At 39.0% G+C, this 56,045-nt stretch carries 46 protein-coding genes and 2 tRNA genes; 26 read left to right on the top strand and 22 right to left on the bottom strand.

What is annotated here, in order from left to right:
• Position 1 precedes the first annotated feature (1 nt).
• Positions 2-1,492 carry an N-acetylglucosamine-specific PTS transporter subunit IIBC gene (gene nagE, locus Q1K78_RS10975; protein ID WP_300178220.1) on the bottom strand — a complete coding sequence of 497 codons (1,491 nt, stop codon included), beginning with the start codon at positions 1,490-1,492 and terminating at the stop codon, positions 2-4.
• Between the two features lie 401 nt (positions 1,493-1,893).
• On the opposite strand from nagE, the gene nagA reads away from it, so the two are divergent.
• The 4 genes from nagA to asnB all read left to right on the top strand — a co-directional run bounded on the left by nagA (position 1,894) and on the right by asnB (position 7,881).
• Positions 1,894-3,030, top strand: coding sequence for an N-acetylglucosamine-6-phosphate deacetylase (gene nagA, locus Q1K78_RS10970; protein ID WP_300178217.1), 1,137 nt, complete (start codon positions 1,894-1,896; stop codon positions 3,028-3,030).
• 1 nt (position 3,031) lies between these two features.
• The gene (locus Q1K78_RS10965) at positions 3,032-4,246 is read left to right on the top strand and encodes an ROK family protein (RefSeq protein WP_300178215.1); all 1,215 of its coding nucleotides are present in this window, start codon (positions 3,032-3,034) and stop codon (positions 4,244-4,246) included.
• A gap of 77 nt (positions 4,247-4,323) precedes the next feature.
• Positions 4,324-5,928, top strand: a complete 1,605-nt coding sequence (locus Q1K78_RS10960; protein WP_300178212.1) for a cation:proton antiporter family protein — start codon at positions 4,324-4,326, stop codon at positions 5,926-5,928.
• 285 nt (positions 5,929-6,213) lie between these two features.
• Positions 6,214-7,881, top strand: coding sequence for an asparagine synthase B (gene asnB / locus Q1K78_RS10955; protein ID WP_300178209.1), 1,668 nt, complete (start codon positions 6,214-6,216; stop codon positions 7,879-7,881).
• 56 nt (positions 7,882-7,937) lie between these two features.
• On the opposite strand, the gene rfaH is transcribed toward asnB, so the two are convergent.
• Complete coding sequence (gene rfaH, locus Q1K78_RS10950; RefSeq protein ID WP_300178206.1) at positions 7,938-8,432, bottom strand: transcription/translation regulatory transformer protein RfaH; 495 nt, start codon at positions 8,430-8,432, stop codon at positions 7,938-7,940.
• Between the two features lie 381 nt (positions 8,433-8,813).
• On the opposite strand from rfaH, the gene Q1K78_RS10945 reads away from it, so the two are divergent.
• Positions 8,814-10,166, top strand: a complete 1,353-nt coding sequence (locus Q1K78_RS10945) for a peptide MFS transporter (RefSeq protein ID WP_300178203.1) — start codon at positions 8,814-8,816, stop codon at positions 10,164-10,166.
• Between the two features lie 90 nt (positions 10,167-10,256).
• Here the strand turns inward: Q1K78_RS10945 and Q1K78_RS10940 are convergent, their stop codons facing one another.
• From Q1K78_RS10940 to htpG, 10 genes are all read right to left on the bottom strand, one after another.
• Positions 10,257-10,562, bottom strand: coding sequence for a helix-hairpin-helix domain-containing protein (locus Q1K78_RS10940; RefSeq protein ID WP_300178200.1), 306 nt, complete (start codon positions 10,560-10,562; stop codon positions 10,257-10,259).
• A 194-nt stretch (positions 10,563-10,756) separates the two neighbouring features.
• On the bottom strand, positions 10,757-12,613 hold the full coding sequence (gene ppiD, locus Q1K78_RS10935) for a peptidylprolyl isomerase (RefSeq protein ID WP_300178197.1): 1,857 nt from the start codon (positions 12,611-12,613) through the stop codon (positions 10,757-10,759).
• 199 nt (positions 12,614-12,812) lie between these two features.
• Positions 12,813-13,085, bottom strand: coding sequence for an HU family DNA-binding protein (locus Q1K78_RS10930; protein WP_300178193.1), 273 nt, complete (start codon positions 13,083-13,085; stop codon positions 12,813-12,815).
• A 174-nt stretch (positions 13,086-13,259) separates the two neighbouring features.
• Positions 13,260-15,611, bottom strand: coding sequence for an endopeptidase La (gene lon / locus Q1K78_RS10925; RefSeq protein ID WP_300178190.1), 2,352 nt, complete (start codon positions 15,609-15,611; stop codon positions 13,260-13,262).
• Positions 15,612-15,744: 133 nt separating this feature from the next.
• A complete protein-coding gene (gene clpX / locus Q1K78_RS10920; protein ID WP_300178187.1) occupies positions 15,745-17,031 on the bottom strand; it encodes an ATP-dependent protease ATP-binding subunit ClpX in 1,287 nt (428 codons plus the stop codon).
• Between the two features lie 85 nt (positions 17,032-17,116).
• Positions 17,117-17,740: an ATP-dependent Clp endopeptidase proteolytic subunit ClpP gene (gene clpP / locus Q1K78_RS10915; protein ID WP_012549607.1), complete on the bottom strand. Its 624-nt coding sequence runs from the start codon at positions 17,738-17,740 to the stop codon at positions 17,117-17,119.
• A gap of 105 nt (positions 17,741-17,845) precedes the next feature.
• Positions 17,846-19,144 (bottom strand): trigger factor, encoded by a 1,299-nt coding sequence (tig, locus tag Q1K78_RS10910; protein WP_300178178.1) that lies wholly within the window; start codon positions 19,142-19,144, stop codon positions 17,846-17,848.
• Positions 19,145-19,496: 352 nt separating this feature from the next.
• Complete coding sequence (gene hemH / locus Q1K78_RS10905) at positions 19,497-20,462, bottom strand: ferrochelatase (protein WP_300178176.1); 966 nt, start codon at positions 20,460-20,462, stop codon at positions 19,497-19,499.
• Positions 20,463-20,545: 83 nt separating this feature from the next.
• Complete coding sequence (adk, locus tag Q1K78_RS10900; RefSeq protein WP_300178173.1) at positions 20,546-21,190, bottom strand: adenylate kinase; 645 nt, start codon at positions 21,188-21,190, stop codon at positions 20,546-20,548.
• A gap of 268 nt (positions 21,191-21,458) precedes the next feature.
• The gene (htpG, locus tag Q1K78_RS10895) at positions 21,459-23,357 is read right to left on the bottom strand and encodes a molecular chaperone HtpG (RefSeq protein WP_300178170.1); all 1,899 of its coding nucleotides are present in this window, start codon (positions 23,355-23,357) and stop codon (positions 21,459-21,461) included.
• Positions 23,358-23,569: 212 nt separating this feature from the next.
• On the opposite strand from htpG, the gene Q1K78_RS10890 reads away from it, so the two are divergent.
• Both Q1K78_RS10890 and Q1K78_RS10885 read left to right on the top strand, forming a co-directional pair.
• A complete protein-coding gene (locus Q1K78_RS10890) occupies positions 23,570-24,451 on the top strand; it encodes a transcriptional regulator (RefSeq protein ID WP_300178167.1) in 882 nt (293 codons plus the stop codon).
• Entirely contained in the window at positions 24,442-24,993 is a 552-nt protein-coding gene (locus tag Q1K78_RS10885) for a regulatory protein ToxS (RefSeq protein WP_300178165.1), read from the top strand. Before Q1K78_RS10890 ends, Q1K78_RS10885 begins: the two co-directional genes overlap by 10 nt.
• Before the next feature lie 113 nt (positions 24,994-25,106).
• Here Q1K78_RS10885 and yfcE read toward each other — a convergent pair whose 3' ends face one another.
• Positions 25,107-25,655 carry a phosphodiesterase gene (gene yfcE / locus Q1K78_RS10880; protein ID WP_300178163.1) on the bottom strand — a complete coding sequence of 183 codons (549 nt, stop codon included), beginning with the start codon at positions 25,653-25,655 and terminating at the stop codon, positions 25,107-25,109.
• 130 nt (positions 25,656-25,785) lie between these two features.
• Here yfcE and Q1K78_RS10875 point away from each other — a divergent pair, with 130 nt between their 5' ends.
• From Q1K78_RS10875 to Q1K78_RS10850, 6 genes are all read left to right on the top strand, one after another.
• A complete protein-coding gene (locus tag Q1K78_RS10875; protein ID WP_300178160.1) occupies positions 25,786-26,691 on the top strand; it encodes a TIGR01777 family oxidoreductase in 906 nt (301 codons plus the stop codon).
• Positions 26,692-27,070: 379 nt separating this feature from the next.
• Positions 27,071-28,258, top strand: a complete 1,188-nt coding sequence (gene proV, locus Q1K78_RS10870; protein ID WP_300178157.1) for a glycine betaine/L-proline ABC transporter ATP-binding protein ProV — start codon at positions 27,071-27,073, stop codon at positions 28,256-28,258.
• 4 nt (positions 28,259-28,262) lie between these two features.
• Complete coding sequence (proW, locus tag Q1K78_RS10865) at positions 28,263-29,327, top strand: glycine betaine/L-proline ABC transporter permease ProW (RefSeq protein WP_300178154.1); 1,065 nt, start codon at positions 28,263-28,265, stop codon at positions 29,325-29,327.
• Between the two features lie 23 nt (positions 29,328-29,350).
• Positions 29,351-30,358 (top strand): glycine betaine/L-proline ABC transporter substrate-binding protein ProX, encoded by a 1,008-nt coding sequence (proX, locus tag Q1K78_RS10860; RefSeq protein ID WP_300178151.1) that lies wholly within the window; start codon positions 29,351-29,353, stop codon positions 30,356-30,358.
• A gap of 167 nt (positions 30,359-30,525) precedes the next feature.
• Positions 30,526-31,353, top strand: coding sequence for an SDR family oxidoreductase (locus tag Q1K78_RS10855; RefSeq protein ID WP_300178148.1), 828 nt, complete (start codon positions 30,526-30,528; stop codon positions 31,351-31,353).
• A 333-nt stretch (positions 31,354-31,686) separates the two neighbouring features.
• Positions 31,687-32,541: a co-chaperone YbbN gene (locus tag Q1K78_RS10850; RefSeq protein WP_300178145.1), complete on the top strand. Its 855-nt coding sequence runs from the start codon at positions 31,687-31,689 to the stop codon at positions 32,539-32,541.
• A gap of 20 nt (positions 32,542-32,561) precedes the next feature.
• Here the strand turns inward: Q1K78_RS10850 and cueR are convergent, their stop codons facing one another.
• Positions 32,562-32,963, bottom strand: coding sequence for a Cu(I)-responsive transcriptional regulator (gene cueR, locus Q1K78_RS10845; protein ID WP_300178142.1), 402 nt, complete (start codon positions 32,961-32,963; stop codon positions 32,562-32,564).
• 85 nt (positions 32,964-33,048) lie between these two features.
• On the opposite strand from cueR, the gene Q1K78_RS10840 reads away from it, so the two are divergent.
• Both Q1K78_RS10840 and Q1K78_RS10835 read left to right on the top strand, forming a co-directional pair.
• Positions 33,049-35,598: a copper-translocating P-type ATPase gene (locus tag Q1K78_RS10840; protein ID WP_300178139.1), complete on the top strand. Its 2,550-nt coding sequence runs from the start codon at positions 33,049-33,051 to the stop codon at positions 35,596-35,598.
• Between the two features lie 84 nt (positions 35,599-35,682).
• Positions 35,683-36,123: a DUF411 domain-containing protein gene (locus Q1K78_RS10835; protein WP_300178136.1), complete on the top strand. Its 441-nt coding sequence runs from the start codon at positions 35,683-35,685 to the stop codon at positions 36,121-36,123.
• 160 nt (positions 36,124-36,283) lie between these two features.
• Here the strand turns inward: Q1K78_RS10835 and Q1K78_RS10830 are convergent.
• A tRNA-Pro gene (locus Q1K78_RS10830) sits at positions 36,284-36,360 on the bottom strand.
• A gap of 178 nt (positions 36,361-36,538) precedes the next feature.
• Entirely contained in the window at positions 36,539-38,200 is a 1,662-nt protein-coding gene (gene ushA / locus Q1K78_RS10825; RefSeq protein ID WP_300178133.1) for a bifunctional UDP-sugar hydrolase/5'-nucleotidase UshA, read from the bottom strand.
• Between the two features lie 394 nt (positions 38,201-38,594).
• Here ushA and Q1K78_RS10820 point away from each other — a divergent pair, with 394 nt between their 5' ends.
• From Q1K78_RS10820 to cobA, 5 genes are all read left to right on the top strand, one after another.
• The gene (locus tag Q1K78_RS10820) at positions 38,595-40,469 is read left to right on the top strand and encodes a methyl-accepting chemotaxis protein (protein ID WP_300178130.1); all 1,875 of its coding nucleotides are present in this window, start codon (positions 38,595-38,597) and stop codon (positions 40,467-40,469) included.
• Positions 40,470-40,770: 301 nt separating this feature from the next.
• On the top strand, positions 40,771-43,332 hold the full coding sequence (gene nirB, locus Q1K78_RS10815) for a nitrite reductase large subunit NirB (protein WP_300178127.1): 2,562 nt from the start codon (positions 40,771-40,773) through the stop codon (positions 43,330-43,332).
• Between the two features lie 17 nt (positions 43,333-43,349).
• Entirely contained in the window at positions 43,350-43,679 is a 330-nt protein-coding gene (gene nirD / locus Q1K78_RS10810) for a nitrite reductase small subunit NirD (protein ID WP_300178124.1), read from the top strand.
• A gap of 127 nt (positions 43,680-43,806) precedes the next feature.
• Positions 43,807-44,619 (top strand): formate/nitrite transporter family protein, encoded by an 813-nt coding sequence (locus Q1K78_RS10805; protein ID WP_300178121.1) that lies wholly within the window; start codon positions 43,807-43,809, stop codon positions 44,617-44,619.
• 128 nt (positions 44,620-44,747) lie between these two features.
• Positions 44,748-45,536, top strand: a complete 789-nt coding sequence (cobA, locus tag Q1K78_RS10800; protein WP_300178118.1) for a uroporphyrinogen-III C-methyltransferase — start codon at positions 44,748-44,750, stop codon at positions 45,534-45,536.
• Positions 45,537-45,614: 78 nt separating this feature from the next.
• Here the strand turns inward: cobA and kdsA are convergent, their stop codons facing one another.
• The 6 genes from kdsA to hemA are packed head-to-tail and all read right to left on the bottom strand — an operon-like array spanning position 45,615 to position 50,931.
• Positions 45,615-46,469 carry a 3-deoxy-8-phosphooctulonate synthase gene (gene kdsA, locus Q1K78_RS10795; protein ID WP_300178116.1) on the bottom strand — a complete coding sequence of 285 codons (855 nt, stop codon included), beginning with the start codon at positions 46,467-46,469 and terminating at the stop codon, positions 45,615-45,617.
• Between the two features lie 11 nt (positions 46,470-46,480).
• Entirely contained in the window at positions 46,481-47,293 is an 813-nt protein-coding gene (locus Q1K78_RS10790; protein ID WP_300178113.1) for a tetratricopeptide repeat protein, read from the bottom strand.
• 2 nt (positions 47,294-47,295) lie between these two features.
• The gene (locus Q1K78_RS10785; RefSeq protein ID WP_300178110.1) at positions 47,296-47,679 is read right to left on the bottom strand and encodes a SirB2 family protein; all 384 of its coding nucleotides are present in this window, start codon (positions 47,677-47,679) and stop codon (positions 47,296-47,298) included.
• Between the two features lie 3 nt (positions 47,680-47,682).
• The gene (gene prmC, locus Q1K78_RS10780) at positions 47,683-48,549 is read right to left on the bottom strand and encodes a peptide chain release factor N(5)-glutamine methyltransferase (RefSeq protein ID WP_300178107.1); all 867 of its coding nucleotides are present in this window, start codon (positions 48,547-48,549) and stop codon (positions 47,683-47,685) included.
• Positions 48,549-49,637 (bottom strand): peptide chain release factor 1, encoded by a 1,089-nt coding sequence (gene prfA / locus Q1K78_RS10775; protein WP_300178104.1) that lies wholly within the window; start codon positions 49,635-49,637, stop codon positions 48,549-48,551. Before prfA ends, prmC begins: the two co-directional genes overlap by 1 nt.
• Positions 49,638-49,674: 37 nt before the next feature.
• Positions 49,675-50,931 (bottom strand): glutamyl-tRNA reductase, encoded by a 1,257-nt coding sequence (hemA, locus tag Q1K78_RS10770; RefSeq protein ID WP_300178101.1) that lies wholly within the window; start codon positions 50,929-50,931, stop codon positions 49,675-49,677.
• Between the two features lie 180 nt (positions 50,932-51,111).
• On the opposite strand from hemA, the gene lolB reads away from it, so the two are divergent.
• The 6 genes from lolB (at position 51,112) to Q1K78_RS10740 (ending at position 55,896) form a co-directional block, all read left to right on the top strand.
• Positions 51,112-51,726 carry a lipoprotein insertase outer membrane protein LolB gene (gene lolB, locus Q1K78_RS10765; protein WP_300178099.1) on the top strand — a complete coding sequence of 205 codons (615 nt, stop codon included), beginning with the start codon at positions 51,112-51,114 and terminating at the stop codon, positions 51,724-51,726.
• Positions 51,723-52,589 carry a 4-(cytidine 5'-diphospho)-2-C-methyl-D-erythritol kinase gene (gene ispE, locus Q1K78_RS10760; protein WP_300178096.1) on the top strand — a complete coding sequence of 289 codons (867 nt, stop codon included), beginning with the start codon at positions 51,723-51,725 and terminating at the stop codon, positions 52,587-52,589. The genes lolB and ispE overlap by 4 nt, the downstream gene beginning before the upstream one ends.
• Positions 52,590-52,627: 38 nt before the next feature.
• Positions 52,628-53,575 carry a ribose-phosphate pyrophosphokinase gene (locus Q1K78_RS10755; protein WP_300178223.1) on the top strand — a complete coding sequence of 316 codons (948 nt, stop codon included), beginning with the start codon at positions 52,628-52,630 and terminating at the stop codon, positions 53,573-53,575.
• 185 nt (positions 53,576-53,760) lie between these two features.
• Positions 53,761-54,351 carry an aminoacyl-tRNA hydrolase gene (gene pth / locus Q1K78_RS10750; RefSeq protein ID WP_300178093.1) on the top strand — a complete coding sequence of 197 codons (591 nt, stop codon included), beginning with the start codon at positions 53,761-53,763 and terminating at the stop codon, positions 54,349-54,351.
• 69 nt (positions 54,352-54,420) lie between these two features.
• Positions 54,421-55,512, top strand: a complete 1,092-nt coding sequence (gene ychF, locus Q1K78_RS10745) for a redox-regulated ATPase YchF (RefSeq protein ID WP_300178090.1) — start codon at positions 54,421-54,423, stop codon at positions 55,510-55,512.
• Between the two features lie 307 nt (positions 55,513-55,819).
• A tRNA-Met gene (locus tag Q1K78_RS10740) sits at positions 55,820-55,896 on the top strand.
• Positions 55,897-56,045: the final 149 nt, after the last annotated feature.

The following is a 56,045-nucleotide window of genomic DNA, read 5'->3' as shown; positions in this document are numbered from 1 at the left end:
ATTATGGTAATGCAACTGCTGTTAGGTCTTCAGAAGCTGGGATTTTTATCATTTCACCAGCTACGATTTCAGCAAGGGGACCAAGAATAACTTGAACATTGTTTGAACCAAGTTTCACTACACCCATTGCACCTAGTGCTTTAAGTTGCTTCTCGCTAATTACGCTAGTGTCTTTAAGAGTTAAACGCAGACGAGTGATACAAGCATCAATGTTTTCTAGGTTATCGTGACCACCTAGAGCTTTAAGATATTGCTTAGCTAGTTCACTAGTTTCTTTAGAACCACGAACTGAACTTTCTTCTTCATCGTCGTCTTCACGGCCTGGAGTCTTAAGATTAAACTTAATGATGACAGCGCGGAATACGAAGTAGTAGATTGCAAAGAATACGATACCTTGGATAATTAGCATGTACCAGTTAACAGCTAGTGGGTTACGAGTAGAAAGAACCATATCTACTAGACCAGCTGAGAAACCAAAACCTGCAATCCACTGCATAGATGCTGCGATGAATACTGAGATACCTGTTAATGCTGCGTGAACTACGTATAGCGCAGGAGCAAGGAACATGAATGAGAATTCTAGTGGTTCAGTAACACCAGTAAAGAACGATGCGAAACCAGCAGCAATCATGATACCTGCTACTTTTTCTTTGTTCTCAATTTTAGCTGTGTGGTAGATAGCTAATGCTGCACCTGGTAGACCAAACATCATGATTGGGAAGAAACCAGCTTGGTACATACCTGTAACACCTACAGTTGCAGTACCTTCAGCGATAGACTTAGCGCCACCTAGGAAGTTAGGGATGTCATTAATACCAGCTACGTCAAACCAGAACACTGAGTTAAGTGCATGGTGAAGACCTACAGGGATAAGTAGACGGTTGAAAAATGCATAGATACCAGCACCAACAGAACCCATACCTTGGATTGATTCACCAAAATGTACAAGGCCGCCGTAGATTGAAGGCCATACGTACATTAGTACGAACGCAATCAAAATACCTGCAAACGAAGTTAAGATTGGAACAAGACGTTTACCAGAGAAGAATGCAAGTGCTTTATGCAGTTCAACAGTAGAGAAACGGTTGTAGATCTCAGCAGATACGATACCAACTAGGATACCAACAAATTGGTTATTGATTTTACCAAAAGCAGCAGGAACTGCAGAAGGATCAATACCCTGAATTTGAGCTACTGCTCCTGGTGAAAGAAGGGTAGTAACAACAAGGAAACCAACGAAACCAGCTAGTGCAGCTGCACCATCTTTATCTTTAGACATACCATAAGCAACACCGACTGCGAACAGTACTGACATGTTATCAATGATAGCCGCACCAGCTTTAATTAAAAACGCTGCTAGTGCATTGTTGCCGCCCCAAGCTACTGGGTCAATCCAGTAACCAATACCCATTAAAATTGCTGCTGCAGGTAGTGTAGCAACTGGTACCATCAGTGCTTTACCTACTTTTTGAAAATATCCTAAAATATTCACCTTTAGATTCCCCCTATAAGGATTTTAGATTTTTTGAATAGCTGAATTTTGTCCATTATAAACTTATTTCGCTACTCGTTATTAACGGGGTCAGTGTAAGGGATTAATTTCGCCCCGCAAATTAAAAGCAAGCTAATTGTGATCATTATCACCTGTAGAGGCAATATTTAAGGTATTTTGCTAGCGAGATCATAAAACTTATTTTATCATTCGAAAGAATAAAACATTAGGAATAAAGTTTGTCTTATAAAAGACCTAACTTTGTCATTACTGAACGTAACATTTAGATAACTTGAGTGTACCGCTCAGTAAGCAGTTCTATTTTTCACTTGCTTAAAAATTTCAACGAAAAAAGTTTACATTTTTTCGTACTATAAAATTATAACCAAAGGATTCAAGCTATGTATGCGCTAACTAACGGTAAAGTTTATACAGGTAACGATGTTCTTGTTGACCATTCTGTCATCATTAATGGTACTGAAATCGAAGCCATTTGCCCAACATCTGAATTACCAAAAGATATCGAGTTAAAAGATTTAGAGGGCGCAATACTAAGCCCTGGCTTTATCGACCTTCAACTTAATGGTTGTGGGGGTGTAATGCTAAATGATGAAATCACAGCACAAACGATGCAAATCATGCATGAAGCTAATCTAAAGTCGGGTTGTACTAGCTTTCTACCAACATTAATCACCTCTTCTGACGAAGACATGCGCGCTTCAATCGAAGCGGCTCGTGAATACCACAATAAGTACCAAAACCAATCTTTAGGTCTTCACCTTGAAGGTCCATACCTAAATGTAATGAAAAAAGGTATTCACAGTGTTGACCATATCCGTCACTCAGATTCAGATATGATTCAGCTAATGTGTGATAACGCTGATTTAATAGCAAAAGTTACGCTTGCTCCTGAGCAAAATGATCCAGAACATATCGAGCGTTTATGTAAAGCAGGTATTGTCGTTTCAATTGGCCATACCAATGCAACTTATGCAGAAGCTCGTCAAGGTTTTGAATCTGGTATTACATTCGCAACTCATCTATTTAATGCAATGACACCGATGGTTGGCCGTGAGCCAGGTGTTGTTGGTGCAATCTACGATTCACCTGATGTTTATGCTGGCATCATTGCTGATGGCTTCCATGTTGACTATGCAAACATTCGTATTGCGCACAAAATAAAGAAAGAAAAGCTAGTATTAGTGACCGATGCCACAGCTCCTGCAGGTGCTGACATGGAATACTTTATTTTTGTTGGTAAGAAAGTATATTACAAGGATGGTAAATGTGTTGATGAGAATGGCACATTAGGCGGCTCAGCTCTGACTATGATTGAAGCAGTTCAGAATACAGTTGAGCACGTTGGAATCGCTTTAGATGAAGCTTTACGTATGGCTACGTTATATCCTGCTCAAGCTATGGGCTTGGATAACAAACTTGGCCGCATCAAAAAAGGTATGGTAGCTAACCTTGCTATTTTTGATCGTGACTTCAATGTAAAAGCGACTGTTGTTAACGGACAATACGAGCAAAGTTAATATGACTGACGGACAAATTGGTAATGTAGATCTAGTAAAACAATTAAACAGTGCGGCTGTTTATCGTTTAATCGACCAAAAAGGCCCTATTTCTCGAATTCAAATCGCAGACGTTAGTCAGCTTGCTCCTGCAAGTGTTACCAAGATTACCCGTCAACTATTAGAGCGCGGCTTAATTAAAGAAGTCGCGCAACAAGCATCAACAGGCGGTCGAAGAGCTATCTCTTTGACCACCGAAACTGAACCTTTTCATTCTATCGCGGTGCGTTTAGGCCGAGATTATATTCAACTGAGTCTTTTTGATCTTTCAACAAAAGAATTGGCAAGTGAATATCAAGAGTTTCATTATAGTAATCAAGAGCATTTGTTAGATGGGTTAAATCAACTCCTTCAAAACTTTATTACTCAAAATCAAGATACAATCAAACAATTAATTGCTATTGGCATTACGCTTCCTGGTCTGGTTAACCCAGAGACAGGCGTTGTAGAATATATGCCAAATACAGATATTGATAAACTAGCACTCGCTGATTTCATCAAGGAAACCTTTAATATTCAATGTTTTGTTGGTAATGACATTCGAGGCCTTGCTCTCGCTGAGCACTATTTTGGGGCCTCACAAGATTGTCGCGATTCCATTTTAGTCAGCGTCCACCGTGGTACTGGTGCAGGCATCATTGTCAACGGTAAAGTATTTCTTGGCCATAACCGAAATGTAGGTGAAATTGGTCACATCCAAATCGATCCAATTGGTGATAAATGCCAATGTGGTAATTTTGGTTGTTTAGAAACAGTCGCTGCAAATCCTGCAATTATTGCGCGGATAAAATCACTGCTTTCGCAAGGTTACCCTTCAAGCCTTTCGCTATTAGATAACATCACAATGGCTGATATTTGCCATGCTGCAAATCACGGCGATGAACTGGCAACACAAACATTACTACGTGTAGGTAATCAACTTGGTAAAGCCATTGCAATGACAATTAACCTGTTTAATCCGCAGAAAATTGTTATCTCAGGTGCGATTACTCAATCAGATAAAATTCTTTTTGCCGCTATCCGTAACTGTATTAAAAATCAATCATTAACCGCTTTCCATAAAGACCTTCCTATTGTGGCTTCAGAGCTTCATGAACAACCAACTATTGGTGCTTTTTCAATGGTGAAGCGAGCTATGCTTAATGGCGTATTGTTACAAAAATTATTAGATGAATAATCATAAGTAATTTTTAACATGTTATTCTAGGGCTGCTTTTGCGGCCCTTTTTTGATCACTTTCAGGAACAATAGTATATGGAATTACTTTTTATCATTGCAGCCTTTGTAATGGGATTTATTGCATTAAAAATTAATCTACCTCCTTTGGTTGGTTTTTTATTAGCCGGATTTGGACTACATGCCTTTGGCTTTCAATCCAACGATACACTTTCTACCTTTGCTGATCTTGGTGTTACCCTTCTCCTTTTTTCTATTGGTTTGAAATTAGATGTAAAAACCTTGCTTGCTAAAGAAATTTGGTTAGGCGCAACACTCCATAACGTATTCTCGACCCTATTTTTCACTTTCGCCCTTCTTGGTCTCAAGCTTCTTGGGATCACCATGCTTGCAGATATCAATACTGCACAATTGGTTCTTTTTGGTTTTGCTTTATCCTTTTCTAGTACCGTGTTTGCAGTAAAAGCATTGCAAGAGAAAGGCGAATTGAATGCCACTTACGGCACCTTGGCGATTGGTATTCTTGTTATGCAAGATATCTTTGCCGTTGTATTCTTAACAGTATCAACAGGTAAAATTCCTGAAATTACCGCACTGGCTTTATTTGCACTTCCACTCTTTAGACCTTTATTTTTCAAATTATTAGATTGGGCTGGCCACGGTGAAATGCTGGTTCTTTATGGTATATTCTTGGCGTTAGTTGCAGGTGCTGGCACATTTGAGTTAGTCGGGATGAAACCCGATCTTGGCGCACTTATCTTAGGCATGCTATTAGCGGGTCACTCTAAAGCGTCTGAATTATCAAAATCCTTATTCAATTTAAAAGAAATTTTGCTTATTTGCTTCTTCTTAAATATCGGATTATCGGCAGCGCCTACACTTGCAGGATTAACCCTCGCCCTATTTTTAATTTTACTATTGCCAGTAAAAGGGTTTTTATACTTTATTATTATTAACAAGTTTAAGTTCCGAGTACGAACCTCCTTACTCGCCTCTCTTACCTTATTTAACTACAGTGAGTTCGGATTAATTGTTGGGGGATTAGCATTTAAAATGGGTTGGCTACCAGGTGATACTCTAGTTGCCATTGCCATTGCGGTTTCTATTTCTTTCATTATCTCAGCACCACTCAATAATTTTGGCCACACCATTTATCAACGCTCTCGTCATTGGCTAAAAGAACATACCGCAGAACGCCTAAATCCTATGGATAAATTAATCAATCCAGGTCGAGCTCAAATATTAATTCTTGGTATGGGCCGTATTGGTAGCGGTGCGTATGATGAATTAAGAGAAAAACATGGCGATATCATTTTAGGCATCGAACTGAGAGAAGAGTCTGCAAAACATCATCAAGATCTCGGACGTAATGTTATTTCTGGTGATGCTACCGACCCCGACTTCTGGGAGCGAATTTTATCTACCTCGCACGTAAAACTGGTTTTGTTGGCAATGCCTAACCATCAGGGTAATCAATTTGCATTAGAGCAATTACAATCACGGAATTATAAAGGTCAAACCGCTGCAATTGCTGCTTATAATGATCAAATTGAAGGGTTGCTTGAACAAGGTGTAGATGCCGCATTTAATATCTATCATGAAGCTGGCACTGGTTTTGCTCGACATGTAAGTGAACAATTGAACCCACAATTTAATCAACAAAAAGAATATATGAAAGACTAATTCCTTTATTGATTACTTACTCACCGTCGAAAATCAGATTAGAGCTTAATTAAATTCTAATCTGATTTTTTATTTATATTCCCTCATTTCCATTCTTTTTGTTTAAAAAACCGCCCACAACTAACGATTAAACACCAAAATAGCAAAAATATTAAATATTATCTAATTAGGTTGCCTGTTTGTGATTTTATTTGTATTTCTTGGTTGCTTTTTTTATCGATCATGGCAAATTGTAGTTAAGACAATAATTTATGATAAAAATTAAGAAGAGATTAGAGGGAACTTATGTGCTCAATTTTTGGAATACTAGATATAAAGACTGATCCAGCACCGCTTCGTACAAGCGCACTTGAAATGTCAAAAAAACTTCGTCATCGTGGTCCTGACTGGTCTGGTATTTACTCATCAGATAAAGCAATTTTAGCGCATGAACGCCTGGCTATTGTTGGTGTTAACAGTGGCGCGCAACCGCTTTATAGTGAAGATAAAAAACACATCCTAGCCGTTAATGGTGAGATCTATAATCACAAAGAATTACGTGAAAAATACGCCGACGATTACGCCTTCCAAACAGACTCTGATTGTGAAGTTATTTTGGCGCTATACCGTGAAAAAGGCGCAGATCTACTAGAAGACTTAAACGGTATTTTTGCCTTTATTCTTTATGATGAAGAGAAAGATGAATACTTAATCGGGCGTGATCATATTGGTATCATTCCTATGTATCACGGCTATGACGAGCATGGTAACTATTACGTTGCTTCTGAAATGAAAGCTCTAGTACCTGTTTGTAAATCAATCAGTGAATTTCCTCCTGGCCACTTCTACTCATCAAAAGATACTGAACCAACACGTTACTATGTACGTGACTGGATGGAATATGATGCCGTCAAAGATAATCCAACAAATAAAGAAGAGCTTAAACAAGCATTAGAGGACGCGGTTAAACGTCAATTAATGACAGATGTTCCTTATGGTGTGCTTCTTTCTGGTGGTCTTGATTCATCAATAACATCAGCAATTGCGAAAAAGTTTGCTGCAATGCGTATTGAAGATAACGAACAATCTCAAGCATGGTGGCCACAGCTGCACTCATTTGCAGTAGGACTAGAAGGAGCACCAGACCTAAAAGCTGCTCGTGAAGTTGCTGATAAAATTGGTACTGTACACCACGAGATGACTTATACGATTCAAGAAGGTCTTGATGCTATTCGTGATGTTATTTATCACATCGAAACTTATGACGTAACCACTATTCGTGCTTCTACACCAATGTATTTATTGGGTCGTAAAATTAAAGCGATGGGCATTAAAATGGTACTTTCTGGTGAAGGCGCTGATGAAATTTTTGGCGGTTATCTATACTTCCATAAAGCACCAAACAAAAAAGAATTCCATGAAGAAACGGTTCGTAAGCTACTTGCTCTAAACATGTTTGATTGTGCTCGAGCGAATAAATCATTAGCCGCTTGGGGTGTAGAGGGACGTGTACCTTTCCTAGATAAAGAATTTATCGATATTGCAATGCGATTAAACCCACAAGATAAAATGTGTGGCAATGGTAAAATGGAAAAACACATTCTTCGAGAATGTTTTGAAGATGATTTACCACCAGCGATTGCATGGAGACAAAAAGAGCAGTTCTCTGATGGGGTTGGATATGGTTGGATTGATACCTTACGAGAAACAGCGGAAGCGAAAGTGACCGATCAGCAAATGGAATCTGCAAAATTCCGTTTCCCTTACAATACACCAGTCACCAAAGAAGGCTATGTGTATCGTGAGATCTTTGAAGACCTATTCCCTCTTGAAGATGCCGCTAAATGTGTTCCTGGTGGACCTTCTGTTGCCTGTTCTTCAGCAAAAGCAATTGAGTGGGATGAATCGTTCAAAAACTGTGTGGACCCATCAGGTCGAGCAGTTCAAGCCGTTCATAATGAAGCGTATGATTAACTAAATTGTTCATAATAAAAAAAGCGCCATTTTTGGCGCTTTTTTATCTTCTAACTCTAATATTCCATATCTGAATTATCAATTTTAATTTCAACTTGCTTATTAATTAATGTGATAAGTAAGATCGAACGCTTCTCACCATCAGATTCTTTATAAATAGCATCAACACCTGTAAAAGGACCAGATTTAATTCCTATCGATTGACCTACTCCAGGTAACTCTTCTATCACTTTCGTCTTATCTTTATTATCCATTTTTTTCAATAAGCAAATAAAGTCCCCATCAATCACTTTAGGATAAACACCAAAACGAATAAAGTCGCTGACTCCACGTGTTGAACGAACGGTTGTAAAAGAAGGTCCTATCTTGAAATCAAATCGAACAAACATATAACAAGGAAATAAAGGCTCTTTAACTGACTTTTTTTTTCCTCGCACTATTTTGTCTATTTCAACTTCAGGGTAATAACACTCTACTTGCTGATTTTCTAAATGTAACTTTGCTCTCTGTTGATCTCCACGTTTACAGTAGAGTAAATACCATTCTTTCATTATTTAAATACCTAGCTAACCTATTAGAGATCATACCATGTCACTACTGACAAAAGAATATATTGAAACCACATCTATACTCAAATTTGATTTGAAATGTTAAATCACAAAAAAAGCGACAAAGAAGTTCTTTTAACCAAAACAATCAACTTAACAAGAATAAAAAACCAACTAAACAATAAAAATAAAAATAAAAACCTACAAAAACACCATAAAACAGAGCGTACAAATGTAAGTAAATGTAACTAATAACCATGCATTTCAATAAGTTAATATGTTAACTAAATCACATAAATTTGTACATCATTGCAGAGGATACATTCGAGGGGTATAAATTACTTATATAAAAAGAATAACATATCCACGATAAAAGAGAGCATTATGCCAAACAACAAAACACTGATGGGCCATCCTCAAGGATTGTTCTTACTTTTTGGAACTGAATTATGGGAACGCTTCTCTTACTATGCTATGAGGGCGATTCTGGTCTTGTATTTAACAGACAGAACCATTAATGGTGGTTTAGGTTGGACTGTTAAAGATGCCCTTAGTTTGTACGGTACTTATACTGCATTAATGTATATCACCCCACTTATTGGTGGATGGTTAGCTGATAACCACTTAGGCCAACGAAAATCACTGCTTATTGGTGGCTTTCTTATGGTAGTCGGACAATTCATACTAGCACTTCCTCATGATTTCTTACCGTTCTCAGTTGAGGCCCTTTTTTATGTAGGCTTAGGCTTCCTAATTGCCGGTAATGGTCTATTTAAACCCAATGTATCAACCATGGTTGGTGATTTATACCAAGATGGTGATAACCGTCGTGACGGTGCATTTACTATCTTCTACATGGGTATCAATTTAGGTTCATTATTAGCGGGAGTTGTTTCTGGAACGGTTACAGGTATATGGGGTTGGAAAGCAGGTTTTGCCGCTGCTGGTATTGGCATGATTATTAGTTTAATCATTCAAACTCTATTTGCTCAACGATTCTTAGGTGATATCGGTGTTCGTCCTGCTGCTCATATTGCAAAAGAGAATGCAGCAGCTAAAGGAACATCTCACAATGTACTAAGTAAAATTGAGGTCGACCGCTTAAAAGTAATTATGGTAATGGGTTTATTTGTTATTGTCTTTTGGGCTGGCTTTGAACAAGCTGGTGGCTTAATGAATATCTATTCTCAACAATATACCGATCGAATGATCGGCTCATTTGAAGTTCCTGCGGCATGGTTCCAATCATTAAACCCATTCTTTATTATCGTTTTTGCCCCTCTAATCGCTATGTTATGGGTTAAATTAGGTCCAAAGGAACCAAGCTCCCCGATTAAATTTGCTTTAGCTCTCTTTTTCTTAGCTATTGGTTTTCTTTGTATGGTTGGCGCGGTAATGGAGCAAGGCGGTGACTTAACGATTAAAACATCAATGTATTGGTTAGTCGGTGCTTATTTCTTCCATACTCTAGGTGAATTATGCTTATCTCCTATTGGATTATCATTGGTAACTAAATTAGCGCCATTACGTTTAGCTTCACTAATGATGGGGACGTGGTTTGGATTCAATGCAATTTCTAATTACATCGCAGGCTTAGTTGGCTCACATGTTGAAAGCCTTGGGGCATTAGATATTTTTGCGGGTATTGCTATTACAGCAACTATTTCTGGCGTTCTTCTACTCATGATATCAGGGATACTGATCCGCTGGATGCATGGTGCAGAAAAAGCCCATTAACTTATTTTAAATACACTTAAGAATAAAACACATCAAAACCTCAAAGGCTGCCTAATAATAGGCAGCCTTTTTATATCTTGTGTACTGAGTTTATAATGTCATCCTACTGCGATTCTTTTCCACTAACTTATCGCCAATTCCTTTTACATTAGATAGCTCATCGACTGCTGAAAAACGCCCATTTACTTTTCGGTATTCAACAATCGCTCTTGCTTTTGACTCACCAATACCCACAAGTAAGGTTTTAAGCTCCTCAGCTCCTGCCTCATTAATATTAACGACAACCTCTATACCTTCGTGCTTATTTGCACTTTCTTCTTTAGCAAGAGCCATATTGCTCGAAAATAACATAATAGCTAAAACGACAGAGCTAATTAAACTGGTTATGTGCTTCATTACTATTCCTTGTTTATTTATACCGTTAAATAATGATGTCAGATACTTCTAAAATAAAATTTTAATCTGTCATCAAAAAAAGGATAAATAAACTGAATAAGAAATCCTATTGATACCTTTTTTCTTATTCTAAAAACACGACGGGCGCCAATTAGGCGCCCGTCTGTCTTATTTATCAATTACAAATAAATTGATTACTGATCTAATAATGGATAACTAATATCAGCGTTCGCTTTTAGCGTATCTAATGTTGCAGTTAAGTCTTGTTGAGTTTGAGTTCTTAGCAAACGAGTTGCTACTTGCTCAATCATTGCATCATTATTTAGCTCCAACACACCATCAAGAGCCACAATCACATGGTTACCTTGACGGTCTATTACTTGAGCGTATGTTGATTGACCTTGCTCTGGTTTCTGTAAGCGATAAATGTCATTCGCTAACTCATCTGCACGAGTAATCATTTTAGCTTCAGTAAAGCTTAATGCATTCTCAGATAAATAGTTCATATCCCCTTTATCAAGAGCACCAATTACGCCTTGAGCCAGTTCAAGTGATTTTTGCTCACCTTTTGATTGAGATAAACGAGCAATCACTGCTGATTTAACGTCTTCTAGAGGTAATACCATTTCTTCACGAACATCTTCAACACGAACCACAACAATATGCTCTGGTGCAATTTCAATAACATCTGAATTCAAACCATCTTCTTTTACTTCAGAGCTATAAATTGCTTGTAACACAGCTGAACTAGAAAGCGCTGTTGGAGCATCAACTTGAGAGAAGAAATCAGAAGTGATTATTTTTTCATTAACAGTTTCTGCAGCATCATCTAATGAATCAGGTGATTCAAATGCTTTCTCTGCTAACTCTGTTTGTAAGCTGTAAAAAGCATCCGCAGCATGCTCATCGACAAGAAACGCTTTTATTTCTACACTAACTTCTGCAAGAGGTTTTGTTGTTGGCGCTTCTACACCATCAAGTTGAATAATATGGTAACCAAATGCAGATTTAACTAAACCTGAATGATCGCCTACATTAACCAATTGGAAAGTAGCGTCTTCAAACTCTGGGTCAATAACACCACGTTCAATCCAACCCAAAGAACCACCTTCTTTTGCTGTTGGAATATCTTGCGAATCTTCTTTTGCTACAGTAGAAAAATCTTCACCTGCATCTAAACGAGCCAAAACAGCTTGCGCGTCAGCTTCATCACCTTTGATAAGGATATGACTAACTTCTCGTTTCTCTTGTGTTGAATACTTATCTTTATTTGCTTGGTAATATTCTGTCACTTCTTGCTCTGTAATTGGAGCTTGTGATTTAAGTGAATCTCCAGACAATTCAATGTAAGCAACTTTAACTTGCTCAGGACGAATAAATTGCTGTTTATTCGCATTGTAATATTCTGTAATTTCGCCTTCTGATATTTCTGCCTGATTAGCAAAATCAGCAGTGTTAAGTGTGATCGTACGGATTTCACGTTGTTGTGTTTCTAACGCATTTTGCGCTTCAACTTCATTTGATAACGTAAACTCTGTCGACTCAAGAGCTAGAACAAGTTGGTTTCGAACTAAATCTTGACGTAAATACTCAGCAAAACTCTCAGAACTAAATCCTGCACGACGCAGAGAAATATTAAAGATCTCTTCATCAAATTTGCCATCTTTTTGAAATTGAGGCATCGAAATAATAGCTTGACGAATTTGCTCGTCACTTACACGTAAACCTAAATCTTGAGCTTGATTATCCAGTAATGCATCATTAACCATACGGTCTAGTACTGATTTACGGAATTGCTCAACATAAGCAGGATCACCAAGCAATGTTGAGAAATATTCACCCAACTGTGATTGCATACGATTACGTTCATTCTGGTAAACCTGTTCAAAGTCATTTCGCGTAATTTCTCGCTCACCAACTTTTGCTGCTAGAGGTTGACTTCCACCGACTAAATAACTACCTACACCTGCAAATACAAATGAGAAAATAATTAGACCGAGAATGATCTTAACTACGAGGCCTGTTGAACCTTCGCGAATTCGATCCATCATAATATGTTTTAGCTCCTAATCACTGAATTGGGATAAAATCCCTAAGAAAACGTTAATTTCTATTGATAGTGAAAATTAAAAATAGTTCAACAAAGAAAAATTTAACAATAAAAAAGCGCATCATCGGATGCGCCTACGATCAATCACTCTAGTTTACTAGCCTTAACTTGGCTTGTGTAGAGTTTTATCTTTTTTTCGATTAATTACACGCATCTTTTAATGCTTTACCCGCTTTAAACGCCGGTACTTTTGCCGCTGAAATCTCGATTGCCTCACCAGTTTTAGGATTACGACCAGTACGAGCAGCACGTTCGCGAACGATAAACGAACCAAAACCAACAAGTGTTACTTGATCGCCACTTTTTAGCGTCTCTGTTACTGTTTCAACTAATGCATCTAAAGCGCGGCCAGCTGCTGCTTTTGAGATATCTGCATTCTCAGAAATTTGGTCAACTAATTGAGATTTATTCACGGTATTCCCCTTTAAATTATTCATTCTATGATTAATGAACGAGTCCATATTTTAATATTTGATGAGTGAAGTTATCATCACACAATTAAGGCTTAACTTAGCGATATCAATATAAACTGACAAGTCATTTCGACTTGCCAGCCCTGTTATATCAACGTTTTTTGCTACACATCACTATTTAGATGCTTCAAAGCTAAAGCCTTGAGGATCATTTTTAAGCGCTAAGGTTAATACTTCATCAATCCATTTAACTGGATGAACAGAAAGATCGGCAATCACATTTGCTGGGATCTCTTCTAAATCACGTTCATTATCCTTAGGAATGATGACCGTTTTAATTCCACCACGGTGAGCGGCAAGCAATTTCTCTTTTAAACCACCGATTGGAAGCACTTCCCCACGTAGTGTTATTTCACCCGTCATGGCGACATCAGAACGCACTGGGTTACCAGTCAAGCTTGACACTAGTGCAGTACACATGCCGATACCCGCACTTGGGCCATCTTTTGGTGTTGCGCCTTCAGGAACGTGAACATGAATATCACGCTTCTCATAAAAATCAGGATTAATACCTAATTTTTCAGCACGAGTACGAACCACCGTCATAGCAGCTTGAATCGACTCTTTCATGACATCACCAAGTGAGCCGGTGTAAGCCAATTTACCTTTACCAATCATTGATTCTGCTTCAATCGTCAGCAAATCACCGCCAACTTCAGTCCATGCTAAACCAACTACTTGACCAACACGATCTTCATCGTCCGCTTTACCATAATCACAACGTTGTACCCCCAAGAAATCTTTTAAGTTTTCTTGGTTAATGGTCACTTTCTTAATGGTTTTATCCAATAAGATCTGTTTTACCGCTTTGCGACAAAGTTTCGAGATTTCACGCTCTAAACTACGAACACCGGCTTCACGTGTGTAATAACGGATAATGCCAATAATGGCAGAATCAGCAATTTCAATCTCACTGTTTTTTAAACCATTACGCTTAATCTGTTTGTCCAATAAGTGATTTTTAGCAATATTTAACTTCTCATCTTCTGTGTAACCAGATAGACGAATAACTTCCATACGGTCTAGCAGTGGACCAGGAATATTCATTGAGTTAGACGTTGCTACAAACATTACATCAGAAAGGTCATAATCAACCTCTAGGTAATGGTCACTAAATTTATTGTTTTGCTCTGGATCTAATACCTCAAGAAGTGCAGAAGCAGGATCGCCACGCATATCAGAAGACATTTTATCGATCTCATCCAGTAGAAAAAGTGGGTTTTTCACTTCAACTTTTGACAGTTTTTGGATTAATTTACCCGGAAGAGAACCAATATACGTACGTCGATGACCACGAATTTCAGCTTCATCACGTACACCACCTAACGCCATACGAGTATATTTACGACCTGTTGCTTTCGCAATAGATTGCCCTAATGATGTTTTACCAACACCAGGAGGACCAACTAAACAAAGGATTGGACCTTTAAGTTTAGTCACTCGACTTTGCACCGCTAAATACTCAAGAATGCGTTCTTTAACACGCTCTAGACCATAATGATCAGAATTTAAGATCTCTTCTGCTTTGGCTAAGTCTTTTTTTACTTTAGAGCGTTTAAACCAAGGAACACCAACCAAGCAATCAATATAGCTACGAACCACGGTTGCTTCAGCAGACATTGGAGACATCATTTTTAATTTTTGAAGCTCTTGTTCTGCTTTTTGTTGCACTTCTTGAGGCATTTTTGCATCTGAAATTTTCTTTTGCAGTGCTTCAAATTCATCAGGAACATCATCTAGATCACCCAGCTCTTTTTGAATGGCTTTCATTTGCTCATTCAAATAGTATTCACGCTGACTTTTTTCCATTTGTTTTTTAACGCGACCACGGATACGTTTTTCGATTTGCAATAAATCGATTTCCGACTCCATCATACCCATTAAAAATTCTAAACGAGCAATCACATCTGTTAACTCTAACACTTCTTGCTTATCAACCAATTTAAGCGGCATATGAGCAGCAATGGTGTCCGCAAGACGCGCAGCGTCTTCAATTCCATTAAGTGACGTTAGCACTTCTGGTGGGATTTTTTTATTTAGTTTAATGAAGCCTTCGAATTGATTAATTGCAGAGCGCATAATCACTTCTTGTTCAGCATCATCAATAATCGGTGTCAATAAAAATTCAGCGTCTGCGATGAAGAAATCAGCCTCTAAGAACTGATGAATTTTTGCACGCTGCTGACCTTCAACTAATACTTTAACTGTACCGTCAGGCAACTTTAATAATTGTAAAATTGTCGCGATTGTACCAACGCTGTGTAAGTCATCTAATTCTGGCTCTTCTTTTACAGCTTCTTTTTGTGCCACAAGTAGGACTTGTTTATTTTGCTCCATCGCAGCCTCTAAGCAACGAATAGATTTTTCACGGCCCACAAACAGTGGAATTACCATATGCGGATACACCACTACATCACGTAATGGTAGAACTGGTATCTCAATGCGATCGGAACGCTCCAGGTTCATATTCTTCTCTCTTTCCGTCAGTATCTATAGAAATAATATGGGGGCAAGTAGCTAAGATTCAACATTATTTTCAATTAAAAATAAAAAAGGAGGCCAATGCCTCCTTTTTGTACTGTGTATTAGCTTATATCGACTATTCTGCTGATATTGCTTTCGTTTCTGTATTTTCAAACATTAACAGTGGTTCTGACTCACCGTTAATTACAGACTCGTCGATAACTACTTTAGAAACACCTTCTTTCGATGGTAGTTCATACATAGTATCTAATAATATCGCTTCTAAAATTGAACGAAGACCACGAGCACCCGTTTTACGGTTCATCGCTTTTTTCGCAATCGCTCTCAACGCATCTTCACGGAATTCTAACTCAGCGCCTTCTAAATCAAATAACGCAGCATATTGCTTAGTTAATGCATTCTTAGGTTTACTTAGAATTTGAATCAACGCTTCTTCGTCTAATTCAGTTAATGTGGTTGTTACTGGTAAACGACCAATAAACTCAGGGATTAAACCAAACTTAACTAAATCTTCCGGTTCAATTTGCTTCAATAAATCACCGACCGTTGCTTTATCATCTTTAGAACGAACATCAGCAGCAAAGCCAATACCAGTTCCAGTTGAAACGCGTTGTTCGATTACTTTATCTAAACCTGCAAACGCACCACCACAGATAAATAAGATCTTAGAAGTATCTACTTGTAAGAACTCTTGTTGCGGGTGCTTACGACCACCTTGAGGCGGTACTGATGCAATTGTACCTTCAATCAATTTCAATAGTGCTTGCTGAACACCCTCACCTGACACATCACGTGTGATCGATGGGTTTTCAGACTTACGAGAAATCTTGTCAATTTCATCGATATATACAATGCCACGTTCCGCTTTCGCTGGATCGTAATCGCATTTCTGTAGCAGCTTTTGAATGATGTTTTCTACATCTTCACCTACATAGCCTGCTTCTGTTAGTGTGGTTGCATCCGCCATAGTAAACGGAACATCCAAGAAACGAGCTAGCGTTTCAGCAAGTAATGTTTTACCACTACCTGTTGGACCGATAAGTAAAATATTACTTTTACCTAATTCAACGCCATCTTTTGTAGTATCGCCATTACGTAAACGCTTGTAGTGGTTGTATACCGCTACCGCTAATACTTTTTTCGCATGATCTTGACCAATAACGTAGTCATCTAAATGGCCACGAATATTTTTCGGTGTTGGTAATGCTTCACTACTCTCTTTTGGAGACAGAGTATTATCTTTTAGCTCTTCGCGAATAATGTCGTTACATAAATCAACGCACTCATCACAAACATAAACAGAAGGACCTGCAATTAGTTTACGAACTTCATGCTGGCTTTTTCCGCAAAAAGAGCAATATAGTAACTTTCCACTATTTTCGTCTTTACGCTTGTCTGTCATTTGCTAACCTCTTAAACGTTGCCTTTATGTGTAAGTTTATACTAACTTACCTTCTTTGCTGTAAACGTTACTGCTTTTTTATTAATTAGTCACGCTTATTTAATACAGCATCTACAAGACCGTATTTCACTGCATCATCTGCTGCCATGAAATTATCACGATCGGTATCTTTTTCGATCACTTCTAAAGGCTGACCTGTATGTTCAGCAAGTAGCGTATTCAATTTCTTCTTAATCGTTAAGATTTCTTGAGCATGAATTTGAATATCTGATGCTTGACCTTGGAAACCGCCAAGTGGTTGATGGATCATCACACGAGAGTTAGGTAATACATAACGTTTACCTGGTGCGCCACCAGCAAGTAGGAAGGCACCCATTGAGCATGCTTGGCCCATACATACTGTGCTCACATTTGGTTTGATGAACTGCATTGTGTCATAGATAGACATACCTGCAGTAACAGAACCACCTGGAGAGTTAATGTATAAGAAGATATCCTTATCTGGATTTTCAGACTCAAGGAAAAGCAACTGTGCCACAACTAAGTTGGCCATGTGATCTTCAACTTGACCTGTTAAAAAGATAACGCGCTCTTTTAACAGACGGGAATAAATATCATACGAACGCTCACCACGTGAAGTTTGTTCAACAACCATAGGAACAAGTGCATCCATAATAGAAGGCATTGCATTGTTTTCTTGATAGCTCATAACCGTATCCCTTATAAAATAAATGGTCCGAATGACGCTTCATTCGGACCATTATTAGCAGATCTTGTGAAACTAAGTCAACTAACTACTTAATTAAATTAGAAATTAAGCAGGTTGTTGATTCATTAGTTCGTTAAAGCCTACTGCTTTTTCAGAAACTTGTGCTTTAGCAAGGATAGCTTCAACTGCTTGTTCTTCTAGAGCAACATTACGCATGTTGTTCATCATTTGCTCATTACCTTCGTAGTAAGCAACAACTTCAGTTGGATCTTCGTAAGCAGAAGCCATTTCGTTGATAAGTGCTTTTACTTTCTCATCGTCAGCTTTTAGTTCTTCAGTCTTGATTACTTCACCAAGAAGAAGACCAACAACTACGCGACGTTTAGCTTGTTCTTCGAACAATTCACGTGGAAGCTCAGGAGCAGTATCAGCGTTGCCGCCAAAACGTTGAACAGCTTGTTGACGTAGAACTTCAACTTCTTGATCGATAAGAGCAGAAGGAACATCAATGTTGTTTTGCTCAACTAAACCGTTAATTGCTTGTTCTTTGATCTTATTTTTAACCGCTTGAGCTAATTCACGCTCCATGTTCTTACGAACTTCAGCTTTAAGACCTTCAACACCGCCTTCAGCGCCGAACTTAGTTACGAACTCATCGTTCATTTCTGGAAGTTCACGAGCTTCAACTTTAACTACTGTAATAGCGAACTGTGCCGCTTTACCTTTTAGGTTTTCAGCGTGGTAATCTTCTGGGAAGTTAACATCGATAGTTAATTCATCACCCGCTTTCTTACCTTTAATTCCATCTTCAAAACCAGGGATCATACGACCTTGGCCAATTTCTAGAGGGAAGTTATCTGCTTTTCCGCCTTCAAATAGCTCACCATCGATAGAACCAACAAAGTTGATTGTAGCGCGAGTGCCATCTTCAGCAGCAACGTCAGCATCAGCCCAAGTAGACTGTTGCTTACGTAACGTTTCTAGCATTTCTGCTACGTCTTCGTCTTTAACTTCAACTTGTGGTTTTTCAACAACAACTTTATCTAGACCTTGAAGTGTTACTTCTGGGTAAATTTCAAATGTTGCAGTAAATACTAAATCTTGGCCTTCAGCAAATTCTACTGGTGCAAATGTTGGTGTGCCAGCTGGGTTGATTTTGTTTTTAACGATCGCTTCAATGAAGTGACGGTGCATAACTTCACCCATTTTGTCGTGACGAACTGCGCTGCCATACATTTTAGCAACCATCTTCATTGGCACTTTACCTTTACGGAAGCCATCGAAGCGACGATTTTTAGCGATGTTACGAAGTTCTGCGTTTACAGCATCTTCAATGTTTGCAGCTGGAACAGTAATAGTTAGAACGCGCTCTAGGCCTTCTTTATTTTCAACAGTAACTTGCATGTTTATATAAACCTCAAAATCGACTCAGGTTCTCTGAGTTTGCGACAAAAAAACGTGTCGCATCCTTGTGTTACAGGCCTAATAGAATAGAAACCGTAACCCCTATGATTCGTGATACCAAATTGGGTATCTTCTTTTATCTACTTATTTTAAAGAACATAAGCAGACCGCGTATTTCATTGAACAAAATACGACATTTAGCCAAGTGGCAAAATAAGACGCGATATTGTAGCGACCTGACCTATCTATGTCGAGGATCACTACGCACGTAGATAATCTTTAATAGGAAATTGGGCAATGAGTAGGACTTTTCAACCCTAATAAATATTTTTTTTCTAAAAAATACGTTTAATTAACGTGAAATCCTTTGGCTCACAATATTAGCCATCATTTCGATGTGTAATGCATCATCATTTAAGCATGGAATAAAGGTGTATTTTTGACCACCTGCTTCCATAAATATTTCTTTGCATTCTTCTGATAGCTCTTCTAACGTTTCTAAGCAATCTGAAGAAAATGCCGGACTAATAATATCTAACGACTGGATCCCTTTTGGGGTCAATTCTTTTAATGTTTCAGACGTATAAGGCTGTAGCCACGCCTCTCGTCCAAAGCGAGACTGATAGCTCATACCTATTTGTTCAGGCATTAATTCCAACTCTTGAGCGAGCAATTCTGTTGTTCGCTCACAATGCTGTGCGTAGATATCCCCCTTATCAACAAAACGCTGTGGGATCCCATGATACGAACATAAAACATAGTCCCCTTTCCCATTCTTATCCCATGAAAGACGAATCGACTCAGCAAGTGCTTTGATATAAAGAGGATGATCATGATAATTATGTACCAATGAAAAATTTGGTAACACGGGGGTGGTTTTATATTGCTTGGCAATTTGGTCAAAAACAGCAGCTGTTGTCGTTCGAGAATACTGGGGATACAAGGGTAAAATTACGATCTCTTCGCATCCTTGCTCTTCTAGTAGTTCAATTCCTGATTTGATCGTCGGTTGACCATAAGTCATGCCCAATGCAACCGGCATCGAAAGACGTTCTTGCAAGGCTTTCACTTGTCGTTGTGAATAGACCATTAAAGGAGAACCATCATCCATCCAGACGCTTTGATATAACTTAGCCACTTTAGGCGCTCGTATAGGAAGGATCACACCGTGAAGTAATGGACACCAAAGAAAACGATTCATATCTACTACACGTTTATCATGCAAAAACTCAGACAAGAAAGCTTTAACCGCTGATGTAGTTGGCGCTGTCGGCGTACCAAGATTAACTAATAGCACTCCAGTTTTCTTATTATTCACAGTTATCATCCATTATTTTCTATAAAAAAAGGCGACCAATAAGGCCGCCTTCAATATAACAATAAATTGTTCGTTAAGTAAGATTACGAAAGTGCTTTTTCGATCTCTGCGCTAACTTCAGCAACTAATTTAGTGCCATCAAATTTAAGGTATTCTGTTTTACCAGCTTCCGCTTCTTTTGTGTAATAAGCGATAAGTGGTGCCGTTTGCTCATGGTAAACACCTAAACGAGCAAGAACTGTCTCAGGCTTATCATCTTCACGAATAACAAGAGGCTCACCAGTTACATCATCTTGGCCTTCAACTTTAGAAGGGTTGAATGTAACGTGGTATGTACGACCTGAAGGAAGGTGTGCACGACGACCAGACATACGCTCAACGATTACTTCATCAGCAACATCAAACTCAAGAACGTAATCGATTGATACACCGTTCTCTTTTAGGCCATCAGCTTGAGGAATTGTGCGTGGGAAGCCATCTAGTAGGAAACCTTTAGCGCAATCTTCTTGAGCAATACGCTCTTTAACAAGACCAAGAATGATCTCATCAGATACAAGTTGACCTGCATCGATTACAGATTTAGCTTGTTTGCCCATTTCAGTGCCTGCTTTAATAGCTGCACGTAGCATGTCACCTGTAGATATTTGTGGAATACCATATTTATCCATGATGAACTGAGCTTGAGTACCTTTACCCGCACCGGGTGCACCTAAAAGGATGATACGCATTGTTTTCCCCTTAAAAAATAATCTTGGAATTTATACCAAACCTTACAAGTAGATCTAATGGCTACTTATAAACTTAGGTATAAGTTTTATTTCTAAAAATAAGTCGTGAAAGATACACGTAACGGTGAAAGCTAGCAAGTTTGAGATTCAAAAAGCAAAAACTCACGCTTATATTGTGTGTATTTTAAGCATAAAAAAACAATGAGACCTTAGTGGGCTCTCGCCATCTAAGATCTCATTTACTTTATAACTTACTTCTATTTCTCAATTACTTTGATAATAATTGATTCATCGCACTTAAGAATTGTGATGGATCATCTAAAGAGCCACGTTCTGCTAACATTGCTTGACCAAGCAGCATTTCAACCCAACGACCAAATGCTTCTTCATCCGCTTCATCTGCCATTTGTTTAATTAAGGCATGCTCAGGGTTAATTTCAAAAATGTACTTCACTTCAGGAGCAGGTTGACCAGCAGCTTCTAAAAGTTTCGCCATTTGCGTACCCATTTCAAAATCATCAGTCACTACAACCGCTGGTGTTGTCGCTAATTTAAAGGTAGTACGAACCTCTTTAACACGATCACCTAAGTAGGCTTTCGTGCGTTCAACAACCGATTTAAACTCTTCTGCTGTTTCTTTTTGTTTCTCTTTTTCTGCATCATCTTCAAACTTACTTAAATCTAAGCCCGCTTTTGTGATTGATTGGAATTGCTTACCATCAAATTCCATTAAGTAGCTCATCATCCACTCATCAATGCGATCATACATCAGTACCACTTCAATGCCTTTCGCCTTGAATTGCTCTAAGTGTGGGCTATTTTTTGCAGCAGCGTAACTGTCTGATGTTAAGTAGAAAATCTTATCTTGATCTTCTTTCATGCGCTCAACATAACCAGCTAAAGCCATTGCTTGCTCTGAACTGTCTTTGTCTGTTGAAGCAAAGCGTAATAAATTCGCAATTTTATCTTTATTTGCAAAATCTTCAGCCATGCCTTCTTTTAGAACTTGACCAAACTCTTTCCAGAAAGATAAGTACTTATCATTGTCTTTTTTAGCGGTCTTCTCAAGCATACTTAATACACGTTTTGTACATGCGCCACGTAATGATTGAGTGACTTTATTATCTTGAAGAATTTCACGAGATACGTTTAATGGTAAATCATTAGAATCAATCAAACCCTTAACAAAACGTAGGTAGCTTGGCATAAACTGCTCAGCATCATCCATAATGAATACACGTTGAACATACAGTTTTAAGCCACTTTTATGATCACGATTCATCATATCAAATGGGGCTTTCGCTGGAATGTAAAGTAGACTTGTATAATCGTTTTTACCTTCTACTTTATTGTGGCTCCAGGTTAGAGGGTCAGCAAAGTCATGTGATACGTGCTTATAGAACTCTTGGTACTCGGCATCTTCAATTTCTGATTTGCTACGAGTCCAAAGCGCTTGAGCTTTATTGATTTGCTCCCACTTCCCTTCTTTATCTTTTCCTTCTTCGTCTTTTTCTACACTCCAAAGAGAAACAGGAATACCGATATGATCAGAGTATTTACCAATAACTTCTTTTAGACGCCATTCACTTAAGAACTCTTTACCTTCTTCACGCATATGAAGAATGATATCTGTACCACGAGTTTCTTTAGTAATGTCTTCAATCGTGTAGTCACCCTCACCTTCAGAGTGCCATTGAACCGCTTGGTCTTTTGCTGTACCCGCTTCACGAGTACGAACCGTTACGGCATCAGCCACGATGAATGCAGAATAAAAACCAACACCAAATTGACCAATAAGTTGCGAGTCTTTACTTTGGTCATCTGATAGTTTTGAGAAGAAATCAGCCGTACCCGATTTTGCAATCGTACCTAGATGTTCAATAACATCTTCACGGCTCATACCAATACCATTATCAGAAATGGTTAATGTATTTGCTGCTACGTTAAAAGACAATTTTACACCAAGATCTGCATTACCTTCATACAAGTCACCATTTGATAGTGCTTTGAAGCGTAGTTTATCTGATGCATCTGAAGCATTTGATATTAATTCACGTAAAAATATCTCTTTATTTGAGTATAAAGAGTGGATCATTAGATGAAGTAGTTGCTTCACTTCTGATTGGAAGCCACGTGTTTCTTTATTATTAATCGTTTGTTCGTTCATCTATAAACTCCGAATTAGGTAATATAATTAACTTATTAATTAAAATGAGGTCTTAAAATAACAATTCAAGGTAAAGCAATGTAAAAAACACTGTTTTTTTGCTTTTTTTATACTATAAAATGCGTAATGATAAGTTTTGACATAAAATAGACATTCTAAAAATGATACTTGGATATCATAAATAAGAATCACCATTACTGAGTTAACAACCAATGAATATAGAAAATAACAAAATTATTATTGGCAACCGGTTTCTATTCGATCCAAACGACAATAGCCTCATCGATACATTAAATGATGATGAAATTATTCGTTTAGGTGGCAATGAAAGCCGTGTTTTAAGCCTACTTATTCAAGAGCCGGGAAAGGTTGTTAGTCGTCATGAATTACATGAATATGTATGGCGAGAACAAGGATTTGAAGTCGATGATTCTAGTTTAACACAAGCTATTTCGACGTTACGAAAAATGCTACAAGACCCAACTAAATTACCTGTTTATGTGAAAACAGTGCCTAAACGTGGTTATCAGTTTATTTCAACTGCGGACACTCAAGTAGATGAAAATACCTCACCTGAAGTTGATACTAATATTGAAGATTCAATTGATACTAGTACCCATTTATTTGAGCATCAAGAGTCTACTCCGGAAACATCAACCAATACGTCTGTAAATGGAACCTCAGTAAAAAACACAGCCACGGCAAATGCAACAAAAGAAAAGATCCCTCAAGCTCATCTTTCTTTGCTTGGAACGATCATTTTGATTGTTGCTTTTATTTTGCCCATTATTGCTTATGTTAACCATACGCCAAAATCAGATGCTTTCATTGAAGTGGCGAACTATGACAACACCCCGATTTTCGTTCCGGTGAACCATCCAAATATAGACAAATGGCAACCATTGATTAAACAATGCACTATTTTATATAATTCAAATCATACTGACTCACTAAAACCAATGGAAGTAATTGCTACCAGTGGGCAACCGAATCAAATTACATTGAATTATATTCATAATGAAGAACACAGTGATCAAAGCATTAGCGTTCGTTTGCTAATAAATCAAAAAGAGGTAGATAAAGTATGTGGCTAAACGACGAACAATTACCTCTAGTGAAACGTTTTTTTCCAATTACTCTTCTTCTCATTTCAATAATAGGCAGTGGCTGGTTTTATTGGAAAAGTGACAGTAAAGTTGAGCAACTACTCACATCTAAAGAATGGCAAAGCATGAGTACCGTTCGTATCGACAGCAACGTTGATTATGACGATATGGGACCGTTAAAGCGAGCTGACATAAAATCAAATGTAGTTTACTTACCTAATAAAACGTACTCTAAGTCGTCAACATTGACCATTTATAGTGTTTTAGATAATGGTCAACATCCATTAACAATTAATGTAATGGAAACCGGTAACTGGGAATATAGTGGTGATTATCTTCTTATTGACCCAATCGAATTTAAAGATGTTACATCAAGTGATAATAAAGAATTCACTGGAGCGCAGAAAAAATTAATCATGCGCGTCTTTAGAATGGATGATCAACAAAGCAAACGTGTTGATGTGATTAATGATAAAACATTATTACTGACCAGTTTAAACTATGGCTCAGGGATTTTATTTTCTCATTAAGTTCACTACACAGAGCTTAATATAAAAGATCCGAGACGATTATCTTCTCGGATCTTTTATATCTGATCTACATTTAAGTAAGAAAAATCCAATGCAAATTTAGCTTAGTATTATTACAACTCGATATAATTCAAAATATTTCCATCAAAATCAAGAACTGACAGGTTAGTCCCATCCAGTAAGCCGTAGCTTGGCTTTCCGCCTTCGTTACGTGGGAAGGTCGTTGAACCCGGGTTAAAAATAATCTGCTCTCCTTGCCATTCCGCTACCGTAATATGAGTGTGCCCATGTGCGATAATATCGCCTTTTTTCAGTAGCGGACGCTTATCTGCATTGTAAATATGCCCATGAGTTAAAAATATTTTTTCCCCCGTTGGCAATAATACGATGTTGTAATCTGACATGATCGGAAAAGACAGCAGCATTTGATCCACTTCACTGTCACAATTCCCTCTTACTGCGATGATAGACTCTGCGTACTGATTTAGTAACTCAGCAACCGCAAGAGGATTATGCCCTTCAGGTATTGGATTTCTCGGACCAAAGTTAATTAAGTCACCAAGCAGAATTAAGTGATCCGCTTTAGAGGCTAAAAACGTATCAATAACACGTTGAGTTGCAGGAAAAGAACCATGCAGATCTGAGGCAAAAAATAATTTCACAAAGAGTCCTTAAATTTAAAAAGGTATTTCAAACATGAATTATAAAGGAAAACAGCATGAAAGTTGCCAATCAGTGAACTCAATTTATACTTAGGTCATCAGATATTAGGAATATCTTGCAGGAGACGAGATGAAAATACTTATTACAGGCAGTACTGGGTTAATCGGAAAGCAGTTATTAGACCATCTAAAAGGTCACAATTTAGTACTTTTAACCCGTGACACAAAAAAAGCAGAATCGGCACTAAGTCATCTTGCTTTACCTCACGCTGATTTTATTTCCGATCTTGGTTATTTTCAGGATTTTAACGATATTGATGTCGTCATAAATCTCGCGGGAGAACCTATTGCTGAAAAAAAATGGACTAGAAAACAAAAGAAAATCATTACCGATAGTCGATGTGCTCTTACCGATACCCTAGCTCAACTCTGCCTGAAATCAACCAATCCACCACGTTGTTTTATTTCTGGATCCGCCATTGGCTATTACGGTGATAATGGAAACCAAGATATAGATGAAACAACGCAAATTTTATCGTCTGATTTTGCACACCAAGTCTGTCAACAATGGGAGAATAAAGCCCTACAAGCACAATGCGAGCACACTCGTGTTTGTATTTTGCGTACAGGTGTCGTTCTATCCCCCTTGGGAGGTGCTCTTAAAAAAATGCTATTGCCTTATCAATGCGGTCTCGGAGGCCCTATAGGTAACGGTAAGCAATACATGTCATGGATACATATTGATGACATGGTTCTCGCCATCTTGCATTTAATAGAACAAGAAAAAAGTTGTGGTATTTATAATCTAACCGCTCCTCACCCAGTAACAAATACAACATTTAGCCAGACCTTAGCAAAAACACTAAAACGACCTCACTTTTTATTTACTCCCCAAATCATCATCAAAGGTATATTAGGTGAAGCTTCAGTGCTACTTACTGATAGCCAAAGAGTCCGCCCAAAACGCTTAGTGCATGAAGATTTTAAGTTCCGTTACTCACGTATTGAATCTGCACTTAAACAATTACTTAATTGAGCCAACACACCCTTAAATAAGTAAGCTCAACGTATCAAAATTTGAGTTTACTTATCATTTTATATACTCAACAATTCAAACATACCCCCACCACCTTAAATGATTTGAGCTCAAATCAATTAGGTGGATTGCCTAAGCTTAGTTAAATCATACAACTTCATATTATTTCTTTTATTATCTTTTGAAGATAACACAAAACCAACAATATAAAAAAATACCCCTAAATAACAAGTAGGTAGCAGGGTTTATTTTTATTGAATTTATAACAAATATCGTCAAGTAATACGTGTGATCGCTTATTTACCAAGCGATGACTCTTGATTGATATTTATAATTTAATTATAGTACTAATGATTTTTTCAATCAAAGGACTTAAAAAATGAATCCCATACTGGAAGTTAAGGGACTATACAAAGTGTTTGGAGAGGACACTGACCGCGCATTTTCAATGATTAATGAAGGCGTAAATAAAGATGACATATTTGAAAAAACAGGGTTAACCATTGGTGTTAATAACGTATCACTCAGTATTCAAGAAGGTGAAATTTTCGTAATCATGGGTTTATCTGGTTCAGGGAAATCCACTCTAGTTCGCCTTCTAAATCGACTTATCGAGCCAACCGAAGGCAGTGTTTTTCTGAAAGGCAAAGACATTGCACATATCTCTGAAGAAGAACTTCGTCAAGTTCGTCGCAATAACATTTCAATGGTTTTCCAAAACTTCGCACTCATGCCACACATGACCGTCATTGAAAACGCAGCCTTTGGTTTAGAGCTAGCTGGCGTTGACGTTGAAAAACGTAAACAATGTGCATTAAGTGCATTAGAAAGAGTTGGACTTGATGTTTATGCTGAATCTTATCCTGATGAATTATCTGGTGGTATGAAGCAGCGTGTGGGTTTAGCACGAGCATTGGCTTGTGACCCAGACATTCTCTTAATGGACGAAGCATTTTCCGCTCTTGATCCTCTGATCAGAACAGAAATGCAAGATGAACTCATTCGTCTACAGAATGATGATAAACGTACTATTGTCTTTATCTCTCACGATTTAGATGAAGCAATGCGTATTGGTGACCGAATTGCCATCATGCAAAATGGTGAAGTGGTTCAAGTTGGGACACCTGACGATATCCTCAATAACCCTGCCAATGATTATGTAGAAGCCTTTTTCCGTGGCGTTAATGTCGCTAATGTTTTAACGGCAAAAGACATTGCTCGCAAAAAACCTGCTGCAATGTTTAAAAAATCAGAACACGACGGCCCCGCTTCAGCCCTTCAATACTTGATGGATAACGACAGAGAATATGGCATCGTAGTAGATAAAAGCAGCCTCTATTCTGGCATTGTTTCTGTTGACTCTCTTCGTGAAGCCCACAACGATAATAATTCACTTATTAGCGCGCAACTCCCTGATGGACTAACGCTGAAACCAAACCAAGCTATCAACGATATTTTAGGTTTAGTCGCTAACGTTCCTTACTCAGTGCCTGTTGTTGATGAAAATGGTAATTACTTTGGTGTTGTGACGAAATCACGACTACTTCAGACGTTAGATAAGGGGTAGAGCGATGTCAACAAATCAAACAAACAATGACCCATGGTCACAAACTACAACAGCTCCAAGTGCTGATCCTTGGGGTCAAGCTAGCGACACATCAGCATCAGCAGATTGGTTAAACAGTGAGGCCGTTGAAGTCACAGCATTTGACCCATTGAATCCATTTGAAGAAGCCGTACTTCCTGTTGATGTTTGGGTCGAATCAGGCTTAAACTGGTTAGTTGAGCATGGACGCCCCTTATTTCAAGCGGTTCGAGTTCCAATTGACTTTATCTTAAGCTCTTTTGAAACTGCATTAGTCTCAACGCCTGCCCCGTTTATGCTCATTATTCTATTTTTATTAGCGTGGCAATTCTCGAACCTTAAACTGGGGATCTCAACAGCAGTTTCATTGCTTGTCATCGGTCTTATCGGTGCTTGGTCTGAGGCAATGACAACACTTTCACTAGTGATGACGTCTGTCTTTTTCTGTTTGCTTATCGGTCTGCCGATGGGAATTTGGCTAGCAAGAAGTAAAACGGCAGCGAAGTTTATTCGCCCAATACTCGATGCGATGCAAACCACACCCGCCTTTGTTTACCTAGTTCCAATCGTTATGTTATTTGGTATTGGTAATGTTCCAGGCGTTGTTGTAACCATTATCTTTGCACTGCCTCCTGTTGTCCGCTTAACCATTCTTGGTATTCAACAAGTACCAGAAGAGTTAATCGAAGCTGGTCACGCGTTTGGTGCTAATAAAAAACAGATGCTGTATCGAATTCAACTTCCACTTGCACTGCCAACCATTATGGCAGGTGTTAACCAAACCCTGATGCTATCGCTATCAATGGTGGTTATCGCGTCAATGATTGCCGTTGGCGGCCTAGGGCAAATGGTATTACGAGGAATAGGTCGTTTAGACATGGGACTTGCGGCTGTCGGTGGTTTAGGCATTGTTATTCTTGCTATTTTACTCGACCGAATCACCCAAGTATTAGGTGTAAACGCAGGTAACACTAAATTACGTTGGTACAACATGGGACCCGTGTCCATCCTACTAAATATGTTTGCTCAGAAAAAAGAACTAAAAACATAATTAAAACTTAAGGAGAAATAATAATGATTAATTCATGGAAGAAAGCACTAACGGTAAGTATCGTTTCCACTTTGGCTTTATCAACGAACGTTTGGGCTGAAAAACTTCCTGGCGAAGGGGTTACAGTTCAAGCCCTTCAATCAACCGTTGCTGAAGAGACATTCCAAACGTCTATTGTTAACCGAGCACTTGAAGAGCTAGGCTACGATGTTCAACCAACAAAAGAAGTTGATTACAACGTTGCTTATACATCAATCGCAAAAGGCGATGCGACTTTTCTTGCGGTAGGTTGGTTCCCTCTTCATGCTGACAAATACAAAATGTCTGGTGGCGATGATAAATTTTACCGCCAAGGTCAATATGTTAGTGGTGCAGCGCAAGGTTACTTGATTGATAAAAAAACGGCTGAAAAATACGGCATCACTAATATTGGTCAATTAAAAGATCCAAAAATTGCAAAATTATTTGATGCAAATGGTGATGGTAAAGCAGATCTTACCGGCTGTAACCCTGGATGGGGTTGCGAAATGGTAATCGAACACCAAATTGGTGCTTATCAACTTGAAGACACCGTCACGCACAACCAAGGTAACTACGCCGCGATCATTGCTGATACCATTTCACGCTACAAAAATGGTGAACCTGTTATCTATTATACTTGGACACCTTATTGGGTAAGTGGCGTTCTTGTTCCTAATAGAGATGTAGTATGGCTAGAAGTCCCTTTCTCTGCCCTACCAGGGGATCGTAAAGATGTTGATACTACTTTGTCTAATGGTAAAAACTACGGTTTTGAAATGAACTCTATGCGTATCATTGCTAATAAAGAGTTTGCGGCACAAAACCCTGCCGCTGCTAAATTATTTGAAATCATCAAACTGAATATTAATGACGTTAGTGCTCAAAATATGATAATGAGTAAAGGCAAGAACAGCACGGCTGACATCGAATCACACGTTAATGGTTGGATAAAAGCAAACCGAGCTCAATTTGATTCTTGGATTGCTGAAGCAAAAAAAGCAGCGCTGTAATTTATCTTTAATTATTATCAGGCTTAGTTTCAGATAATAATTTGATAGGTTTTACTAAGGCCAATAGCATCAGCTACTGGCCTTTTTTGATCAACAGAGGTAATAAGCTATAAATTGAATCTGGTATTATACTGCTTATCACATTACTCATTAGGGATTATGGTTTCATGACGCGCTCAATATTTATTACAGGTTGTTCTACTGGCATCGGTTATACCGCTGCCCACCAATTACAGCAACATGGCTTTCGAGTTATCGCATCATGCCGGAAAAAAGAAGATATTGAACGTCTGCAACAAGAAGGCTTAACCTGTTTGTATTTAGATTATAGTAATCCCCAAAGCATTACCGATGCAGTAAAGGAGGTCATTCGTCTAACTGATGGGAATTTATACGCATTGTTCAATAACGGAGCATATGGTCAAGCTGGTGCATTAGAAGACCTACCAAGGGAGGCATTAAAAGAGCAGTTTGAGTCAAATTTCTTTGGATGGCACCAATTAGTCACAGAACTCCTTCCTGTAATGAGAAAACAAGGCCATGGACGTATTATCCAAAACAGCTCAGTTTTAGGTATTGTCGCGATGAAATATCGTGGTGCTTATAATTCATCAAAGTTTGCCATTGAAGGTTGGACTGATACTTTACGTCTAGAGCTATCAGATACTGATATCAAAATAAGTTTAATCGAGCCTGGGCCAATAGAAACTGAATTTAGATCTAATGCATTGAAAGCATTTAATAAATGGGTAAATATTAAAAATAGCCCTCATAAAGAAAAATACCTCATTCAGAAACAAAGACTTGAAAAAGAACACTCCGGCAGTGCATTTGTTTTACCTTCTGAATCAATCATTCCACCACTATTGCATGCGCTTAATTCATCGAGACCAAAAGCTCGATATCGTGTAACTTTTCCCACACATCTTTTTGCTGTCTTAAAACGATTATTACCAACAAAGTGTCTTGATATGATCTTAAATAAGAGTGATTAACCTCACTTTATGATGTCGCCATTGTGCAATAATTAATAAATATGAGAAAAGATCAATAATGTAATATTAGTGTCATATAGAATAAGTATATTCATTTCTATCCGGTGGATGGTGTTTTTTCGGGGGGAATATGACACTAGGTAAAATCAACTGGATCTGTGTGAGTGTAGCGGTTGCGGTATTCATACTGATCTAACAATCACACTCGCTTGCGATAGAAAAGCCATTATGTTCTGCATAGTGGCTTTCTTCGTATCTGGCGCCTTGAAAATCAAGCTAATACCCCATATAACTGTATATATCTAGAAACAATACTGATTTTAGGAAAAGACCATGCAGCCAGAACACAGCGTTGAACTAAACGAACAAAACTTCCAACAAATTCTCGAAAGCTCAATGCAAACCCCAGTACTAATTCACTTCTGGGCACCAATCAGTCAAGAAAGCCTTGCTGTTATCCCTGCACTACAACAGTTGGCACAACAATATGGTGATGCCGTAACTCTTGCATTGCTTAACTGCGAACAACAACAAGGTCTAGCACAACAGTTTGGTGTGCAAACCTTACCTACGATTGCTTTATTTAAAAATGGTCAAGCTGCTGATGGCATGGGCGGACCTCAAACTATCGAAGCGATTCAAGAAATGCTCAATAAGCATTTACCGAGCCAAGAAGAGCTCCAATTAGGCCAAGCCTTTAAATTAGTTGAAGAAGGGGAATTTCAAGCAGCACTTCCTACCCTTCTTGCTTTGCTTGATCACTTTGGTGGCAATGGTCAAATTAAATTGCATATCGCTCAATGTTATATTGAGACTCAAGCCTACGATCAGGCTGACGTCATTTTGTCTGAGATTTTAATGCAAGATCAAGACAGCAAATACAAAGAGTTAATTGCAAAATTAGAGCTGCATAAGCAAGCAGGAAATACGCCAGAAATCCAAGCATTAGAAGATAAATATAATGCAGATCAAAGCAACACAGAACTGGCTTTAGATCTTGCGATTCAATATAGCCAAGTGAATCGCCAAGAAGAAGCGTTAGAAATTTTGATAGTCATTTTATTAAAAGATCTAAATGCTCAAGATGGGCAAGTAAAGAAAACAATGATGGATATTCTTTCAGCTCTTGGCCAAGGAAATCCAGTTGCAGGTAAATACCGTCGCCAACTGTATTCTCTACTTTACTGATTGACGAATTAATCCTGTTGCTACTTTTTATCGTGGCAACAGGTAAGCCCTTTAATAATAGGACAGTCATTACTTTCATCCCCAGGGCAAGCACTCGCTAGCTCTAGTAATGTTTGCTTCATTCCTTCTAATTCTTGGATCTTAGCTTCTATCTCAGTAACTTTCTCTAACGTTTTCTTTTTTACATCCGCACTACGGCGATTTGGGTTATTTGATAAACTTAATAGTTCTTGGCACTCTTCTAGACTAAATCCAACTAACCTTGAACGTCGGATCAGCTGTAATTCTTCAACTTGCGCGGTGGTATATTGACGATAACCATTAGCACCTCGATTAGCTTCTCTGATCACACCTTTACTCTCATAAAAGCGGATCGCCTTCGCTGTTAATCCGGTTAAATTAGCGACTTCACTGATATTCATTTTAATTTACTCATTTAACTGCTTGACCTTCCATTTACTGTAAGGTTTATACTTAATAATATCAAGAATAGTTAATGAGGTTATTATGAGTCAGGAAAAAGTCATCACACTTTATCTGTCAGGATTAAATTGCGGTAAATGCGTAAAAAAAACCACAGAGGCATTAGAAACCTTATCTCACTCCACTATTCTTTCTATTTCAACAACAGAGCTTAGTCTCAATACCATACACTCAACAGAAAGTGTGGTATCGCTGATTAACTCTATTGGTTTTCAAGCCTCTGACATTCCGTTTATCCTTGAAGGTAAATTATCATCAGAAGAATCAGATAATAAACACATCACTAACAAACCGGAAAGACGAGAACCAAATACAGAAAAAACAACTCAACTAATTTTATCCGGAATGACTTGTGCCAGCTGCGTTTCCTCTGTTGAGAATATCATTTCAGACATTCATAATGTTCAATCTGTTCGCGTGAATCTAGCCGAACGTACCGCCTTGGTGATTGGTGATATTAATGAAGTTGACGTAATCCAAGCAATAGAAAAAGGCGGCTATGGCGCTGAAATTAGCCTAAATGAAGAACAACGTCGTGAAAGACAAAAAGATCTATACCTGAAAACCACCGCTGCACATAAAAAAAATACCATTATCTCATTAGCGATTGGGGCACCATTAATGCTATGGGGAGTATTTGGTGGCAACATGCAAATCAACACCATAAATGATCAACTTGCGTGGGGTGTCGTTGGGTTAATTTGTTTGGGCTTGTTACTCACTGCTGGTAGACATTTTTTTGTTAATGCATGGAAATCTTTCACCCATCATAGAGCGACAATGGATACGCTAGTCGCTCTTGGTACGGGTTCAGCTTGGCTTTACTCCATGGCATTAGTTATTTCACCTGAATTTTTTCCCGAACAAGCACGTCATGTTTACTTTGAAGCAACAGCAATGATCTTAGGTTTAATCACACTTGGTAATCTGATTGAAACCAAAGCACGTAACCGAACCTCTAGTGCCATTGAAAAACTATTAAACCTTCAGCCACAAACCGCTACCGTAATTAAAGATGGGAAAGAGATTGTGTTGCCAGTATCTCAAGTACTTCAAGATATGATTATCAAGATTAAACCCGGAGAAAAAATTCCTGTCGATGGCGTCCTAATCAGTGGTGAGAGTTACCTAGATGAAGCAATGCTTACTGGTGAGCCTTTGCCTTGTTTAAAATCCAAAGATGACATTGTTCATGCAGGGACTATTAATCAACAAGGCAGCTTTACGTTTATTGCAACAAACGTTGGTGAATACACCATGCTGGCACGCATCATTTCAATGGTTCGTAATGCACAAAGCAGCAAACCAAAATTAGCGAAGTTAGCTGACCAAATTTCGTCGGTATTCGTCCCTAGCGTGATGATCATTGCCATTGTATCCGCGTTGATTTGGTACAACTTCGGTCCAGAGCCAACCTCAAGTTATATGTTAGTGGTCGCCACTACTGTGCTTATTATTGCGTGCCCTTGCGCTCTCGGTCTTGCTACTCCAATGTCCGTTACCGTAGGAATTGGCAAAGCGGCAGAATTCGGAGCGTTAATAAAAGATGCTGATGTACTTCAAACCGCAAGCACCATAGATACGGTTGTACTTGATAAAACAGGAACACTAACCGAAGGTAAACCGACAGTCAGTAAGGTCACGATCTTTCATGACTACACTGAACAACAGGTGATCACTTTGGCTGCTGCTGTTGAAAGTCATTCTGAGCACCCATTGGCTCAAGCTGTGATGGCTTATTTAAACCAACACTCATGGGCTCTTGTTACTGCTACCGAATTTAACGCTCAGCTAGGGCTTGGCGCTTGTGCAACTGTCGATACTAATACCGTTTCTATCGGCAACATGGCTTACTTATCACAAAATAAAATTACCCCACCTCAAGTAGATCTTTCTCCTTCATCAACGCCTCTGTTTGTTGCAACAAATAAACAGTGTATTGGAGTCATTGAAGTCAGTGATGCCATTCGTGCAGATTCAGCACTCGCAGTTAAGCAATTTTCTGAATTAGGCATTAATGTCGTTATGCTAACAGGCGATCGCAAAGAAACTGCTGAGCATGTCGCTAAACAGTTAGGTATCAATCAGGTAATTTCAGGGGTATTACCTGACGGTAAAGCACAAGCAATAAAAGATCTTCAATCACAAGGTCACAAAGTCGCGATGATTGGCGATGGTATTAATGATGCTCCAGCCCTCGCACAAGCAGAAGTGGGAATTGCAATGGGTAATGGCTGTGATGTTGCGATTGAAAGTGCACATCTCACACTGATGAACCACTCATTACAAACCGCGGTAAGTGCTATTGAACTCTCTAGAGCCACCATGAAAAATATGAAACAAAACCTATTTGGTGCCTTTGTTTATAACACGATAGGGATCCCTATTGCCGCCGGTATTTTATTTCCGTTAACTGGGATGTTATTAAGCCCAGTCGTTGCCGGAGCTGCAATGGCGCTGTCTTCAATTACCGTTGTAACTAATGCCAACCGATTAAGACTTTTTACGCCTAGCTCTCAATTAAATACCCAACAATCTACTCAGCCATCAGCACAAGGAGCATCGCATGATTAATCTATTTGGTATTGCATTGATTATTGCCATCATCTACTGGTTTTGGCTATCACCTAATTCAAAATAACCCGTGGAACCATCACAATGAAAAACATTAAAAAAATTGCTTTAACTTCCATTATGTTAATGAACTCATCAGTCTTTGCAGCAACTGAAGTCACTTCTTATAAATCGCCTTACTGCGGTTGTTGTACTGAATGGGAAGATCATATGAAAAATAATGGTTATGATGTTAAAACAGAAAAACATGAAGATATGACTGCAATAAAAGAAAAATTAGGAGTAGACCCTCGTCTCGCTTCTTGCCATACCGCTGTTATTGACGGTTATGTATTTGAAGGACATATCCCTGCGGATGATATCAAGAAGTTTTTAGCTAACCCTCGTGATTTTAAAGGCCTAGCCGTTCCAGGCATGCCTATGGGATCTCCAGGTATGGAATATGGCGATAAGAAAGATACATACCAAGTGGTTGTATTTAAAGAGAATGGAAAATTAGCGTTATTTAATACGCATAATGAATAACAATTAACGTATTGAGCGATAGCATATCTAACTATAATGGATATGCTATCTTCATTAGTTTTGAAGCTAATACCAATATTTTATATCTAAGAAATGACTTAAGGGAAAGAAAGTATAGATCGAAAAAAGCCGCATCATTCCTGATGCGGCTTCTTAAAAGTGGTCGGTGAAGAGGGATTCGAACCCCCGACCCTCTGGTCCCAAACCAGATGCGCTACCAAGCTGCGCTATTCACCGAGCTGTAAAACAAAGACCTTGTCTGTGTCAACGAGGGCTATAATACTGTCTGTGAGTTTTTTGACAAGCATTATTTTGTTTTTTCTTTTCGTTCGCTTATAAAATCGACAAACTGTTGAATTCATAAACAAAAGCCCCTAAAACAATAACGAACTAGAGGCTTATCTTCTTTTATTGATTACTTATAAGTAATCTCACCACGTGGAGCAAACTTGTTTATATCAATCGGGCTGTTTGTTTCTAAAAATTCTTTAAGAACTTCAGCATCAACAAAGCCTGTGTTTACGTAACCAGGGTGATCTGAGATTTTCGGATAACCATCACCACCCGCAGCGTTGTAGCTTGGGATAGTAAAGCGGTATGTATTATCTAGACGTAATTGTTTACCACCAATAAATACATTTGATACTTTACCATTTTCAACCGTCATCTTGATGCCCGCAAATTGAGCATAAGCACCAGAGTCGATTGGTTTAGTTGCAACTACATTTAGATAATCTAGTACTTCTTGACCCGTCATGTCTGCGTAAGTCACGATATTGCCAAATGGTTGAACCGTTAATACATCTTTATACGTTACATCACCGGCTTCAATTGAATCACGTACACCGCCAGAGTTCATTACTGCGAAATCAGCTTTTGCACGAGTCATGTGAGAAGTTGCAATTAGACGACCTAGGTTTGTTTGTTGGAAACGAACCACATTACGATCACCTTCTAACTTACCGTTAGTTGATGCAATTTTCACATTCAATTGGCCTTGGCCTTTTTCTTGGTAAGGTGTTAAGAATGCAAGTAACTCAGGATCTTGAGCAATTTCTTCTTGAATAAAGACGCGTTGTTTTTTACCGTCGATCTTCACTTTCTTCTTCAAGTTCACAGGAATTAGATTATAACTAACCATTTCTAATTCACCATTACGGAATTCAAAGTCAGCTTTACCTACGTATTTACCCCATTCGTGAGCCTGAACAATCCAAGTACCATTTTGTTGGTCTGGTTGACACTCATCACCTGGTTTGAAACTTTTCTTAGCAACATTAGGGCCTTCCATACAAACAGGCTCTTGTGAGTGACCACCCACAATCATGTCTAGTTCACCCAATTGAAGTGAACGCGCTAGTGCAACATCACCAGGCGCATTGATACCACGGTTACCATCTTCATAGTGACCCATATGAGTAACAGCAAAAATCAAGTCAGGCTTTTCATTTGCTTCAAGCTCTGCAATTACTTTTTTAGCTTCTTCTTTTGGATCACGGAACTCTAAATCACCAATGTATTCAGGATTACCAATCTTTGAGGTATCTTCAGTTGTAAAACCAATAACTGCGATTTTAATACCTTGTTTTTCAAATATTTCGTAAGCTTGATATTTACGATCACCTGTTTTTTTATCGTAAATATTAGCAGACAGCATTGGGAACTCAGCCCAATCAATTTGTTTCTGAAGTACATCTAATGGATTATCAAACTCATGGTTACCGAGCGCAATCGCATCATAACCAATTTTATTCATGCCTTTAAAATCAGGCTCTGCATCTTGAAGATCTGATTCTGGAACACCTGTATTAATATCGCCACCAGACAAAAGAAGTACACTGCCGCCTTCCGCTTGAACATCTGCTCGTAATTCATCAATCAGCGTTTTACGTGCCGCCATGCCATACTCACCGTATTTATTTTGCCAAAAACGACCATGGTTATCGTTCGTATGCAATACAGTCAGTTTATATGTTGTATCTTCTTGCCACGCATGTTGGGTCGTTGTAGCACAACCAGCAAGAGTCGTTACCAATGCCGCAGCAATCGCTGTTTTTAGAGAAAGACGTTCCATCATGTTTCACCATTAATTCAGAAGGGGATAAACTAGACCAAATCAATTATTGATTAATCCAGTCAAATAACCGAACCAAGTTTAAAAGAATTACAGTCGACTCTCACATTGATTTCATAAATATGTCTATTAGATCACTAAAAATTGCGAATAAATAAATAAATAAAAGTAAATCACCAGAAATTGAATATTTAACAAACAAAGCAAACGTTTACCCCTCAATCCTTGCGCTATAAAATAAGATTTATGAATACAAAAATAAGAAAAATTAAGCTTTTAGGTAAATTTTAATTAAGTTTTGTAAGGTATTTCCGATAACTATAACCGTACTTGATAAAGAAACTCATATTACAAACGAATGTAATGGCAACAAAAACCCACGGATTTAGGTAACACTATGAAACTAAAACATAAGCTAATAGGTGCGAGTGTACTCGCTGTTGTTATTACTGCCTCAGCCTTAACTTGGCTTGCTTCTAACCTACTTTTTGAACAAACCCATAACGGTGTTTATTCTCGTGCAGAAAGTGTCACTTCAGCAGCTACAACAGGGATTTCAAATTGGATATCAATTAAAGCTGAAATCGCTCATGCAACCAATGATTACACTCAAGAAGGCGACATCGTTTCTTTTTTACAACTTAGCCGTAAAGCAGGTGGATTTGATGATATTTTCTTCGGAACTCCTCAAGGTGATATGTACCGCTCTCATCCAGAAAGAAACCGTGCTGATTACGACCCTCGTCAACGCCCTTGGTATCAAGAAGCTCAACGTGAAAACAAACAAGTCATTACCTCATCGTATCAAGATGCGATCACTCAATCTCTTCTAGTAACCATTGCTGAACCAATCTATAAAAACGGAAAGCTTTTAGGTGTCATTGGTGCAGATGTACTTATCGACCTACTAATTGAAGATGTCATTAGTCTAGATGCGGGTAAAGATACGATTACTATGCTGATTGACAGTGATGGAACGTTCTTAGCTCATCCAAATAAATCGTTAATCAAAAAAGAAATAAATCGTTACTTTTCAGATATGACCCCGCAAAGTATTCAAGAATCTATTCATTCAAAAGCCATTGAGTTTGCTGAAATAAATGGTGATGCCAAACTGGTTTATTTTGCAAAAGTACCCAATACAAATTGGATATTTGCGGTTGAGATGACTCAAGCAACAGAAGAAGCCGCTCACACTGAACTATTGCAAGAGATTATTCTACTTAGTCTTGTACTAACCATTATTATTGCTATCGGTGTTACCACATTGGTTAACATTTTATTTAGAGATCTACTTCGTGTCTCTGATGCGCTTGCAGAGATCTCATCAGGTGAAGGTGATTTAACTCAACGTTTAGTGCCAAACAGTAATGATGAAGTCGGTCAACTAGCCATTAACTTCAATACCTTTGTTGGTAATATGCATTCAATGGTCTGTCGTTTACGAGACATATCATCAACCTTAGCTAATCAAGCAAATTCAACTGCAGAAAGTGCAGAAGAGCGTAATGTTCGCATCCAACACCAAATGGATGAGATTAACATGGTTGCGACCGCAATCAATGAAATGGCAGCTGCAACTCAAGAGATTGCAGGCAATGCTGATAATACAGCTCAAACAGCAGAAGAAACGGTTACAGCATCAAGACATGGTGCTAAACAAGTAAGTCAAAGCCAACACTCTATAGATAATTTAGCAACAGAAGTTGAAACTGCAACGGGCGTGATTGAAGAGCTTCACCACAACGCACAAAACATCAATACAATCCTATCAACGATTCAAAACATCGCTGAACAAACTAACTTATTAGCATTAAACGCAGCAATCGAAGCCGCTCGTGCTGGTGAACAAGGCCGTGGTTTTGCAGTGGTCGCAGATGAAGTTCGTATTTTAAGCCAACGTACCCATGCCTCAACTCAAGAAATTCAACAAATGATTGAAACACTGCAAGGAACGACTCAAAAAGCAGTTGGGATCATGCAAGACAGTCAAGCATTAGCAAATACCAGTGTTGAAGATGCTCAATCAGCATCAGCGAGTCTATTGCAAATCACAAACTCGGTAACACAGATTAGTGATATGGCAGCACAAATTGCCGCAGCAGCAGAAGAGCAATCATCAGTAACAGAAGAAATTACACGCAATACAGAAGCAGTTCGTGATGTGTCAAATGAACTAACAGAAGAAACGAAACAATCTGTTATTCAAGCGTCTGAACTTTCTGAACTATCAAATGAACTAAAACAAGAGATCGAACGATTTAAGTTATAATCCTTAGTATTTATACGGTTTCTTGTAAAAAGACAGAATATGACATTCATATCCTGTCTTTTTTTTTCAGAATTACACCTATAAACACACTAAAATTCCGAATATCCCTCCATATATTGTAAACAAACTACATGTATGAGCTACGTGCTACAGTTAATTTATTGATTTAACAGCAATAAACACCAGCACCACTTACAAACTACCCCTTTAGGGTAGTTTTATTTCGTAATTGATCCACGTCATATCTACATAATCATTCATAATTCATCATATATGCATATCAAATATAATAGGAATTCTTATGAGCAAGATGAAACTAGTTATCATCGGTAATGGCATGGTTGGTCATCGCTATATCGAAGATTTAGTAGAGAAAACAGATGTTCAAAATATGGATATCACGGTGTTCTGTGAAGAACCACGTATCGCTTATGATCGTGTTCACCTTTCCTCTTACTTTTCTCATCATACTGCTGATGACCTCTCTCTTGTGAAAGAAGGATTCTATGAAAAGCACGGCCTTAATGTATTAATTGGCGAACGTGCCATTAACATTAATCGTGAAAAACAAGTGGTTTATTCAAGCACTGGTCGTGAAATCCAATACGACAAACTGGTTCTTGCTACTGGCTCTTTCCCATTTGTTCCACCAATTAAAGGTAACGAAGGCAAAGACTGTTTCGTCTACCGTACTATTGAAGATCTTAAGTCTATCGAAGCAACCGCTAAAAACAGTAAAAGCGGAGTGGTAATTGGTGGTGGCCTACTTGGACTTGAAGCGGCTGGCGCACTTAAAGCATTAGGCGTTACAACACACGTTGTTGAATTTGCTCCAGTCTTAATGGCTGAGCAATTAGATCAACAAGGTGGCTTACAGCTACGTAATAAAATTGAGCGAATGGGTGTTCAAGTTCACACCAGCAAAAACACATTAGAAATCGTTCCAGAAGGTAAAGAGGCACGTAATGTCATGCGCTTTGCTGATGGTACCGAGCTTGAAACTGATTTCATCGTATTCTCAGCAGGTATTCGCCCTCAAGATAAACTCGCTCGCCAAATGGGCTTAGGCGTTGCTCCTCGTGGAGGCGTTGAAATTAACAATCATTGCCAAACAACAGATAGCAATGTGTATGCGATTGGTGAATGTGCGTCTTGGAACCGTACTTTCTACGGTCTAGTTGCTCCTGGTTATAAAATGGCAACGGTTGCCGTTGACCATTTACTAGGCAATGACAGTGCATTTGAAGGCGCTGACATGAGTGCTAAATTGAAATTACTTGGCGTAAAAGTAGGTTCAATTGGCGACGCAAACGGTCGTACTCCTGGTTGTAAAAGCTACGTTTACCAAAACGAAGAACAAGAAGTATATAAGCGCATTATCGTTTCTGAAGACGGTAAGAAATTGCTTGGCGCAGTAATGGTTGGAGATACGTCTGATTATGGCGATTTACTGCAACTTAAACTCAATGACATTGATCTTCCTGAACATCCAGATCTTCTGATCCTTCCTGCGCATGCTGGTGCAGAAAAGCCATCATTAGGCGCTGATTCTTTACCAGAAACAGCCGTTATTTGTTCATGTTTCGATGTAACTAAAGGCAAAATTGCTCAAGCGGTTGCAGATGGTCATCACACGATGGCTGACATTAAGGCGGTTACTGGAGCGGGTACGGGCTGTGGGGGTTGTATCCCTCTTGTAACTTCCGTTCTTAATTCTGAATTAGCAAAATCAGGCATTGAAGTGAAAAGCGATGTTTGTGAGCATTTTGCTTACTCTCGCCAAGAGCTATTTCACCTAATTCGTATCGAAGAAATCAAAACCTTTGACGAGCTGTTAGAGAAATACGGTAAAGGTTACGGCTGTGAAGTTTGTAAGCCTCTTGCTGGTTCTATTCTAGCGTCTTGTTGGGGTGAACATATCCTTAAACCTGAGCTAGTTAAGTTGCATGATACCAATGATAACTTCTTAGGTAATATGCAAAAAGATGGGACTTACTCTGTTATCCCTCGTATGGCGGGTGGTGAAGTAACTCCTCAAGCATTAAGTGTATTAGCTGACGTTGCTGCTGAATATAATCTTTATACCAAAATTACTGGTGCTCAACGTATCGGTCTATTCGGTGCTCAAAAAGATGATCTTCCAACTATCTGGAAAAAACTGATTGAAGCAGGCTACGAGACAGGACAGGCTTACGGCAAAGCATTACGTATGGCTAAGACTTGTGTGGGTTCAACTTGGTGTCGTTACGGTGTTCAAGATTCAGTAGGCTTAGGTGTAATGCTTGAGAACCGCTACAAAGGTATCCGTACTCCTCATAAAATGAAGTTTGGTGTGTCTGGTTGTACCCGTGAGTGTGCTGAGGCGCAAGGTAAAGATCTAGGGATCATCGCAACCGATGCTGGCTGGAACATGTACGTGTGTGGTAACGGTGGTATGAAACCTCGTCACGCAGATTTACTGGCTAGCGATCTAGATCAAGAAACACTAATCAAATACATCGACCGCTTCATGATGTTCTATATTCGTACAGCAGCACCATTACAGCGTACTTCAGTATGGATGGAAAATCTTGACGGTGGTGTTAATTACCTACGTGAAGTGATTGTTAATAACAAATTAGGTATTAATGACCAACTTGAAAGCGACGTGGCTAGCTTAGTGAATAACTTTGCGTGTGAATGGACAGAGACAATCAATGATGAAGCTCAACTAAAGCGTTTTGCTCACTTCATTAATGCTGATGACCGTGATGACAACGTTATGTTCGTTACTGATGGCCGTGAACAACACCGTCCAGCAACCTTTACGGAAAAACACCCAAAAGCAAAGGGTGACATCCTACACGTAGCAGCAACTGAATAAGAGCGAGAGAATTAATTATGGCTTCTAAATTCGTAAAAATCTGTCAGTTAGAAGATATTGTTCCGGGTACTGGTGTTTGTGCTCTAGTTAATGGTGAACAAGTTGCAGTCTTTCGCCCAACGAAAGGCGAAGAAGTACTCGCAATCAGTAATACTGATCCTTACTTCCAAGCAAATGTATTATCACGAGGCTTGATTGTTGAACACCAAGGTGAGCTTTGGGTTGCAAGTCCACTGAAAAAGCAGCGCTTCAATCTAACCACTGGCGTTTGTATGGAAAATGAGCAATTTAACGTAAAAGCCTACAACGCCCGTGTAACCAAAGGCGCGGTAGAAATCGCAGCTTAAGATTTGTAGCTCTAAAATTTGATAGTTCAAGGGTTCTAGTTTCCTATCGTTGCTCATACAACGGCAACTAGAGCCTTTTCCTATCCAATTTTATTTTTTAATTTTAACTTTTGTATAAGGCTCATTTATGTCTGCTTTAAAACCCGTAGAAATTGTTCAAACCATGATCGATGTTGGTGAAGCGAAAATCAAAACGAGTACTCGTGACCTGATATTACGCGGTACTATGGCTGGTATCATTCTTTCGTTAGCCGTTGTTGTAGCAATAACAGCAATTACACAAACAGGTATTGGACTTGTTGGCGCTCTCGTATTCCCTGTCGGTTTTTGTATTCTTAGCCTTATGGGTTACGACCTAGTTACTGGAGTATTTGGTCTTGCTCCACTAGCAAAGTTTGATAATCGCCCGGGAGTAACTTGGGGCCTTGTACTTCGTTGCTGGGGTCTGGTTGGCTTAGGCAACCTAATTGGTTCTCTTATTGTTGCTGGTCTTATTGCCTTATCATTAACAATGAACTTCAGTGTTGAACCTAATGCTGTTGGCCAAAAATTCATGGCTATCGCAACAAGTCGTACTGTTGGTTTTGAAAACCTAGGTGCTGACGGTTGGATAACCTGTTTTGTTCGCGGCATTCTGTGTAACTTAATGGTGTGTCTAGGTGTTATTGGTAACATGAGTGCTCGCACAGTTGCTGGCAAGATCGCTGCAATGTGGTTACCTATCTTTATTTTCTTCGCTTTAGTATTCGAACACGCAGTAGTAAACATGTTCCTATTCCCACTAGGTATGATGCTAGGTGCTGACTTCGGTATTGCAACTTGGTTAAACTTCAACCTTATCCCAACTATCTTGGGTAACATTGTTGGTGGTCTTCTGTTTACTTGTATTCCTCTTTACTTAACGCATGCTAAAACAGCGCCTTCACTAAACGTTAAATAATATATTTATTAATAGAGTTAGTTATAACTCATTCTAATTAAATCACCCTTAATCAAGTATTAAGGGTGATTTTGTTTATCGACTCTTACATACTAGAGTGAAATAAAATCATGGTGCAGGAATCTATTATGCCAAGTATTCAAGCTCAGTCTGAGCAAAAAAAAGAAAACGGATTTGTTTCTCTTGTTGGTGCAGGTCCTGGTGATGCCGACCTATTAACCGTAAAAGGTTACCGCCTTATACAGCAAGCTGATGTTGTTGTTTATGACCGCCTTGTTTCCAAAGAAATTCTTGCACTGGCCAATGACACTGCTGAAATGATTTATGTCGGTAAAAAACTCGATTTTCACTTCGTACCGCAAGACAAAATTAATCAACTATTAGTGGATAAAGCACAAGAAGGTAAGCACGTTGTCCGCCTTAAAGGTGGTGACCCATTTATTTTCGGTCGTGGTGGAGAAGAATTAGAGACTCTGGCTGAGAATGGCGTTCAATTTGAAGTGGTTCCCGGTATTACAGCGGCCGCAGGCGCAACCTCTTATGCAGGTATTCCCCTTACCCATCGAGATCATGCTCAAAGCGTTCAGTTTATTACCGCGCATGTACAAAAAAATGGGGCTGAAATTGAATGGGATGCTTTGGTTCGTTCAAACAATACCTTAGTGTTTTATATGGGATTAAAACAATCCTCAAATATCTCGACTCAATTGATTGAACACGGTTTAGCCGCGGATACGCCTTGTGCCATTATTGAACGTGGGACAACGGCAAAACAAAAAGTATTTACTGGTAATATTTCAGAATTAGCTCAAATGGCAGAAAAAGCAATCAGTCCATCACTTATTGTTGTGGGCAGTGTAACGACATTACATAAGAAGTTAGATTGGTTCTCACCAAGCTCAGCAGATACTGAATAAGTATTTAAAACAAACACAAAAAAGCCCAAGAAAGTTATCTCTCTTGGGCTTTTTCTTATTTATCTTTGTTGCATTCGATTATTTAATATCGATGTGCTCAAAACCTTTAATTAGGTCATCTAGTGCTTTCATTTGTTTTAAGAAAGGCTCTAATTGATCTAATGGCAATGCAGAAGGACCATCACATAACGCTTTATCAGGGTTTGGATGCGCCTCAATAAATAGACCTGCAATACCGGTTGCTAAGCCTGCTTTAGCCAGCTCAACCGTTTGTGAACGACGACCACCAGAAGCTTTACCACTTGGATCACGATTCTGTAGCGAATGCGTCACATCAAAGATGATTGGGCTACCATTTGATGCTTTTTTCATTACACCAAAACCAAGCATATCAACCACTAAGTTGTCATAACCCATGCATGAGCCACGCTCACAAAGAATGATATTTTCGTTACCACACTCTGCAAACTTATCAACGATATTACCAACTTGGTCAGGGCTCATGAATTGTGGTTTTTTCACATTAATCACAGCGCCTGTTTTTGCCATTGTCTCAACTAAATCAGTTTGACGGGCAAGGAAAGCTGGCAGTTGAATAACGTCCACCACATTGGCAACAGGTTGAGCTTGTGCTTCTGTGTGGATATCAGTAATGATCTTCACACCAAAGGTGTCTTTTAATTCTTGAAAGATCTTTAGACCTTCTTCCATACCTGGACCGCGGTACGAATGAACAGATGAACGGTTTGCTTTATCAAAAGACGCTTTAAATACGTATGGAATACCTAGACGATCAGTGATCTCTACGTAGGTCTCACACATTCTCATCGCCAAATCACGAGACTCTAATACATTCATACCTGCAAATAAGGTAAACGGCTTATCATTTGCGACATCGATATTGCCAATTTTTACTGTTTTTTGATTTTGCATTATCTTCACTCTTAATGGAGAACGGTAGGGTGTTGTTCTAATAATAATTGAACTTGCTTCTTCATCAGCATCGCTGACGGATCATTAGGGCATTGCTCAATAAAATAAACTAAATCATTTTTAGCGACATCATTACAGTGTAGCTGCTGATAGATTAATCCTCTATCGCGGATCTCAAAGGGATCATCAGGCACTATACTCAATGCAAGATCACTGCACGTTAATGCAAATGAAAACTTACGCTCTCTAATGCACGCCGTTTTAATCACAGCTAATAAACGTCCAATTAATGTTGGGTTATCTATCGATTCCAAATGCACCGGTAATATTTGTGCTAATGGTCCACCATAGCCAATAAGCCATGCGGTCATCAAATGCGTACTAACATACTGCCCATCAAATGGATTCAAATAGAGAGGCGCTTGATTTGGCCATTCGACTTTCAATACTAACTGAGTAGGGAAATTAATTGCACTTACTGGTAAATTTACGTATTCACACAAGTGCAAGAAAATAGCACCTAACGTAACCGGAATACCCTTCTTACTCTCAAGCACATGATCAATAAATCCATTTTCAGAGTTGAAATAGGAATAAGTATCGCCTTGAAAACCCCATTCAACATAAAAAAGCTGAATCAACCGCTCCAAACGCTGCTCATCACTCATCTCATGAACTAACGCTTGTTCTGCCTCAATACACATTTCTCGCAGTTTGATGTCAACTCGTAGTCTTTCTATTTCAGGATTAATCGCTAAATTAAGCGCTAATGCCCCTGCAACAAGGTTAAGGTCTTCTAAATTTTCATCAAGCAACTGAAACATAGTTACCCCAAAAACGTTGGTACTTTAGTTACCGCAATTTTAGCAGCAACCATTAACCAACCTAATGCACCAAAGAAGGCGAATGTTTTAAATACTTTATTTTTGCCATTGTTCAACGTAACAAAAGCCAAAGCGATATATACCATTACACACGTCAACTTCTCAGTTAACCAAGGAGCTGAACCTGTAAATGGAATAAAACCAGTAATAAAGATAAGTGCAATACCACTTAACAGCATCGCTGAATCAACAACATGAGGAACTCGTTTTAAGAATGCTTTATTACGAAGATCTGAATCAACCATCATTAATACATAGCGAACAACAAATAGCAGTACGCTACAAGCAATCATAAATAGGTGAATATGTTTAACAGCGGTATACATGAATTATCCTTTATTCTCTGTGTTTACTGACCATTGACCTAACGTAACACGGTCATTACCTGCATAATCTTGTTCTGTTTTGACATTAACAAAACCATGCGCTTCAAAATAAGTACGCAGTCGTTTACCTTGCTCAAAGCCATGCTCCATTAGCAACCAACCATTCTCAACTAAATGAGTACGGCTGTGTTCCATAATATGAATTAAGTCCGCAAAACCTTCTTGCTCTGCAACCAGTGCAGTCTGAGGTTCGAACCGTACATCACCTTGAGACAAATGGGGATCATTACCGTCAATATAAGGAGGATTGCTCACAATAATAGAAAACTGTTCACCGAGCTTAATTGGGTCAAACCAACTTCCCTGACGAAATTCAGTATTCATAATATGGTTATCTTTGGCATTGTCTTGAGCTAACTCAACCGCATCTTGCTGATAATCAACGCCAATGACACTAAGCGCTGGCATCTCAGAAGCAATAGCTAATGCTATCGCACCAGTTCCTGTTCCTAAATCCAGCACTTTTGTTGATGAAACATCAAGATGATCGAGAGCAATCTCAACAAGACGCTCGGTATCAGGCCGAGGAATAAGCGTGGTTGGAGACACTTTTAGCGGTAGTGACCAAAATTCTCGATAGCCTACGATATAAGCAATAGGTTCGCCAGAGAGACGACGAGAAAGTAGTGATTCAAATGCAGTTAGCTCTGCGTCAGTCAACTCTTTTTCAGGCCAAGTCAGTAGGTAGCTTCTTGGTTTATCTAAAACATGACACAGCAGAACAGACGCATCAACTTGAGGAGAATCACTCCCCTCAAGTTGCAACAATTGAATTGAATGCTTTAATAGCGCATCAATAGATTGGCTCATTAGTTATTTTCAGCTAATGCTGCTAATTGGTCTGCTTGGTATTCTAATACAACAGGTTCAATCAATGCCGCCAAATCACCTTCTAACACTTCATTTAAGCGGTAAATAGTAAGGTTGATACGGTGGTCAGATACACGACCTTGTGGGTAGTTATAAGTACGAATACGGTCAGAACGGTCACCAGAACCTAATAGATTACGACGCGTATCAGAAACAACAGCAGCACGACGAGCTTGTTCTGCTTGAATAATACGAGCAGCAAGAACCGACATCGCTTTTGCTTTGTTTTTATGCTGTGAACGCTCATCTTGACACTCAACTACCGTACCTGTTGGTAAGTGAGTAATACGAATAGCAGAATCGGTGGTGTTAACGTGCTGACCACCCGCGCCTGATGAACGGAAGGTATCGATTTTCAAATCAGATGCTTTAATCTCAGGCAAATCCGCTTCTGGGATCTCAGCCATTACTGCAATAGTACACGCTGAAGTATGTACACGCCCTTGCGATTCAGTTTCTGGTACACGTTGAACTCGGTGACCACCTGATTCAAATTTCATCGTGCCATAAACACCATCACCGCTTACTTTTGCGATCATTTCTTTAAAGCCACCCTGTTCAGAAACATGAGAACTAATGACCTCAACACGCCATCCTTTTTTCTCAGCAAAGCGAGAATACATACGGAAAAGGTTACCCGCAAAAATACCCGCTTCATCACCACCAGCACCAGCGCGGATCTCTAAGAAACAGTTACGCTCATCGTTTGGATCTTTTGGAATAAGCAATACTTGTAATTCATCAGTAAGGCGCTCAATGGCACCTTTTGCTTCTTTAATTTCATCCTGCGCCATTTCACGCATTTCAGCATCATCTTCTTGAGCCATTTCTTCAGCAGCAACCAAGTCTTCTCGAGCTTGTTCGTACGCTTGGAAACATTGTGTCACTTCTTCCAATTGAGAGTATTCACGAGATAAAGCTCGGAATTTATTTTGATCACCAATAATTCCAGGATCACCTAATAAATGTTGAACTTCTTCATAACGCTCAACCAGCGTCTCTAGTTTTACTCGAATTGATGCTTTCATATAATATTGATTCTTTATGTTGGTAGCGACGCTACGCTTAGTTGTCTAGACCAATACTAGTACGGATCACAGCAAGTTTGTCTGGCTCACCATTTTTGGCGGCCTGCTGCATCGCAAGTGTTGGTGCATGAATGAGTTTGTTGGTTAATTTATTACTTAATTCTGCTAATACTTTTTCGGCATTTTGGCCAGAAGCTAATGCTTGAATACTTTTTTGTAGTAATTCTGTTCTAATTGCTTCTGAATTCGTTCGATATTGACGAATACTATTCACTGCTTGGCGAGATCGAATCCAAGTCATAAAGCTTGCACTCTCTTCACTAACGATAGCTTCCGCTTGAATCGCTTCAATTTTTCGCTGCTCAATATTGTGATCAATAATTGATTTAAGATCATCTACCGAATACAGATACGCATCATTCAATTCTGCCACTTCCGCTTCGATATCTCTAGGGACGGCAATATCAACAAACAACATAGGTTGATGTTTGCGCTGCTTTAACGCACTTTCAACCATCCCTTTACCAATAATTGGCAATGGACTGGCCGTAGAACTAATGATGATATCGGCTTTTGGTAGATATTCTGGAATTTCAGGAAGGCTAATAACATCCGCATTAAACTGCTCTGCAAGCCCCATTGCTCTCTCTCTAGTACGGTTAGCAACAATTAATTTTTTACAGCCAGCAGCATCTAAATGTTTCGCAACCAATTCAATGGTTTCTCCAGCGCCCACTAAAAGAACCGTAGAGTTAGCAAGAGATTCAAAAATTTGACGAGCTAGAATACAAGCAGCATAAGCAACTGAGACCGCATTGCCACCAATATTGGTTTCAGTACGCACCCGTTTTGCTACAGAGAAATCACTCTGAAATAATTTCTCTATGGTTCCTTCAACGGCATTATGATCTCTTGCATCTGCAAAGGCTTTTTTTACTTGCCCTAAAATTTGCGGTTCGCCCAATACCAATGAATCTAATCCACACGATACGCGCATTAAATGTTTTACTGCGGATTGCTCTTCATAAACATAGATACTTGGCATCAATATATCTAAAGAGACACCATGAAATTCTGCCATCCAGTTGATAACATAACGACTGCTAATACCAACTTTTACTTCGCAATAAATTTCAGTTCGATTACAGGTCGATAGAATCACGCCGCTTTGGATCGCATCACTATTTTTTAATTCATCTAACGCCTTGGTTAATTTGTCTGGTGAGAAAGCAACTTTCTCCCGCAAATCAACAGAGGCTGACGTATGATTGATTCCAATAACAAGCAATGACATTCGGCAAACAGACCAATAAAAAAACAACAAGGGCGAATTTTACTTGATGCGGCCGAATTTTAAAAGACATCAGGCCACTCTGTCCGAAAATTAGTGGCGAATAAACACTATTTAACTCCAAACACGCTAACAATTTGCTACAATCTGAAAATCCACTTCGAATTATGCATGAGATTTCTAATGATGTGCTCTCGTTTCACTCGCTCTCCATTTGCTATTTTCATAGTAACTCTTTTTCTTAATGCCTGTTCTAGTGTCCCATTAACACCGCAACAATCGACTCGTTGGGACAAGCATCAAACTCAAATAGAAAGCATTATAAATTATCAGGTCACAGGTAAGATTGGTTATCAATCGCCAGAAGAGCGTCACAGCTTAAATTTTCAATGGATACAAAAACCGGATAGTAGCCAATTATTACTTACGACCTTTTTAGGTCAAACGGTAATTAAAGCCTCAATGACCGAAGGACATACCATTATTGAAACGGGTGATGGTCAAACATTTGAAGGACAAGATCCTGGGCGATTAATGTATGGACTGACTGGATTAAACCTCCCAATTGGTTATCTAGGAGATTGGATTAAGGGACTCCCTACCGCAGCCGATAATTTCCAACTCAATGAACTAAACACTGTAGAACATTTAGCTAAGCAAATAGGCCAAACTAATTGGCACTTACGCTACAATAGTTACATTGAAAAAGAGCACATGCTTTTGCCTAATTCAATGAAACTCACTCAGCAAAATACCACCATTAAAATCATTGCTTCAAATTGGACTGTTTCTCAATGATCACAACATCAACACGCTGGCCCTCACCAGCCAAATTAAACTTATTTCTCTATATTAATGGCCAACAAGCCAACGGTTACCATGAACTGCAAACTTTATTTCAGTTCATCGACCTGTGCGATTATCTCACTATCACAGCAAGCCAATCGAATGAAATTACGTTATCCCCTGATATCCCTGGAGTAAAAACAGAAGATAATTTGATCTGGAAAGCAGCGACGATACTTCAACAACACACTCAATGTTCTTTTGGCGCTCATATTGAAATAGAAAAGATATTACCTATAGGCGGTGGTATTGGAGGTGGCTCATCAAATGCAGCAACCGTCCTCGTTGCCTTAAATTTTCTTTGGGATCTAAACTTAAGCAATGAGATATTAGCCGATTTAGGCGTTAAATTAGGGGCAGACGTCCCTATTTTTGTTCATGGTTTTGCAGCCTTTGCTGAAGGCATTGGCGAGAAACTACAACCAGCCTGCCCTAAAGAGTTATGGTACCTACTGATAAAGCCAGAAGTAAGCATTTCTACTGTTGATGTATTTACCCATCCAGACTTGACTAGAAACACACCAAAACAATCACTTAATGCACTTTTGGACGCTCCGCACGAAAACGATTGCGAAAAAATTGTCAGAAGTGTGTATCCAGAGGTTGATTACCAACTTTCATGGCTGTTAGAATATGCGCCATCAAGGTTAACCGGAACAGGTGCTTGTGTTTTTGCTGAATTTAACAATGAAAAAGAAGCAAGGCACGTCTACTCTTTAATCTCTGATAATGCAACAGGATTTATCACCCGAGGTATGAATACTTCACCACTCAACCACCAACTGGAAGAGTATAAATCATTATGCAACATATAAAATTCTCACAATTTGGACGCAACCCTGAGGTTTCCACCGTGCCTGACATGAAGCTATTTGCTGGTAATGCTACTCCTGAACTAGCGCAACGTATCGCTGATCGACTATATATCTCACTTGGTGACGCTACTGTAGATCGTTTTTCTGACGGCGAAGTCGCTGTTCAAATTAACGAGAATGTACGTGGTAGTGATGTTTTTATCATCCAGTCGACTTGTGCTCCTACTAATGACAATATCATGGAATTAGTAGTGATGATCGATGCACTTCGCCGTGCTTCTGCTGGCCGTATTACTGCGGTAATCCCTTACTTCGGTTATGCTCGTCAAGACCGTCGTGTACGTTCTGCTCGTGTTCCAATCACTGCAAAAGTTATTGCCGATATGCTTTCAAACGTTGGTGTTGACCGCGTTTTAACTATCGACCTACATGCAGAACAAATTCAAGGTTTCTTCGACGTACCAGTAGATAACATTTTCGGTACTCCTGTACTGCTTGATGATATGCGTACTCGTGGTCTAGAAAACCCTGTTGTTGTTTCTCCTGATTTAGGTGGTGTTGTTCGTGCTCGCGCAACAGCTAAAGCGTTAGGTGATGTCGATATCGCTATCGTTGATAAGCGTCGTCCACGTGCTAACGTTTCTGAAGTAATGAACCTTATCGGTGATGTTGACGGTCGCGATTGCGTTATCGTAGATGACATGATTGATACTGGCGGTACATTATGTAAAGCGGCTGAAGCCCTAAAAGAACGTGGTGCTAAACGTGTATTTGCTTACGCAACACACGCTGTATTCTCTGGTTCTGCGGCAGAAAACATCGCTAACTCAGTGATAGACCAAGTTATTGTAACTGATTCAATTCCTCTATCTAAAGAGATGGCTGCAACAGGTAAAGTTACTGAGCTTAGCCTTTCTCGCATGCTAGCTGAAGCGATCCGTCGCATCAGCAACGAAGAGTCAATTTCTGCAATGTTTGATAACTAATTTCAAACAAAACAATATTCAAACGCCCTGCCTATATGCGGGGCGTTTTTGTATTTGGAATTCTTGTGTTAGTATGGCGCGCCTTTTTAATGGGACATACTAATACCATTAATTGTCTTTAGTTCGATTACGAACTAGATAAGTGTATTAATGATATTAGTATCCAAATAGAGAGATATAAGTCTTTGAGCAATCAAATCAAACTTCTTGTTGGACTAGCAAACCCTGGTCTTGAATATAAAAGAACTCGCCATAATGCAGGCGCGTGGGTTGTTGAAGAACTCGCTCGTGTACATAATATATCTTTGCGAGAAGAAACTAAATTCTTAGGATTAACTGGTCGAATTCAAACGAATGGTCAAGATCTTCGTTTATTGATCCCAACAACATTTATGAATTTATCAGGTAAAGCTATTGCTGCTGTCGCTAAGTTTTACCAAATAAAGCCAGAAGAGATCTTAGTCGCTCATGATGAGTTAGATCTTCCTCCTGGTGTTGCCAAATTCAAAAAAGGTGGTGGGCATGGCGGTCATAATGGCTTACGTGACACTATTAGCAAATTAGCCAACACGAAAGAGTTTTATCGACTTCGTATTGGTATTGGTCATCCTGGCCATAAAGACAAAGTTGCCGGTTTTGTTTTAGGAAAAGCGCCTACCAAAGAGCAAGAATTAATCGATGCTGCTGTAGATGAATCTACTCGCTGCTTAGATATCTTGCTTAAAGACGGATTGAGTAAAGCACAAAATCGTTTACATACATTCAAAGCTGAATAATACCAATCTGGATAAGTTGTTGAATAAATTTTTATTTAGCTTGGTATAACTAAAGATAAGGTTTACATCATGGGTTTTAAATGCGGAATCGTTGGTCTTCCAAACGTTGGTAAATCAACACTGTTTAACGCACTAACTAAAGCAGGAATCGAAGCGGCAAACTTCCCTTTCTGTACTATCGAACCAAACACAGGTATGGTTCCGGTTCCCGATCTACGTTTAGACGCATTAGCTAAAATCGTAAATCCAGAGCGTATTCTTCCAACTACAATGGAATTTGTTGATATTGCAGGTCTTGTAGCTGGCGCATCTAAAGGTGAAGGCCTAGGTAACAAATTCCTTGCTAACATCCGTGAAACAGATGCTATTGGCCATGTTGTTCGCTGTTTTGAAGATGACAATATCATTCATGTTGCTGGTAAAATATCACCAATTGAAGACATTGAAATCATCAACCTTGAACTTGCTCTTGCCGATTTAGATTCATGTGAACGCGCAATTCTACGTCAAGCGAAAAAAGCAAAAGGCGGCGATCAAGCGGCTAAATTTGAAATTTCAGTACTTGAAAAACTACTTCCAGTATTCACTGAAGGTGGTATGGCTCGTACGGTTGAACTTTCAAAAGAAGAAATCGCAGCGGTTTCTTACCTTAACTTCCTAACGTTAAAACCAACAATGTATATTGCCAACGTTGCTGAAGATGGTTTTGAAAATAACCCATTCTTAGATCTTGTTCGTGATTATGCAGCAGCAGAAAACAACGTAGTTGTCGCAGTATGTGCTGCGATTGAATCAGAGCTATCTGAACTGGACGATGAAGATCGTGAAGAATTCTTTGCTGATATGGGCATTGAAGAACCTGGTCTTAACCGTGTAATTCGTTCTGGTTATGATCTACTTGCGTTACAGACATATTTTACTGCTGGCGTTAAAGAAGTTCGCGCTTGGACTATCCCTGTAGGTGCAACTGCACCACAAGCAGCTGGTAAGATCCATACTGATTTTGAAAAAGGCTTTATCCGTGCGGAAGTGGTTGGCTACGACAACTTTATTGAATTTAACGGTGAGAGCGGTGCTAAAGAAGCCGGTAAGTGGCGTCTTGAAGGAAAGGATTACATCGTTAAAGATGGTGATGTAGTACATTTCCGCTTCAACGTATAATAAAAAAGGCCAGCATATTTGCTGGCCTTTTTATTACTTGTCTACATTTCAAACAGTTAAAATACATTCCCATTCAATTTACACCTAAGTACTACTTCTTATTTTCTACTCTTATTCTTATTCATTTGCCCTAATTCACCCTAATTTGCATATAAAAAGCACGCTTTGATTAAAATCCGTTCGAACAAACAAAGAATTTATATTTTTTTCAAAAAAGTGTTGACGCATAGGGCTCAGAAAAGCATAATGCGCTCCGTCCTCACCGCTAAGGCGAAAGAGAGACGAGTTAGAAAGAAAGATACAATTTGGCTACTTAGCTCAGCTGGTTAGAGCACATCACTCATAATGATGGGGTCACAGGTTCAAATCCCGTAGTAGCCACCATACAACTTTTAATTGGTTTACCATTCACCGATTAAAATATAGAATAACTACTCTTTGTAGATTAAATAACTTAATGTTATTAATAATCAAACAGTAGAACGCGGACGTGGCGGAATTGGTAGACGCACCAGATTTAGGTTCTGGCGCCG

The organism is uncultured Aliivibrio sp. (genome assembly GCF_946479765.1).
Lineage (GTDB): Bacteria > Pseudomonadota > Gammaproteobacteria > Enterobacterales > Vibrionaceae > Aliivibrio.
This window is presented reverse-complemented; position numbering and strand designations above follow the sequence as displayed.

What these genes read in the sequence shown, in the direction of transcription:
- nirB (WP_300178127.1), top strand. Translation starts at nt 40,771, where the DNA reads ATGAGCAAGATGAAACTAGTTATCATCGGTAATGGCATGGTTGGTCAT.
- prfA (WP_300178104.1), bottom strand. Translation starts at nt 49,637, where the DNA reads ATGAAAGCATCAATTCGAGTAAAACTAGAGACGCTGGTTGAGCGTTAT.
- Q1K78_RS10960 (WP_300178212.1), top strand. Translation starts at nt 4,324, where the DNA reads ATGGAATTACTTTTTATCATTGCAGCCTTTGTAATGGGATTTATTGCA.
- Q1K78_RS10790 (WP_300178113.1), bottom strand. Translation starts at nt 47,293, where the DNA reads ATGTTTCAGTTGCTTGATGAAAATTTAGAAGACCTTAACCTTGTTGCA.
- ychF (WP_300178090.1), top strand. Translation starts at nt 54,421, where the DNA reads ATGGGTTTTAAATGCGGAATCGTTGGTCTTCCAAACGTTGGTAAATCA.
- Q1K78_RS10940 (WP_300178200.1), bottom strand. Translation starts at nt 10,562, where the DNA reads ATGAAGCACATAACCAGTTTAATTAGCTCTGTCGTTTTAGCTATTATG.
- rfaH (WP_300178206.1), bottom strand. Translation starts at nt 8,432, where the DNA reads ATGAAAGAATGGTATTTACTCTACTGTAAACGTGGAGATCAACAGAGA.
- prmC (WP_300178107.1), bottom strand. Translation starts at nt 48,549, where the DNA reads ATGAGCCAATCTATTGATGCGCTATTAAAGCATTCAATTCAATTGTTG.
- asnB (WP_300178209.1), top strand. Translation starts at nt 6,214, where the DNA reads ATGTGCTCAATTTTTGGAATACTAGATATAAAGACTGATCCAGCACCG.
- tig (WP_300178178.1), bottom strand. Translation starts at nt 19,144, where the DNA reads ATGCAAGTTACTGTTGAAAATAAAGAAGGCCTAGAGCGCGTTCTAACT.
- ispE (WP_300178096.1), top strand. Translation starts at nt 51,723, where the DNA reads ATGATCACAACATCAACACGCTGGCCCTCACCAGCCAAATTAAACTTA.
- ppiD (WP_300178197.1), bottom strand. Translation starts at nt 12,613, where the DNA reads ATGATGGATCGAATTCGCGAAGGTTCAACAGGCCTCGTAGTTAAGATC.
- Q1K78_RS10820 (WP_300178130.1), top strand. Translation starts at nt 38,595, where the DNA reads ATGAAACTAAAACATAAGCTAATAGGTGCGAGTGTACTCGCTGTTGTT.
- proV (WP_300178157.1), top strand. Translation starts at nt 27,071, where the DNA reads ATGAATCCCATACTGGAAGTTAAGGGACTATACAAAGTGTTTGGAGAG.
- proW (WP_300178154.1), top strand. Translation starts at nt 28,263, where the DNA reads ATGTCAACAAATCAAACAAACAATGACCCATGGTCACAAACTACAACA.
- Q1K78_RS10850 (WP_300178145.1), top strand. Translation starts at nt 31,687, where the DNA reads ATGCAGCCAGAACACAGCGTTGAACTAAACGAACAAAACTTCCAACAA.
- lolB (WP_300178099.1), top strand. Translation starts at nt 51,112, where the DNA reads ATGATGTGCTCTCGTTTCACTCGCTCTCCATTTGCTATTTTCATAGTA.
- Q1K78_RS10785 (WP_300178110.1), bottom strand. Translation starts at nt 47,679, where the DNA reads ATGTATACCGCTGTTAAACATATTCACCTATTTATGATTGCTTGTAGC.
- Q1K78_RS10805 (WP_300178121.1), top strand. Translation starts at nt 43,807, where the DNA reads ATGTCTGCTTTAAAACCCGTAGAAATTGTTCAAACCATGATCGATGTT.
- cueR (WP_300178142.1), bottom strand. Translation starts at nt 32,963, where the DNA reads ATGAATATCAGTGAAGTCGCTAATTTAACCGGATTAACAGCGAAGGCG.
- htpG (WP_300178170.1), bottom strand. Translation starts at nt 23,357, where the DNA reads ATGAACGAACAAACGATTAATAATAAAGAAACACGTGGCTTCCAATCA.
- nagA (WP_300178217.1), top strand. Translation starts at nt 1,894, where the DNA reads ATGTATGCGCTAACTAACGGTAAAGTTTATACAGGTAACGATGTTCTT.
- Q1K78_RS10840 (WP_300178139.1), top strand. Translation starts at nt 33,049, where the DNA reads ATGAGTCAGGAAAAAGTCATCACACTTTATCTGTCAGGATTAAATTGC.
- kdsA (WP_300178116.1), bottom strand. Translation starts at nt 46,469, where the DNA reads ATGCAAAATCAAAAAACAGTAAAAATTGGCAATATCGATGTCGCAAAT.
- Q1K78_RS10945 (WP_300178203.1), top strand. Translation starts at nt 8,814, where the DNA reads ATGCCAAACAACAAAACACTGATGGGCCATCCTCAAGGATTGTTCTTA.
- adk (WP_300178173.1), bottom strand. Translation starts at nt 21,190, where the DNA reads ATGCGTATCATCCTTTTAGGTGCACCCGGTGCGGGTAAAGGTACTCAA.
- Q1K78_RS10965 (WP_300178215.1), top strand. Translation starts at nt 3,032, where the DNA reads ATGACTGACGGACAAATTGGTAATGTAGATCTAGTAAAACAATTAAAC.
- Q1K78_RS10835 (WP_300178136.1), top strand. Translation starts at nt 35,683, where the DNA reads ATGAAAAACATTAAAAAAATTGCTTTAACTTCCATTATGTTAATGAAC.
- clpX (WP_300178187.1), bottom strand. Translation starts at nt 17,031, where the DNA reads ATGACAGACAAGCGTAAAGACGAAAATAGTGGAAAGTTACTATATTGC.
- lon (WP_300178190.1), bottom strand. Translation starts at nt 15,611, where the DNA reads ATGAACCTGGAGCGTTCCGATCGCATTGAGATACCAGTTCTACCATTA.
- cobA (WP_300178118.1), top strand. Translation starts at nt 44,748, where the DNA reads ATGCCAAGTATTCAAGCTCAGTCTGAGCAAAAAAAAGAAAACGGATTT.
- Q1K78_RS10875 (WP_300178160.1), top strand. Translation starts at nt 25,786, where the DNA reads ATGAAAATACTTATTACAGGCAGTACTGGGTTAATCGGAAAGCAGTTA.
- clpP (WP_012549607.1), bottom strand. Translation starts at nt 17,740, where the DNA reads ATGAGCTATCAAGAAAACAATGCAATGCCTTCTATTATGGATGCACTT.
- Q1K78_RS10855 (WP_300178148.1), top strand. Translation starts at nt 30,526, where the DNA reads ATGACGCGCTCAATATTTATTACAGGTTGTTCTACTGGCATCGGTTAT.
- ushA (WP_300178133.1), bottom strand. Translation starts at nt 38,200, where the DNA reads ATGATGGAACGTCTTTCTCTAAAAACAGCGATTGCTGCGGCATTGGTA.
- hemA (WP_300178101.1), bottom strand. Translation starts at nt 50,931, where the DNA reads ATGTCATTGCTTGTTATTGGAATCAATCATACGTCAGCCTCTGTTGAT.
- proX (WP_300178151.1), top strand. Translation starts at nt 29,351, where the DNA reads ATGATTAATTCATGGAAGAAAGCACTAACGGTAAGTATCGTTTCCACT.
- Q1K78_RS10890 (WP_300178167.1), top strand. Translation starts at nt 23,570, where the DNA reads ATGAATATAGAAAATAACAAAATTATTATTGGCAACCGGTTTCTATTC.
- nirD (WP_300178124.1), top strand. Translation starts at nt 43,350, where the DNA reads ATGGCTTCTAAATTCGTAAAAATCTGTCAGTTAGAAGATATTGTTCCG.
- Q1K78_RS10885 (WP_300178165.1), top strand. Translation starts at nt 24,442, where the DNA reads ATGTGGCTAAACGACGAACAATTACCTCTAGTGAAACGTTTTTTTCCA.